This is a genomic window from Streptomyces sp. NPDC059917 (genome assembly GCF_042730635.1).
Classification (GTDB): domain Bacteria; phylum Actinomycetota; class Actinomycetes; order Streptomycetales; family Streptomycetaceae; genus Streptomyces.
Genome location: NZ_JBHWLC010000062.1, coordinates 1 through 50,701 on the forward strand (window position 1 = coordinate 1; position 50,701 = coordinate 50,701).

Sequence of the window (50,701 nt, forward strand, 5' to 3'; positions counted from 1 at the left end):
GAGACAGGCACCGGGGCGGGCGGCTCCTTCGTACGGCGGACCGGTCAGCGTTCCAGGAACGCGAACAGCTTCTCCCACCGGTCGGTGATCTCGGCGCTGGAGTAGCGGCGCACGCTCCGGAAGGCGGCGTCGCCCATCCGGTCGCGCAGCTCCTTGTCCGCCATCAACAGCCGCAGGTGGCCGGCCAGTTCCATGGTGTTGCCGAGCCGCGCGAGCAGCCCGTCCTCCCCGTGGGTGACGATGGCCCGCACGCCCGGCGCGCAGTCGAAGGCCGCGCAGGGCACGCCCGCCGCCATCGCCTCCAGCAGGGTGATCGGGAAGCCCTCGGCCCGGGAGGCCTGGGCGAACACCGAAGCCCCGCGCAGGGCGCCCAGCACGTCGTTCGTGCTGCCCATCCACTCGACCGAATCGTCCAGGCCGAGCGAGGTGCAGCGCTCGCGCAGCATGTCCGCGTCGACGCCCGCGCCGTAGATCCGAAGGGTCCAGTCGGGATGCTGCGGGACGGCGTCGGCCCAGGCGTCGAGGAGCAGGTCGACGCCCTTCTCGTCGGCGAGGCGACCCACGCAGGCGACGACCTTCGCGGTGCGCGGGGCGGGGGAGTCCGGCATGAAGGGCAGCGGGTTCGGCATGCTGGAGACGTTCTGCATGCCGGAGCGGATCCAGAGGTCCGCGTCCTCGGGGGTCAGCACCAGCAGGCGGTCCACGTCCCGGTAGTGGCGCCGGACCCGGGCCGCGCGGGTGGACTTGTGGCTGGCCTCGTAGGACTCGTGGCTCATCCCGATGAGGCTGAGCCCCTTGGTGTCGCTGAGGCCCACCCACTCCATCGCCCAGACCTGGGTGACGATCACGACCGCGCCGGGGCGGGCCGCCCGGAACAGCCCGCTCAGCTGCTCGGCCTTGGCCCGCATCCCGGCCCGGCGGACCGCCTGGCGGCGCCGCTCGGGGGCGTTGAGGCGCCCCTTGATGCCGTGCAGCCGACGGGCCGCGGGCGGGTGGGCGTCGTACAGGGTGGTCGTGGCGTACGGCAGGTCCGCCGGGAACTCCTGGCGGATCTCCTCGGCCACGGGGGCGATGCCGATGACGTGCACCCGGTGGCCGCGGTCGGTCAGGAGCCGGGCCATCTGGTGCGACCAGGTGGTCACCCCGCCCAGCTCGTCCACGCTGTTGGAGACGATGAAGACGTCCCGTCCGTCGGTCGGCGGTGACTCGACGCTCTGCTCGCTCACTTGCCACCCCTGGTGAAGAACTTCTCGACGATCTGACGGGCCGCGTCCCCGCGGTCGTACTCGCCGAACTCGGCGAGGAAACGGGCGCGGGACTCGGCGTACTTGGCGTCCGCCTCCTCGAAGGCGCCCAGCGCCTGCAGGAGTTCGTCCGCCGTGGCCACGACCGGGCCCGGGGCCTTCTCCTTGAGGTCGAAGTACGTGCCGCGGATGTCCGTCGTGTACTTCTCGTAGTCGTAGGCGAAGAACACCATCGGCCGGTCGAGGACGGCGTAGTCGAACATCACGGACGAGTAGTCCGTGATCAGCCCGTCGGCGAGCTCCAGCAGCGGGGTGATGTCGTGCCTGCGGGACACGTCGATCACCCGGCCCGCCACCGACGGCGGCAGGGAGACGCTGTTGAGGTAGTGCGTGCGCACCAGCAGCGTGAAGCGGTCGCCGAGCCGCTCCGCGAACTCCTCGACGTCGAAGGGGAAGGCGAAGCCCTCCACCGCGCCGTCCGCGTTCGCCCGGAAGGTCGGCGCGTACAGCAGCACCTTCGTGCCCGGGGCGATGCCCAGTTCCGCGGCGAGCGGACCGCGCACCCGCTCTCCGCTGTCCGCCTCGGCGCGGTGCGCCGCGACCAGGGCGTCGTTGCGGGGGTAGCCGGTGCGCAGCAGGACCTCGTCGCGCAGCCGGAAGCCCTTGGCGAGGGTGCGGGCGTCGTGCTCGGAGCGGATCAGGAAGTGGTCGAAGCGGTCCACGGCCTTCTGGAACTTGGCCTGCCCCGCGCGTCCCTGCGCCTTGGTGCGCGGCTCGTGGAAGCCCATGCGCTTGAGGGCGGAGCCGTGCCAGGTCTGGATGTAGGTCGTCCCGGGGCGCTTGGCGAGCGCGAGCGGGAAGCCCTGGTTGTCGATCCAGTACTCGGCCTGGGCCAGGGCCCGCAGGTAGGGCCAGCTCCAGCGCTTGACCAGGGTGGCCTCCTTGGGGAAGCCGGTGGGGCGGGCGCCCGCGTAGGACCACACCGCGTCGAAGGCGACGCCCTGGCGGACCATCTCCTCGTAGATCGCCTTGGGGCTGTCGCTGTACTGCTTGCCCATGTGGCTCTCGAAGACGACCGTGCCCTTCTTGATCGGCAGCTTCGAGAAGACCTCGTGGTAGAGCTTCACCTTCTGCTCGCCGGAACCGATGTTCCGGCGGGCCCGCAGGGCCTTGCGCAGGCCGCGCTTGACCACTCCGGCCGCCTTGCCGTGCATGGCGTTGTTGATCAGGTTCTGGGTGCGGACGGCGGCGGCGCCCTCCGCGGTCAGGACGTAGGAGAGGTTGCCCTTCTTGGTGATCTCCGGCTCGAAGCGGTCGGAGACCAGCCGGGTCAGCCGGGGGCGCACGCGCAGCTTGGTCGCCGATTCCAGGTCGACGTCGCCGACCGAGACCCGGGTGGAGAGGCGGTCGCCGCCTGCCTTCAACTTGAGCCGGACGTCCCAGACGGCGTCGATGATGCCGAGCGGGCGCACGGTCGAGCCGATGTCGGCCGTCGCGGTCCACTCGATCGTGTCACCGGCGTGGCGCACGGTTGCCACCGGGAAGCGGAAGGAACGCACCCCGATCTGCCGCCGGGCGCGGAACTCCAGCTCGGCGCTCAGCTCCGCGTCGGGCCGGATCCGGCCGAGCGGGTTCACGACGGCGCCCGACACGGTGACCGTGCCGCGGCCGTCGTCCTCGTAGGAGGTGAGCCGGTTGCCCAGGGCCAGCGAGGTCAGCGCGGTGGTGTGGAAGCCCTGGTCGGTGACGTCCAGTATCCGGCGGGCCTCGGCGTCGTCGAGGTGCTCGGCGCACCAGTAGACGCGCCCGTCGCGCTCCGCCAGCGGGGAGGACAGGCGCCCCTTGTTGGTCATGGAGTCGGCGGCCGAGAGCAGGTTGTCCCAGTCCTCCTGGCCGAGCAGGTACGCGCAGATCGCCTGGAGCGCGGTGACGTGCTCGTAGGCGGCCGGGTCGATGCCCGCCAGGTAGCCGTTGGCCAGGCGGGCGAACTCCTGGCGGTAGTCGTCGTCCAGCAGCCGCAGGTCGCGCAGGTGCAGCACGAGGTCGTGCTTGAGGAACTTGGCGTCCTTGGCGGACTTGATCTGGTCGTGGCCCTTGCCGGCGAGCAGCTCGTCGACCCGGCGGTGGATCTCCATCCGGTGGACGAAGTTCGCGATCTCGTGGCGCCGGTTGCTGATCGACTTGTCGGTGGCCTTCTCGACCACGTTCCAGAAGTAGACCTGGTTGGGGATCAGCGTGATCCGGCTGGCCGCGACGTAGGCCTGGGCCGAGAAGAGCAGGTCCTCGTAGTGGATCCCGACCGGGAACTCCAGCCCCTGCTCCAGCAGGAACGCGCGGCGGTAGCACTTGTTCGTCGAGAGGGTGTCGTAGACCAGCAGGTCCGGGTACTCGGTGATCGACTCCAGCGTCCGCGTGCGGGAGTAGATCCAGGGGTACCACTCGGTCGTCTTGCCGAACCGGTTGTCCAGGTGGACCCGGACGCACATGCCGGCGACCAGGTCGGAACCGGTCCGCTCGGCGGCGTCGAGCATGTTGCGGCAGGCGTTGCGCTCCAGGACGTCGTCGCTGTCCAGGAACATGACGTAGGTGCCGGTCGCCTGCTGGATGCCGTGGTTGCGCGGTGCGCCGCAGCCGCCGCTGTTCTCGGGCAGCCGGAAGGCGCGGACCCGGCCCGGATGGGCCGCTTCCAGCTCCTGGGCGATCGCGTAGGACCGGTCCTTGCTGCAGTCGTCGACGATCACGACTTCGACTCCGGCCAGAGTCTGGTCCAGAACCGACCGCACCGCTGTCGGCAGACGCTCTGCGTCGTTGTAGACGATGACGACCACGGAGACGTCAGGCACGTGCACCTCGATCTTGTTGTTCCTTCCGCCCCCGGACTCCGTCCGGAGGGACCCCCACCAGTTCAAAGCTACCGTGTACCGCACTCACCTCAGGCAGGCCGCCCGGCGGCGTGCATACTTCTAAGGAAGAGGTGAGCGTCGGGTCGGGCCGCCGACAATCACCCGTTCGGACCCAGCAGGAAGTGTTCATGACGAAGCTGTCCGTAGTAGTCCCCTGCTACAACGAAGAAGCGGTCATCGACAGCTTCGACACCGAGATCCGCAGGGTCCTCGACGCCCTCCCCGTCGACTACGAGGTCTGCTACGTCGACGACGGCAGCCGCGACGGCACGCTGGAAAAGCTCCGCAAGATCGCCGCCGAGTACGGCGACCAGACCCGGTACGTCTCCTTCAGCCGCAACTTCGGCAAGGAGGCCGGCATGCTCGCCGGCCTGCGCGAGACCACCGGCGACGCCGTCGTGATCATGGACGCGGACCTCCAGCACCCGCCGGACCTGATCGCGACCATGCTCGACTACTACCGGCAGGGCCACGACCAGATCATCGCCCGGCGCACCCGCGAGGGCGACAAGAAGCTGCGCAGCGCCCTGAGCCGGCTCTACTACCGCGGGATCAACCGCTGGGTGGACGTGGAGCTGGCCGACGGGGTGGGCGACTTCCGGCTGCTGTCCCGCCCGGCCGTGGACGCGCTGCTCTCGCTGCCCGAGTACAACCGCTTCTCCAAGGGCCTCTTCTCCTGGATCGGCTTCGACACCGTCCACTTCGACTACCGCAACGCGCAGCGCGAGGCGGGGGAGACGAAGTGGAAGCTCGGGTCCCTGCTGAACTACGGCATGGACGGCCTGATCTCCTTCAACAACCGGCCGCTGCGGATCGGCATCTGGGCCGGCGTGTCCCTGGTCGCGCTCACCGTCGTGTACGCCCTGTGGATCATCGCCATGGCGTTGACGGACGGTATCGATTCGCCCGGTTACGTCACGATCGTCGCCCTCATCGTCGGCATCGGCGGCGTCCAGATGATCATGCTGGGCCTGATCGGCGAGTACATCGGGCGCATCTACTACGAGACCAAGCGCCGCCCGCACTTCCTGGTCAAGGAATCGCACGGCGTCACCGTCGAGCCGCCCCGCTCGTCCCTCACGCCCACGCCCATGCCCACGCCGCAGACGGCGGGCACCACCGCTACGGCCACCGCTGCCGCGACCCCGGCCGCGACCGCCACGGAGCAGGACACCCGATGAAGAGCCAGCTCGGCCAGATACTCCGCTTCGGCCTCGTCGGCGGGGTGAACACCGGCACCTTCTTCGTGCTGTACCTGCTGCTGCACCCGCACATGCCGTACTTCGCCGCCTACACGCTGGCCTTCGTGCTGGCGATGGTCGGCTCGTTCTTCATGAACACCTACTTCACCTACCGGACCAGGCCCACCTGGAAGAAGTTCCTGCTCTTCCCCCTGACGAACATCACCAACTACGTGATCCAGTCGGTCGGCCTGCTCCTCCTGGTGGACTGGGCGGGCATGAACGAGAAGATCGCGCCGCTGGTCGCCGCCGTCATCGCGATCCCCTTCACCTACGTGATCTCCAAGCGCATCCTGATCCCCGGAACGGACGAGGCCCGGGCCGCCGACCCCGCCGGGTCCGAGCCGCAGCGCTCCTCGACCTCCTCCGCGTCCACGGTCTGAAACCCGCGGGCACGGCCGGGAGGCCACCCCGTAGATTGAGGCGCGCACATCGGGCGAGGGGCAAGGGGACAAGCGTGTCAGCGGCAAGGCAGGGCGTGGCCGACGCCCGCAGGATCGTCGTCAAGGTCGGCTCCTCCTCGCTCACCACCGCGGCGGGCGGACTGGACGCCGACCGGGTCGACGCCCTGGTCGACGTACTGGCCAAGGCCCGCAGCGGCGGCGAGAAGGAGATCGTGCTGGTCTCCAGCGGCGCCATCGCCGCCGGCCTCTCCCCGCTCGGCCTGCGCCGCCGCCCCAAGGACCTGGCCCGCCAGCAGGCCGCCGCCAGCGTCGGCCAGGGCCTGCTCGTCGCCCGCTACACCGCCTCCTTCGCGCGCTACGGCGTGCGCGTCGGCCAGGTGCTGCTGACCACCGACGACACCAGCCGCCGCGCGCACTACCGCAACGCCTACCGCACCCTGGACCAGCTGCTCGCGATGGGCGCCCTGCCCGTCGTCAACGAGAACGACACCGTCGCCACCGACGAGATCCGCTTCGGCGACAACGACCGGCTGGCCGCCCTCGTCGCGCACCTGGTCCGCGCCGACCTCCTGATCCTCCTCTCCGACGTCGACGGGCTCTACGACGGCGACCCCGCCCTCCCCGGCACCACCCGCATCGACCAGGTGCGCGGCCCCGAGGACATCGCCCACGTCACCATCGGCAGCGCGGGCAAGGCGGGCGTGGGCACGGGCGGCATGGTCACCAAGGTCGAGGCCGCCCGGATCGCCGCCGCCGCCGGCATCCCGGTGGTCCTGACCTCCGCCAGCCAGGCCGCCGACGCCCTCGCGGGCGGCGCGACCGGCACCCACTTCCACGCCACGGGCCGCCGCTCCACCGACCGGCTCCTGTGGCTCCAGCACGCCTCCGCCCCCCAGGGCCACCTGATCCTGGACGACGGAGCGGTCCGCGCGGTGACCGAACGCGGCAGCTCGCTGCTGCCCGCGGGCATCGCGTCGGTCGGCGGCGACTTCATCGCGGGGGACCCCGTCGAGCTGCGGGACGCGCGGGGGCGCGCCTTCGCCCGCGGGCTGGTGAACTTCGACGCGAAGGAGCTGCCGCTGCTGCTGGGCCGCTCCACGAAGGAACTGGCGCGCGAGCTGGGACCGGAGTACGAGCGCGAGGTCGTACACAGGGACGACCTGGTACTGCTCCAGGACTGAGCCCGCAGGGCCGATGTTGGGCAAAACCGCCGCGCGGTCGGTCGGGGACTGGTCAACTGTGAGGGGCGGACACGAGGAGCGCGCAGACAGGAGGCGGCTGGTGAGACGAGCGCTGACCAGCGTCGGCTCGGGAGACTGCGACGGAGCGGGTTCCGGTCGCGGTGACGAGCGGGACGACTCCCGGCTGTGGCACATCACCCTGAGCGTCTCCGGCAAACCGGTCCCGCTGTCCGAGGTCCGGCGCGGGCTGGAACAGCTGGCCCACGACCACCCCTTCCTGCTGACCAGCCGGTACGCCGACGACCACGCGGAGATCCGGTACTGGGAAGAGGCCCGCGACCTGCACGACGCGGCCGCCGTCGCCCTCCGGCTGTGGGGCGAACACCGCTCCTCCGCGAGGCTCCCGGCCTGGGAGATCGTCGGCCTGGAGGTCATCGACCGCGCGACCTACCACCAACGCGTGGCCGAAGGCTACGGCCCCCCACCGGCCCACCCGGTCGGCGTCCACCCGTACTGACCCCGGACCACAACCAGCCCCGCCGGCGTTTGAGGCGCGGCTCGTGGGGCCTCCGGCGGGCCCTCAAGCGCCGGGCCAGAACCAGCCCCGCCGGCGTTTGAGGCGCGGGTCCGGGCGGAGCCCGGTTTCGGGAAGGGGCGGGTAGGGGAGCGGCCCCGCGCAGCGGCCCGGCGGCCCCCACCGGCACCCCCGCGGAGCGACCGTCTCGCGGGGTGGAACCCCGGCAACCCCCCACCCCCGGGGTACTACCCTGCACGCATGACCTCGCAGAACGACGCAGCCGAATCCGTCACCGCCACCGCCACCCGCGCGAAGACGGCCGCCGCCACCCTCGCCCCCCTCCCGCGGTCCGCCAAGGACACCGCGCTGCTGGCGATCGCGGACGCGCTGGAGGCCCGTACGGCCGAGATCATCGAGGCCAACGCCGTGGACACCGCCAAGGCCGCCGCCACCGGCACCAGCGAGACCGTCATCGACCGCCTCACCCTCACGGCGGAGCGGATCCACGCCATCGCCGCCGACGTCCGGGACGTCGCGGCACTGCCCGACCCGGTCGGCGAGGTCGTCCGCGGCTCGACCCTCCCCAACGGCATCGACCTGCGCCAGGTCCGCGTCCCGCTCGGCGTCGTCGGCATCATCTACGAGGCCCGCCCCAACGTCACCGTCGACGCCGCCGCCCTCTGCCTGAAGTCCGGCAACGCGGTGCTCCTGCGCGGCAGCTCCTCCGCCTACGCCTCCAACACCGCCCTCGTCGCCATCCTCCGGGACGCGGTCGAGAGCGCGGGGCTGCCCGCCGACGCGGTCCAGCTGGTGCCCGGCGAGAGCCGCGACTCCGTCCGCGAGCTGATGCGCGCCCGCGGCCTCGTCGACGTCCTCATCCCGCGCGGCGGTGCCTCCCTCATCAAGACGGTCGTCGAGGAGTCCATCGTTCCCGTCATCGAGACCGGCACCGGCAACTGCCACGTCTACGTCGACGCGCAGGCCGACCTGGCCATGGCGGTGAACATCCTCGTCAACTCCAAGGCGCAGCGGCCCTCCGTCTGCAACTCCGCCGAGACCCTGCTGGTCCACCGCGACATCGCCCACGCCTTCCTCCCGCTGGCGCTGGACGCCCTCGCGGACGCCGGGGTGACCGTGCACGGCGACGCCGAGGTGCTCTCGTACGCCGAGGAGTCCAAGGTGACCGCGCTGGCCGCCACCGACGAGGACTGGGCCGCCGAGTACCTGTCCTACGACATCGCCGCCGGGGTGGTGGACTCCCTGGACGACGCCGTCGCCCACATCCGGCGCTGGACCTCCGGTCACACCGAGGCCATCGTCACCACCTCGCAGGCCGCCGCACGCCGTTTCACCCAGCTGGTCGACTCGACCACGGTCGCCGTGAACGCCTCCACCAGGTTCACGGACGGTGGTCAGTTCGGCTTCGGCGCGGAGATCGGGATCTCCACCCAGAAGCTCCACGCCCGGGGCCCGATGGGGCTCCCGGAGCTGACGTCGACCAAGTACATCGTCACCGGCGACGGTCACGTTCGGTAGTCGACCGCCGTACCCCGCGTGGCCGGAATTCGGCAGATGCCCTGCCCAAAGCCGCCCCCCAGGTCTAGGCTGGCGATGTGCCGGACGACGTGGGGGGCAAACCGTTCCCGGACGACGGGGAGCCCGACGACGACCGCGGAGGCGCGGAGTACGACTTCGCCTCCGTGGTGTTCGACGAGGACTTCGTCCGGAACGCCGAGATCCATGAACCGAGCGCCCTGGAGCGCCAGCGGGCGGCCGACCGCGCCCGCGCCGACGCGGAGGCCCGCGCCGCCGCCGTCGCGGGCGGCTGGGCCACCGACGACGACTCCTTCGAGGGCCACGAGGGCCATCCGTACGGCTACGGACCCGACGGCTACGGCCTCGACGCGTCCGGGCGCGACTACGGCTACGGGTACGGCTACGGCCCGTACGGAGCCTACGGAGGCTCCCTGCGCCCCTACCGCGGCCGCTCCCGGTGGCTGCGGCCCGTCGCCTGGGTGCTCGCCGTCGTGATGGGCGTCGGCATGGTCACGCTCGCCTTCAGCGCCGTCTACCGCGGCGCCGCGGGCGACCCCGACCCGGCCCCGCGCCCCGCTCCGGCACCCGCCAGCACCCCATTGGCGGAAGTCACGGGGTCCGGCGAGTTTACGCGCCCCGTCGTTCGCCAACCCTGAAAGTACGACCCCTCTCACGCGCGTGCCGGAATCCGGCGCGCTTGCGGGTAGGGGGCTTCTCTGAAGCGGGGACAGCGGGGAGAAGCAATGGCCGTGCCAGGAGATCCACCCGACGGCACCCCCGAGGGCATCGGCGGGGGCGAGGACGAATTCCGGCCGGACGAGTACCGGGCGGTGGTGTTCGACGAGGACTTCGTCCGGGCTGCCCGGCTCCAGGAGTTCTCCGCGGAAGAGCGCATGGGCGAGCACGCCAGGGCCGTGCGCAGCCGCTCCATGTGGTCCTCCGGTGCGCCCCGGCCGGTCAACGGCGCACCGGGCCGGGCCGCCCGCCAGGGGCTGCTGCTCGTGCTGCTGATCGCCATGGCCTTCGGGGTCGCCGTCTACCTGGGCCTGAGCAATCCCTACGTGCCCCCGCCCCCGGGACGCGCGCAGCCGCTCACCGCCACGGTCGTCCCGCTGGCCCCCACCACCACCGTGCCCGGCGGCAAGCCGGCCGACCTGTACGCGAAGAGCCCGGCCGCCGAGTACCGGGTGGGAGCGGCCGGCATCACCCTGCCCGCGGTGCGCCGCACCCAGCACTTCAGCGAGGCCCAGGTGCTGACCGCGGTGGCCACCGCCAAGGACTACCTCGTCCAGTCCTCGCTCGACCCGGACGTGCTCGGCGGCACCGCCTCCCGGCCGGTGCGGGTGCTGCTGGACCCGGACCTGTTGGCCCAGTTCGACCGCAGCATGACCAATCCCACCGGGGACGGGCAGCACGCGGCCACCGGCTGGCTCGTCCGCTTCGACGCGGGCACCGCCGTACTGGCCGACTCCCGCGTGCGCGTGAGCGGCACGCTGGGCTTCGAGGAGGTCGCTCCTGACGTCCTGGAGGTGACCTCCGACCACACCTTCGTCTACACCGTCCGCGGGGCCGTCGCCGGACCCGGGCTCGACAACGCCTCGCTCTTCACCGTCCGCCGCGAGCTGCGCATGCGCTTCGACCGCGAGGACCTGGTGGCCCACCGGGTGGAGCTGCTGTCGGCCTACGTGAGCGCCGGGCCGCAGGACTGCGCGGTCGACCCGGCCACGGGCTTCCGGCCGCTGCTCGCCGGGGCGGCCGCGACCACGGTGGGCCCGGCCGCGACCGACCCCTATGCCAGTGGCCGCCCGCGCCGGACCTCCGGCCTGTGCGGGGTGCTGGCCCCGCCGCCGACGGACGCCCCCGCGCCGGCCCCGGCCGACCCGGGACCCGCGCCGGAGCCCGCCACGGTCGATCCGGTGGCTCCGGTCAGCCCGCTTCCGTAGCGCCGCCCTTGCCGTCGGCGGTCGGTTCGTCGGAGGAGCCCGGGGCGCCCGAAGAGCCCGGGGCGCTCGGGGCCGCGCCGCCGGTGAACTTGTCGCGCAGCTTGCCGCCGAGGTCGCCCGCGCCGCCCGCGATGTCGCCGACGAGCTTCATCAGCGGGTCCTTGCTGGTGCGCACCGCATCGGCGTAGTGCGCGGCGGACTGGCGGAAGGAGTCGGTCACCGAGGTGTCCTGGTCCTCCTCGCGGCGCGGGTAGTGACCGGCCATGATCCGCTGGAAGTCGCGGCTCTCGGCCCACTTCTTCAGCTCCGCGGCCCGCACGGTGGTGAAGGGGTGCGTCCGCGGCAGCACGTTGAGGATCTTCAGGACCGAGTCGCGCAGGTCGCCGCTGGCGTCGTACTCCTCGGCCTGGGCGAGGAAGGCGTCCACGTTCATCTCGTGCAGGTGGTTGCCACCCGCGATCTTCATGAGACCGCGCATCGAGGCCTGGACGTCCTGTCCGACCAGCAGGCCGGCCCGGTCCGCCGACAGCTCGGACTTGCGGAACCACTCCCGCAGCGCCGTGACGATCGCCATGATCGCGACATTGCCCAGCGGGATCCACGCCACCTTCAGCGCCAGGTTCGTCAGGAACAGCAGGATCGTGCGGTACACGGAGTGCCCCGACAGCGCGTGGCCCACCTCGTGGCCGACGACCGCCCGCATCTCCTCCTCGTCCAGCAGCTCCACCAGGGCCGTGGTGACCACGATGATCGGCTCGTCCAGCCCGATGCACATGGCATTGGGCTTCGGGTCCTGCTGGACGTACATCTGCGGGACCTTCTCCAGGTCCAGGATGTAACAGGCGTCCAGCAACATCGCGTGCAGGTGCGGGAACTGGGTCTCGCCCACCCGCACCGAGTCGGACAGGAACAGCAGCCGCAGGCTCCGCTCCGGAAGCAGCCCGCTGAGGGCCTTGAAGACGGTGTCGAAGCCGCTCAGCTTGCGCAGGGCCACGAGGGCCGAACGGTCCGCCGGGTGCTCGTACGTCCGTGACGAGATGCCGGGGAACCTCCTGCGGTCCCGGGCCGGTGCCTTCTCGAATGCCGTGCCGTCCGTCATCGCGCTCCCCCTCGATCCACCTGCCGCACCGTGCGTCCATCCTCTCCAACGCCTGAGTCGGCGTGAGCGTGCCCCGGGCCCCCGCATACGATGTGAGGGAAGTCTCCGCCCGCTCCCCGACTCGATAGGTAACCAGCCTGATGAGCCTCCAGTCCACCGCCCACGACCTGGTCCTCCTCGCCTCCGAGGGCGCCGGTGAGCACGCGGGCAACCACGAAAGCCTCAACCCCTACCTGACCGGTGGCGGCGCCTTCGTCCTGCTGCTGCTCATGCTCTGGGTGACCACCCGCCTGAACCGCGACCGCTAGTCCGCGCACGGCCCCCGCGGGCCCGTCGCTCACGTGCTCGAACCCGGGTCATGGTCGCGGCACCGGGCCAGTAGGCTCTGCGCTCATGGGAGAGCAGGAAATGCCTACCGGCCCGGTCAAGCGCCGGCTCGGCGTGATGGGCGGGACATTCGACCCGATCCACCACGGACACCTGGTGGCCGCCAGCGAAGTGGCCGCCCTTTTCCACCTCGACGAGGTGATCTTCGTACCGACGGGTGAACCGTGGCAGAAGTCGCACGGGGCGGTCTCGGCGGCCGAGGACCGGTATCTGATGACGGTCATCGCCACGGCGTCGAACCCGCAGTTCTCGGTGAGCCGCATCGACATCGACCGCGGCGGCCCGACCTACACCATCGACACCCTGCGGGACCTGCGCTCGCGCAATGACGACGCGGACCTGTTCTTCATCACGGGCGCCGACGCCCTGGCGCAGATCCTCACCTGGCGCGATGCCGAGGAGCTGTTCGCCCTCGCCCACTTCATCGGCGTGACCCGTCCGGGGCACGTGCTCACCGACGACGGCCTGCCCAAGGGCGGGGTGTCGCTGGTCGAGGTCCCCGCGCTGGCCATCTCGTCCACGGACTGCCGTGCGAGGGTGGTCCAGGGCGATCCTGTCTGGTACTTGGTGCCGGACGGTGTCGTGCGCTATATCGACAAGCGTGAGCTGTACCGGGGAGCCTGAGCTTCCGCTTCCGCAGAGAGGGGCCCCGCGGTGAACGACCGACAGGAGCCGTACGACCGGGCCGATCCTTACGCAGCCCAGGAGCAACAGCTCCTCGGCTACGACGCGTACGGGCAGCCGGTGTACGGCCCGGTGCCCGCTCAGCAGCCCGCGTACGACCAGCAGCAGTACCAGCAGCCGGTCCAGCAGTACGACTACCAGGGCTACGACCAGCAACAGCAACAGCAGCAGTACTACTACCCGCAGCAACAGCAGCAACAACAGCAGCAAGCGCAGCAACAACAGCAGCCCCAGGCGCAGCAGACCCAGCAGTGGATCCCGCAGCAGGGCTCCCCGGAGCAGCCGCCGGCCCCCGAGCCGGCGGCCGCGCCGGTGTCCGCGCAGGTGCCCGAGCCGCGGCGGGCCGAGGTCGACGCCGACGGCTACCACACGGCGCAGTTCGCCTTCATCGACCAGCCGGACGAGGAGTCCGAGGACGTCATCGACTGGCTCAAGTTCACCGAGAGCCGGACCGAGCGCCGCGAGGAGGCCCGCCGCCGGGGCAAGAACCGGGTGGTCGCGCTGATCGTCGTACTCGCCCTGTTCGTCGTCGGCGGCCTCGGCTACCTCTGGTACGCGGACAAGCTGCCCTTCCTCGACGGGCCGCGGAAGGCGAAGGGCGCTTCCGCCGACGCCACCGGGCCGCAGAAGCGCGACATGATCGTCGTCCACCTGCACAACACCAAGCGGGGCGGCACCTCCACGGCCCTGCTCGTCGACAACGTCACCACCAAACAGGGCGCCACCGTCCTGCTCCCCAACACCCTCACCGTGCCCAAGGAGGACGGCACCTCCACGGCCCTGTCCAAGTCCGTGGAGGAGGACGGTCTCGGCGGCACCCGCGAGGCCCTCGACACCATGCTCGGCACTCGCATCGGCGGCACCTGGCGCCTCGACACCCCGTTCCTGGAACGGCTCGTCGAGCTGGTCAGCGGCATCGAGGTGGACACCGACGTGGCCGTCCCCGCCGACGACAAGGCCAAGACCCCCGCCGTCGCCCAGGGCCAGAAGCAGAGCCTGAGCGGCCCCATGGCCGTCGCCTACGCCACCTACCAGGCCCAGGGCGAACCGGAGGCCAAGCAGCTGGAGCGCTTCGGCAAGGTCCTCTACGGCGTGCTGCGCAAGATGCCCAGTGACCCCGCGGCGGCCACCGTCACGGTCGAGACGCTCGCCCAGATCCTGGACCCCTCGCTGAACGAGAAGGCGCTCGGCAGCTCGCTGTCCAAGCTCGCCGAGCACGCCAAGATCGGCGCCTACCGCACCGACGTGCTCCCGGTGAAGGCCGACGGGGCCCTGACCGAGGAAGCCAACAAGAAGGTCATCAAGGAGGTACTCGGCGGCACCCTGACGGCCCCGAAGCCCGGCGCGGCCCTGCGGGTGGGCCTGCGGGACGCCACCGGCACCGAGAAGACCCAGCTCGCGGCCAAGGCCGCGCTGCTCAACGGCGGCTACGGCTTCGTGGACGGCGGGAAGGCCGCGGCGACCCAGAGCACCTCGCAGATCACCTACCAGGACGACGCCCAGCGGGCGAAGGCGATCGACGTGGCCAAGACGCTGGGACTGCCGGAAACGGTGGTCAAGAAGGGCGAGAACGCGGTGAACGCGGACGTCGTCGTCACCCTGGGCAAGGACTACAAGGCGCCCTGAGCGTCCTTGATCACCACGGGGGCACCCCCTGTGACCAGCATTTCCGCCCGCGCCACGGCTTTGGCGCGGGCGGTGTCGGCGGTACATGAGACCCTTGTAAGGATCTGCCCGCCGACCCGAAAGCATGGCCAGTGACCGCCACGGACCGCTCCATCGAGCTCATCACCGCCGCCGCCCAGGCCGCGGCCGACCGGCTCGCGCACGACATCATCGCGTACGACGTCAGCGATGTGCTGTCGATCACCGACGCCTTCCTCCTCGCTTCGGCGCCCAACGACCGCCAGGTCAAGTCGATCGTCGACGAGATCGAGGAGAAGCTCCAGAAGGAGCTGGGCGCCAAGCCGGTGCGCCGCGAGGGCGACCGCGACGCCCGCTGGATCCTGCTCGACTACATCGACATCGTCGTCCACGTCCAGCACAGCGAGGAGCGCGTCTTCTACGCGCTGGAGCGCCTGTGGAAGGACTGCCCCGAGATCGACCTGCCCGAGGACGCCAAGCTCACCAAGGGCAAGGCCGAGGAGCACGCCGCGCTCCGTGCCGAGCAGGGCGACGACGAACTGGACGGTGATCTGTTCTGAGCACGATCGACACTGGCGCGGGCGCCAGCACCGGCAGTGGCAGTGGCAGCGGCGGCAGCGAGAAGAGCGCGGGCCGCAAGATCGTCCTGTGGCGTCACGGCCAGACCGCCTGGAACCTGGAGCGCCGCTTCCAGGGCTCCACGGACATCGAGCTGACCGAGGCGGGGGTGGCGCAGGCGCGCCGCGCCGCCCGGCTGCTCGCCTCGCTGAAGCCGGAGGCCATCGTCGCCTCCGACCTCAAGCGGGCCGCCGCGACCGCCGCCGAGCTGGCCGCGGTCACGGGCCTGTCCGTCGAGCACGACGAAGCGCTGCGCGAGACGTACGCGGGCGAATGGCAGGGCCTGACCCACGAGGAGATCCTCGGGAAGTACGGCGAGCAGTACGCGGCGTGGAAGCGCGGCGAGCCCGTCCGACGGGGCGGTGGCGAGCTGGAGACCGAGGTCGCCGACCGTTCGGCTCCGGTGGTCCTGCGGCACGTGGACCGGCTCTCCGAGGGCGGCACGCTGGTCGTGGTCAGCCACGGCGGAACCATCCGCACCACCATCGGCCGACTGCTCGGCCTGGAGTCGCACTACTGGGAGGGCCTCGGCGGGCTCTCCAACTGCTGCTGGTCCGTGCTCGGTGAGGGCGCGCGGGGCTGGCGGCTGCTGGAGCACAACGCCGGCACGCTGCCGGAACCGGTGCTCGGCGACGACGTCTGAGGGTGTCCCGACGACCCTCCGGCCCGGATTTCACTTTCCGGCGGGTCGCAGGCTAGAGTTCTTCTTGTTCGCAGCGCAGAACACCGGAGACGGGGGGAGCGCCGCGGAGAGCGGGGCTATAGCTCAGTTGGTAGAGCGCCTGCATGGCATGCAGGAGGTCTGGAGTTCAATTCTCCATAGCTCCACAATCAGGATCCCGTCCCCAACAGGGGGCGGGATCCTTGCTTTTGTCCAGGCTGCCCCGCCCGTCACCGGCATGACAGAATCGGACGGCCGGAGGGGAGATGGCGGCCCCTGGCGGGAGGGAGTCGCTGACGGATGGGTGCACACCGGCGCCGGTGCGACTGGTGCAACAACGGCACGCCGATCGTGCGGGACATGGACCCGGTCAATCCCGACTACCAGTACTGGTGCGAGGAATGCGCGCGGGCGCTGATCATAAAGGGCGACCCGATCGAGACGTACCGGGAACTCGAGGGGGAGCCGATCTACGGCCGACTGCTCGACGAGCACTGCACGCTCAAGCGGTTCTACCAGTTCGCCAGGGCGTGACCCGGGGCCCCGATCGCGGTCCCCGGAACACGGTCCCCGAAGACGCCCCGGACCCGGCCGCGGCCGGGCGGACCGGGCGGCTCCGAGACCTGGTGGAAACCGATTTTTGGACCAGGGCCAACACCGTGTAATGTTTGGGACGTCGCCAAGGGAAACCGCGAGGAACACCGAGGCGGCGGGCAGTACGCAAGGGGCTATAGCTCAGTTGGTAGAGCGCCTGCATGGCATGCAGGAGGTCTGGAGTTCAATTCTCCATAGCTCCACAGTGAAGAAGAGCGGGCCACCCGGATCGGGTGGCCCGCTCTTCGTTGTGTCCGCGCCCCGGGACGGCCGAGCGGGCGTCGGGGCCCCTGCGGTACCCTGGCGCCATGCGTGCCGTACGCCTCCTGCTTACCGAGCCGCGCTGAACAGTGCCGACCGCGAGACGGTCGGCATCGGCGCGGCGCCCCCTCCTGTGCGAGGGGTTTTTTCGTTTGGTCAGGCAGAGACGGCAGAGACGATCGATGGAGCTTCAGGAATCATGAGCGAGACGAACACCACGGCCCCCGAGGCGGTCGAGACGCACCGCTACACGGCTGCCATGGCCGCCGACATCGAGGCACGCTGGCAGGACGTATGGGACGCGGAGGGGACCTACGAGGCCCCCAACCCGACGGGTGACCTGGCCGGCGACCCGGCCGTGGTCGCACGCCCCAAGAAGTTCATCATGGACATGTTCCCGTACCCCTCCGGCGCGGGCCTGCACGTCGGCCACCCGCTGGGGTACATCGCGACCGACGTCTTCGCCCGCCACCAGCGGATGACCGGCCACAACGTCCTGCACACCCTCGGCTTCGACGCCTTCGGCCTGCCGGCCGAGCAGTACGCCGTGCAGACCGGCACGCACCCGCGCGTGTCCACCGAGGCGAACATCGAGAACATGAAGGTCCAGCTGCGCCGCCTGGGCCTGGGCCACGACAAGCGCCGGTCCTTCGCGACGATCGACCCGGACTACTACAAGTGGACCCAGTGGATCTTCCTGCAGATCTACAACTCCTGGTACGACACCGAGGCGAACAAGGCCCGCCCGGTCGCCGAGCTGATCGCCGCCTTCGAGGACGGCTCCCGCGAGGTCCCGGGAGGCCGCCCCTGGGCCGCGCTGACCGCCGGCGAGCGCGCCGACGTGCTGAACGAGTACCGGCTGGCGTACGCCTCGGACGCGCCCGTGAACTGGTGCCCGGGCCTGGGCACCGTGCTGGCCAACGAGGAGGTCACCGCCGACGGCCGCTCCGAGCGCGGCAACTTCCCCGTCTTCAAGGCCCGGCTGAGCCAGTGGAACATGCGGATCACCGCCTACGCGGACCGCCTGCTGGACGACCTGGACGCGCTGGACTGGCCCGAGGCCATCAAGCTGCAGCAGCGCAACTGGATCGGGCGCAGCGAAGGCGCGCGGGTCGACTTCGCCGTCGGCGACGACGCGATCACCGTCTTCACCACCCGCCCCGACACCCTGTTCGGCGCCACCTACATGGTGCTGGCGCCCGAGCACGAGCTGGTCGAGAAGATCACCCCGGCCGCCTGGCCCGAGGGCACGCACGACGTCTGGACCGGCGGGCACGCCACTCCGGCCGACGCCGTCGCCGCCTACCGCAAGCAGGCCGCCTCCAAGTCCGACGTCGAGCGCCAGGCCGACGCCAAGGTGAAGACCGGCGTCTTCACCGGTGCGTACGCGGTCAACCCGGTCAGCGGCGAGCAGGTCCCCGTCTTCATCGCCGACTACGTCCTGATGGGCTACGGCACCGGCGCGATCATGGCCGTCCCGGCGCACGACACCCGTGACTTCGCCTTCGCGCGCGCCTTCGAGCTGCCGATGCGCTGCGTGGTGCAGCCCTCCGACGGCCGCGGCACCGACCCGGCGGAGTGGGACGACGCGTTCGCCTCCTACGACGCCGCCCTGGTGAACTCGGCGGGCGAGGGCCTGTCCCTGGACGGCCTGGGCGTCGTCGACGCCAAGGCGAAGATCACCGAATGGCTGACCGAGCGCGGCATCGGCGAGGGCACGATCAACTTCCGGCTGCGCGACTGGCTGTTCAGCCGCCAGCGCTACTGGGGCGAGCCCTTCCCGATCGTCTACGACGAGGACGGCGTCGCGCACTCGCTGCCCGAGTCGATGCTGCCGCTGGAACTGCCCGAGGTCGAGGACTACTCCCCGCGCACCTTCGAGGCGGACGACGCCACCAGCAAGCCGGAGACCCCGCTGTCGCGCAAGGCGGACTGGGTCAACGTCGAGCTGGACCTGGGTCGGGGCGAGGGCGTCCGGCGCTACCGCCGCGAGACCAACACCATGCCGAACTGGGCCGGTTCCTGCTGGTACGAGCTGCGCTACCTGGACCCGAACAACTCCGAGGCGCTGGTCGACCCGACCGTCGAGCAGTACTGGATGGGTCCGCGCGAGGGTCAGCCGCACGGCGGCGTCGACCTGTACGTGGGCGGCGCCGAGCACGCGGTGCTGCACCTGCTGTACGCGCGCTTCTGGTCGAAGGTGCTGTTCGACCTGGGCCACGTGTCCTCGGTCGAGCCGTTCCACAAGCTGTACAACCAGGGCATGATCCAGGCGTACGTCTACCGCGACGCACGCGGCTTCCCGGTCTCCGCCACGGAGGTCGAGGAGCGCGACGGCAAGTTCTTCTTCGAGGGCGAGCCGGTCAAGCGCGAGCTGGGCAAGATGGGCAAGTCCCTGAAGAACGCCGTCACCCCGGACGAGATCTGCGAGGAGTACGGCGCGGACACGCTGCGCCTGTACGAGATGGCGATGGGCCCGCTGGACGTCTCGCGGCCGTGGGACACGCGCGCCGTCGTCGGCCAGTACCGGCTGCTGCAGCGCCTGTGGCGCAACATCGTGGACGAGGACTCGGGCGCGGTGACCGTGGTCGACGCCGAGCCGGCCGAGGACACGCTGCGCGTGCTGCACAAGGCCATCGACGGCGCGGGCGCGGACCTGGCCGGGCTGCGGTTCAACACGGCGATCGCGAAGATCACCGAGCTGAACAACGCCCTGACCAAGGCCGGCCGGCCGCTGGAGCGCTCGGTGGCCGAGCGGCTGGTGCTGCTGGTCGCGCCGCTGGCCCCGCACATCGCGGAGGAGCTGTGGCACCGGCTGGGCCACGCCGACTCGGTGGTCCACCAGGACTTCCCCGTCGCGGACCCGGCGTACGTCGTCGACGAGAGCGTGACCTGCGTGGTGCAGGTCAAGGGCAAGGTCAAGGCCCGCCTGGAGGTGCCGCCGACGATCTCGGACGCGGACCTGGAGCAGCTGGCGGTGACCGACCCGGGCGTGGTCGAGGCGCTGGGCGGGGCCGAGATCCGCAAGGTCATCGTGCGCGCGCCGAAGCTGGTGAACATCGTCATCTGACCGGTGCTCCGGTCGGTGGTCTAAGGGTCATCCCGTACGGGCAGGTTGGGGGTTCGATTGGAACCCCTGGCCTGCCCGCGGCGTTTACGGTGGGAGGGCGAGGAAAGCCGTTCGTTCCAAGGAAAGGGAACCTCATGGAGGCCGCGTTGATCATCATGGCCCTGATGGTGCTGTTCACCTTCTTGGGACTGGGTGTGTGGGTCACCGTGAAGGTCGTCGGGGCGGCCAAGCGCGGCGTCGACCGGACGATCACGCAGGCGCGCCGGACCGTCGAGGACACCAGCTTGAAGGCCCGGAGCTTCGGACAGGTCGGCGTGGTCGGGGCCCTCGCCCAGATGAGGCTGGACCTGCGGATGTCGATGAGGTCCACGCAGCAGGCGCTCTACCAGGGCGTCCAGACGGACGCCTCGCTGCGGGAATCGATCGGCCTCTTCGAGCGGCTGAGCGCCCACGGGCACGAGCTGGACGACGAGCTGAAGCGGCTGGAGCAGGAGCCGGACAAGAAGCGGATCGCCGACCGCCTGCCGGAGCTGCGGGAGCGCGCCGAGCGCGTCGTCCAGGCCTCGGACTCGCTGCGCTGGGCCGCGCGCGACCGGGCCCGCAAGTTCGCCGAGGACGACCTGAGCGTGCTGTCGGCGCAGATCGAGGTCGAGTCGGGGGCGCTGCGGGACTGGTCCCGCGAGTCGGTGGACGACCTGGCGGGATGGCCGGCCGAACCGACCGCGCCGGAGGCGGGGCAAGCCCCACCGGCAGCCCTGCCGAAGCCCCCGGGGCGGACCGCCTACCCCTGGGAGAAGACCGCCCGCCCCGTCCGCCCCGAAACGACCACCTGAGCACGCGCCAGCCACCGCGCGACCGCCCCGCCGCACGCCTCCGACGGCGCCTCAAACGCCGGCGGGGCTGAACTCCCCCCACCGGCCGCGCGAGCCCCCAGGGAGGCCGGCACAACGCCGGACACAGCCCCGCGCGCGGCCCGCTCGCACCACGGCCCCGGCAAGCCGCCCCGATCGTTGCCCGAGGCGGGCTGGGCCACCCTGGCCGAAGCCAGCCCGCCCGGCGTTCGAGGGCCCGCCGGAGGCGCTCGTGCGACGGTGGGTGGTACGCGCCCGGGCCCGGCCGCGGCCGGTGTTTCGGTGCGGCGCGGGGCGGGCAGGCCCCGCTGGACGCCCGCCGAACCGCCCCCGTGCTCCCGACCGGCCAGGTCACCCGCCGGACCGGGCTGCCGGACTCCGCCCGCTGCCGGTACCCTCCGGCTCATGTCCCGCCATGTCGCGATCATCACCGATTCCACGGCCTACCTGCCCCAACAGGCGATGGCGCGGCACGGAATCACCGCCGTGCCACTGACCGTGGTCCTCGGTGACGAGGCCCTCGAAGAGGGCACGGAGATCTCCGCCCGCAGCCTCGCCACGGCCCTCCAGAAGCGCCGCCCGGTCACCACCTCCCGGCCCAGCCCGGAGGAGTTCGTCAGGGCGTACCGGGCGGCGGCCGACGCCGGGGCGAGCGGCATCGTCAGCCTGCACCTGTCCGCCGAGTTCTCCGGAACCTACGACGCCGCCGTGGTGGCGGCGCGGACCGCCCCCGTACCCGTCCGCGTGGTCGACACCGGCATGGTCGCCATGGCCCTCGGCTTCTGCGCCCTCGCCGCCGCCGAGGTCGCCGACGCCTCCGGCTCCCTCGACGAGATGGTGGCCGCGGCCGAGAAGCGGGCGGCGGGCATGTCCGCGTACTTCTACGTCGACACCCTCGACTACCTGCGCCGCGGCGGCCGCATCGGCGCGGCCCAGGCCCTGCTGGGCTCGGCGCTCGCCGTCAAACCGCTGCTCACGCTGGAGGGCGGCCGCATCGAGATGCTGGAGAAGGTGCGTACGGCGTCCAAGGCGATCGCCCGCCTGGAAGAACTGGCGGTGGAACGCGCCGGATCGGGTGCCGTGGACGTGGCCGTGCACCATCTTGCGGCCCCGGAACGCGCCCAGAAACTGGCGGAACGTCTCCGCGAGCGCATTCCGGGCCTGGTGGAACTGCACGTCAGCGAGGTCGGCGCGGTGATCGGGGCGCACACCGGGCCGGGGCTGCTGGCGGCGGTCGTCTCGCCGCGCTGACGTCCCCCGCAGGGGTGGTGGAGTTATCCACAACGGAGGCCCTGTCCACCGGAATTGGGGCCTCCGAACGGGATGCCGGATTCGTCCCTACCGTCGTCGGCATGACTCTTCGCACGCGTACGTCACCGTCCTCCGGAGCCACCAGTGGCCCGGGCCGCTCCTACGCCTCCGACGGCCGCTCCCGCGGCCGTGTCGGTCGCCGCGCACCCGTCCCGCCGTCGCCCGCCCTGCGGCGCCGTGCGGAGGCCCTGCTGGACGTCGGCGCGGCCCGCGAGGCCCCGCCGGACGTCCCGCCGGGTGTCCCGAGGGACGGCCCGCCGGACGCGTCGGCCCTGTCCGGGGAGGTTCCCGCCCCCGTCGCAGGCGGGTGGGCGCTCGCGGTGCGCGAGCGGTTGCCGGTGTGGGTGCAGACGCGCTGCGGGTGGGAACCGAAGACGCTGGGCGCCGTCGCGGTGGTGCTGGTCGTCGCGGTGGGGTTCGCCGGGCAGCAGTACTGGTCGGCGCGGCCGCAGCCGGTGACCGCGCCCGCCGTGTCGGCTCCGCAGACGGCCCCGGCCGGGGCCGCCTCCGTCCCCTTCGCCGCCTCCACCGGCCCGGCCCGGGCTCCGGCGGTCCCGTTCGCGGTGGCGCCGTCCACGTCCGCGGCGGCGCCCTCCGCCGGTGCCCGGATCGTCGTCGACGTCAGCGGCAAGGTCAGGGAGCCGGGGATCCGGCGGCTGCCCGCCGGGTCGCGGGTCGAGGACGCGCTGGCCGCCGCCGGGGGCGTGCAGCCGGGCACGGACACCTCCGGATTGAACCGGGCCCGGATCCTGGTGGACGGCGAGCAGGTGCTCGTCGGCGTCGCGGCGCAGCCCGGTCCGGGCGGGCCCGGTCCGGGTCCCGGCCCGGTGAGCCTCGCCACCGCCACGGTCGAGCAGCTGGACGGACTGCCCGGCGTCGGTCCCGTGCTGGCCCGGCACATCGTCGACTACCGCACCGCGCGCGGCGGCTTCCGCTCCGTGGAGGAACTGCGCCAGGTCAACGGCATCGGCGATCGGCGCTTCGCCGACCTGCGCGTCCTGGTCCGGCCGTGAACCGGCCGACCGGCCCCCCGGCCCCGGTGGACCTCAGGCTCGCGGTGCCCGCCCTCGCCGCCTGGGCGGCGGCCGCGCTCGCCCTCGACGCGTCGCCCGCGCGGACGGCCGTCGGAGCGGGGCTCGCGGTGGTGGGCGCGGGCGTGCTCGTGCGGCTGGCGCGCCGCGGAGGCGGGCGCCGGTGGGCGCTCGGGACCACGGTGGCGGCCGTCCTGCTCTGCGCCGCGGCCGGAGCCGCGGTGGCCGCTCTGGAGCGGGCCGGGGCCCGCTCCGGCCCGGTGGCCGGGCTCGCCCGGCAGCGGGCCGTGGTCACCGCGGAGCTGACGATCGGATCGGACCCGCGGCGGGCCGGGAGCGGCGCCGGGCCGCCGGTGCTGCTCATGGACGCCGACGTGACCCGGGTGACGGGACCGGACGGGAGGCGGGCGCGGGTGAGCACACCCGTGCTGGTGATGGCGGCGCACCCCGAGTGGGCCCGGCTGCTGCCCTCGACCCGGGTGCGGACCACGGCCCGGTTGGCTCCGGCCCGGGTCGGGGAGCGGGCGGTGGCCCTGCTGCGGCCGGTGGGGAACGCCCCGCCCGCGGTCACCGCCGGGCCGGACCTCGCACAGCGCGTCGCGGGGCGGCTGCGGGCGGGGCTGCGCACGGCCACCGACGGCCTCGCGCCCGACGCCCGGGCCCTGCTGCCGGGGCTGGTGGTCGGGGACACCGCCCGGGTGCCGGCCGATCTGCACGACGCCTTCCGCGCCACCGACCTGCTGCACCTGCTCGCGGTGTCCGGGTCCAACCTCACCGTGGTCCTGTTCCTGCTGATCGGCCCGGTGGGCAGCGCGCAGTCCGCCGAGCGGCGCGGTCTGGCGCCCCGGCTCGGGCTCTCGCTGCGGGGGGCGGCCCTCGGCGGGGCGGCCCTGACCCTGGCCTTCGTGGTGGTCTGCCGGCCGGAGCCGAGCGTGTTGCGGGCCGCGGCCTGCGGGTCGGTCACCCTGCTGGCCCTCGCCACCGGGCGGCGCCGGTCCCTGATCCCCGCCCTGGCCGCGGCCGTCGTGCTGCTCGTGCTCCACGACCCGTGGCTCGCGCGGAGCTACGGCTTCCTGCTCTCGGTCCTGGCCACCGGGGCCCTGCTGACCTTGGCTCCCCGTTGGAGCGAGGCCCTGCGGCGCCGGGGGGTGCCGTTCCGGCTGGCCGAGGCGCTGGGCGCCGCCGCGGCCGCGCAGGCGGTGTGCTCGCCGGTGGTGGCGGTGCTCGCGGCCCGGGTGAGCCTGGTGGCGGTGCCGTGCAACCTGCTCGCCGAGCTCGCGGCCGGGCCCGCCACGGTGCTGGGCTTCGCCGCGCTCGCCGCCGCGCCGGTGTGGCTCGACGGCGCGCGGGTGATCGCCTGGTGCGCCGGGGTGCCCGCCGGGTGGATCGCCGCCGTGGCCAGGACGGGTGCGGGGCTGCCGGGGGCGGAGTTGTCCTGGCCCGGCGGGATCGGTGGGGGCGTGCTGCTGGCGGTGCTCACCCTGGGCGTCGTGGGGCTGGCGGCGCGGCTGGGCCGCCACCGCTGGGCCTGTGCGGCGACGGCCCTGCTCCTGCTCCTCGCCCTGCTGAGGCCCCCGCAGCTGACCCGGACCCTGACCGGCTGGCCCCCGCCCGGGTGGCGCTACGTGCAGTGCGCGGTGGGCCAGGGGGACGCGGGCGTGCTGTCCGCCGGACCCGGGACGGCCGTGGTCGTGGACACCGGCCCGGAGCCCGGCCCGGTGGACGCGTGCCTGCGGGCCCTGGGGGTGCGGCGCGTGCCGCTGTTGCTCCTGACGCACTTCCACGCGGACCACGTGGGCGGGCTGGCCGGAGTGCTGCGCGGGCGGACGGTCGGAGTGATCCAGACCACCACGCTGGCCGAACCGCCGGGCCAGGCCGCGTTCGTCCGGCGGACCGCGGCCGCCGCGGGCATCGCGGTGGAGGCGGCCCGGGCGGGGGAGCGGCGCCGGATCGGTCCCTTGTCCTGGGATGTGCTCTGGCCGCCGCCCGCCGTGCCGGGGGCGGGGCCGCCGCCCGACGGCCCCAACGACGCCAGCGTGACCCTCCTGGTCGACAGCGCCGGGCTGCGGCTGCTCCTGCTCGGAGACCTCGAACCGGCCGCCCAGCGGCAACTGGGGAGGGAGCGTCCGCTGCTGGGGCCCGTGGACGTGCTCAAGGTCGCCCACCACGGCTCCGCGCACCAGGACCCCGGGCTACAGGCGAGGATCGGCGCGCGCATCGCGATCGTTCCGGTCGGGGCCCGGAACCGCTACGGTCACCCCGCGGCGGAGACGCTCGCGCGCCTGCGGGCGGCGGGGGCGGTCGTACTGCGCACCGATACCGACGGTTCGGTGGCGATCGCCGGTGCGGGTCCGGGGCTACGGGCATTTCCAGCCGGTCGACGGCGCGGGCGGCGCGGGCATACCGGGTGTGACCGTTCTGTTTGCCCCCAACCCAGCAGCATGATCGAATGCGTTTTCGCCAGAACGATTCAAGACCACTCAAGTCCACACAGCGCACGGGGGTGCATCGACCATGTTCAGTCGCCGACGGGGTATGGAGACGGGCGCGGGTTCCGGCCCACCCGGATCCGCGACGCTGACGCTGCCGCCGATGGCGGGTCTGCTCAGCTGCCGGGTCCTCGACACCGTTCACCAGCCGGTCCGTCAGGCCCGGTTCGAGGTCACCGATCCGATCGGCCGACGGATCGTCAGCGGGGAGACCGACCCCTACGGCGGGTTCATCGCGGCGGTCCCGGAGGGGGAGTACCGGCTGGCCGTCACGGCCGAGGGGTACGCGCCGTACCACGGGGCGACCATCGTCGAGGAGGGCGCTCCGCAGCAGGGCCCGGGGGAGATCGTGCTCGACTCCGTCGAGCCGCCGTTGCTGCCGCGGCCCGGGCACTGGGAGTTGGACCCCGCGCACTCCTCCATCGGCTTCACGGCCCGCCACATCGGCCTGGCCCGCATCCACGGCCGGTTCAACACCTTCGCCGGTGCGGTGCGGATAGCCGACCGCATGGAGGACTCCTCCATGCACGTGATCATGGACACGGCGAGCATCGACACCGGGGTCCGGCTGCGCGACGACCACCTGCGCTCGGCGGACTTCCTGGACGCGCAGCGCCATCCGACGGTGGAGTTCTACAGCGAGCGCTTCATCCACCGCAGCGGCACCCGCTGGGCCGTGGCCGGAGCCCTCACCCTGCACGGCGTCAGCCGCTCCGTCACCCTGGACGCCCAGTACCTGGGCGTGGGCACCGGCCTGGAGGGGGAGACCCGGGCCGCCTGTCGGGCCACGGTCGAGCTGCACCGCGAGGACTTCACCCTGAACTGGCAGTCGATGCTGGCGCACGGCATCGCGGCGATCGGCATGAGCGTCGAGGTCAAGCTCGACGTCCAGATCGTCCACAAGGCCTAGGCCCGGGCCTGGGCCTGGTCACGGCACCGGCGACGCGTCCGGACGGTCGCCAAGCCGCGGGCCGGGGGGCGCGCGGCGCGGGGTTACGGGGCTTCGAGCCAGCCGTCGTGGTCGGCGGCCAGGTCGTCCAGGGCCGTGGTGTCGAGGAGTTCCTTGGGGTCCTCGACGACCACCAGCCACTGGGCGTCCTCGGCGTCGTCCTCGCCGGCCAGTGCCTCACGGACGAGCTGTGGTTCCTCGGGCAGGCCGAAGCGGTCGACCAGCTCCCGGGCCACCTCGTCGGCGGCGTCGCGGTCGGGCAGGACCAGTACATGTCGCAGGTTCACCGGAACATTCTCCGGCATGCGGGGCGGGGCGCTGTCAGTGCGGCGTGGGATGCTGGAGGCGATGGCCACCAGGAAGAACTCAACCGACGATCCGCTCGCCCCGCTCACCCTCGCGGTGGGCCAGGAGGACCTGCTCCTCGACCGCGTGGTGCGGGAGGTGGTGGCGGCCGCCCGGGCCGCCGACGCCGACACCGACGTGCGCGACCTCGCGTCCGAGCAGCTCCAGCCCGGCACGCTGGCCGAGCTGACGAGCCCTTCGCTCTTCTCCGAGCGCAAGGTCCTGATCGTGCGCAATGCGCAGGACCTGTCCGCGGACACGGTCAAGGAAGTCAAGGCGTACCTCGGCGCGCCCTACGAGGAGATCGTCCTCGTCCTCCTCCACGCGGGAGGCGTCAAGGGCAAGGGCCTGTTGGACGCGGCCCGCAAGGCGGGTGCCCGGGAGGTCGCCTGCCCGAAGATGACGAAGGCGGCGGACCGGCTCTCGTTCGTACGGGGGGAGTTCCGGACCCTGGGCCGGTCGGCGACCCCGGAGGCGTGCCAGACCCTGGTCGACGCCATCGGCAGCGATCTGCGGGAGCTGGCGAGCGCTGCGGCCCAGCTGTGCGCGGACGTCGACGGAGTCATCGACGAGGCCGTGGTCGGCCGCTACTACACGGGCCGGGCGGAAGCCTCCAGCTTCACCGTCGCGGACCGCGCGGTCGAGGGCCGCGCGGCCGAGGCCCTGGAGGCCCTGCGCTGGTCCCTGTCCACCGGGGTGGCGCCGGTCCTGATCACCAGCGCACTGGCCCAGGCGGTCCGGGCGATCGGCAAGCTGGCCTCGGCCCCGCGCGGGGCCCGCCCCGGTGACCTCGCGCGCGACCTCGGCATGCCGCCCTGGAAGATCGACCGGGTCCGGCAGCAGATGCGCGGCTGGTCGGCGGACGGCGTCTCGGAGGCCCTGCGGGCCGTCGCGCACGCCGACGCGGGCGTCAAGGGCGGCGGTGACGACGCGGCGTACGCGCTGGAGAAGGCGGTCGTCGCGGTGGCCCGCGCCGCTCGCCCCCGCCAGCCCAACCACTGACCCCGGCACCCAGCGCCCACCGCCCCCAGCCGTTCCAGCCCGTCCCACCCGGCACACCGCCCACCGCGAGCCCACCCTCGCCGTGGAGCGGCCCGTCGGGACGCCCCGGACCCGCGGCGCAGGCGCGTGCCCCCGCCGCCGTCCGCCCCCGCCGTCCGCCCGCCCCCGTCCGCCCCGGGACGCGCGAAGGCCCCGGTGGCTCCCCTGGGGAAGGGGGGCCGCCGGGGCCTTCGGTTGGTGCTTTTGTGCGCCGCACCCGCGTGGCGAACGCAGGCCGTGTGCGGCGCGGGGTGCCGGTCAGGAGCGGGAGAGAGGGCCCGCTGGATCCTTTCCGGCGTTCACATCAGAAAGCTCAGCCCTGCAGGGCGGCAACCTTGGTGGCCAGCGCCGACTTCTTGTTGGCGGCGGCGTTCTTGTGGATGACGCCCTTCGAGACAGCCTTGTCGAGCGCACGCGAAGCGGCGCGAGAAGCCACGGTGGCCTTCTCGACGTCACCGGCGGCGACGGCCTCGCGGGCCTTGCGGATCGCGGTCTTGAGCGACGACTTGACGGCCTTGTTGCGCAGGCGCGCCTTCTCGTTGGTCTTGTTCCGCTTGATCTGGGACTTGATGTTCGCCACGAAAGAGCCTTTTCAGGTTCAGAGTTTGATCTTCGGATTGTGTGCCGTCTGCTGAGAGGGCATGCGACACACAGCTGCCCAGGCTACCAGCCGTGCTCCGACCGGCCCAAACCGGCCGCACTGCGTCGGCCATGGGACCATGGGAGTCTGCGTATAGATCCGACATCGCGCCGATGAGGGCGACGAGATCAGACTTCCGCGCTGACAACGCTTCCGACTGCGACCCGAGAATCAGGACACTGCGTGCCCGCGATCCCTAGCCACGTGCCCGAGCCGAGCCGTACCGACCCGGCGCTGATCCGCAACTTCTGCATCATCGCGCACATCGACCATGGCAAGTCGACCCTCGCCGACCGGATGCTCCAGCTCACCGGCGTCGTCGACTCTCGGCAGATGCGCGCCCAGTACCTCGACCGCATGGACATCGAGCGTGAGCGCGGCATCACGATCAAGTCGCAGGCGGTCCGTCTGCCCTGGGCCCCCACCGAGGGTCCCGACCAGGGCAGCACGCACGTGCTGAACATGATCGACACCCCCGGTCACGTCGACTTCACCTACGAGGTCTCCCGCTCCCTCGCCGCGTGCGAGGGCACGGTCCTCCTCGTGGACGCCGCCCAGGGCATCGAGGCGCAGACCCTCGCCAACCTGTACCTGGCGATGGAGAAGGACCTCGCGATCGTCCCGGTGCTGAACAAGATCGACCTGCCGGCCGCCCAGCCGGAGAAGTTCGCCGAGGAGCTCGCGAACCTGGTCGGCTGCCAGCCCGAGGACGTGCTGCGCGTCTCCGCGAAGACCGGTGTCGGCGTGGACGCCCTGCTCGACAAGATCGTCGCGACCGTTCCGGCGCCGGTGGGCGTCAAGGAAGCCCCCGCCCGCGCGATGATCTTCGACTCGGTCTACGACTCGTACCGCGGTGTCGTGACGTACGTCCGTGTGGTCGACGGCCAGCTCAACAAGCGCGAGCGCATCCGGATGATGTCCACGGGCGCCACGCACGAGCTGCTGGAGATCGGCGTCTCGTCCCCGGAGATGACCCCGTCCGACGGCATCGGCGTCGGCGAGGTGGGCTACATCATCACCGGCGTGAAGGACGTCCGTCAGTCCAAGGTCGGTGACACCATCACCAGCCTGCACAACGGCGCGACCGAGCCCCTCGGCGGCTACAAGGACCCGAAGCCGATGGTCTTCTCGGGCCTGTACCCGCTCGACGGTTCGGAGTACCCGGACCTGCGCGAGGCCCTGGACAAGCTCCAGCTCAACGACGCCGCGCTCGTCTACGAGCCGGAGACCTCGGCCGCGCTGGGCTTCGGCTTCCGCGTCGGCTTCCTCGGCCTGCTGCACCTGGACGTGGTCCGCGAGCGCCTGGAGCGCGAGTTCGGCCTCGACCTGATCGCCACCGCGCCGAACGTGGTCTACCGCGTCGTCATGGAGGACGGCAAGGAAGTCACGGTCACCAACCCGAGCGAGTTCCCCGAGGGCAAGATCTCGGACGTGTTCGAGCCGGTCGTGCGGGCCACCCTGCTCGCGCCCTCCGAGTTCATCGGCGCGATCATGGAGCTCTGCCAGCAGCGCCGCGGCACCCTCCTCGGGATGGACTACCTCTCCGAGGACCGCGTCGAGATCCGCTACACGCTCCCCCTCGCCGAGATCGTCTTCGACTTCTTCGACCAGCTGAAGTCCAAGACGCGCGGCTACGCCTCCCTCGACTACGAGCCCACCGGCGAGCAGGCCTCCGGCCTGGTCAAGGTCGACATCCTGCTGCACGGCGACAAGGTCGACGCCTTCTCCGCCGTCACGCACAAGGACGCGGCCTACGCCTACGGCGTGCGCCTGGTCGCCAAGCTGCGCGAGCTCATCCCGCGGCAGGCCTTCGAGATCCCGATCCAGGCCGCCATCGGCTCCCGGGTCATCGCCCGCGAGACCATCCGCGCCATCCGCAAGGACGTCCTCGCCAAGTGCTACGGCGGTGACATCTCCCGTAAGCGGAAGCTGCTGGAGAAGCAGAAGGAAGGCAAGAAGCGGATGAAGATGGTCGGCTCCGTGGAGGTCCCCCAGGAGGCCTTCATCGCGGTGCTGTCCAGCGACGACTCCGGCGGCAAGAAGAAGTAGTGGAGAAGTAGTACGGAGCGGCGGGGCGAGGAGCGGGAGCGGCCTCGCCCACGTCGACGGAAGGGGCCCCCGCGCACACGCGCGGGGGCCCTTTCGTTATGAACCGGCCGCACGTCGGCCCTTACGCACCGGTGGGGCGGCCCTCTACTCTGATCACTGCTCGTTGGTTACTCGCCAGTCACAAGAAACCCGCCAGTCCCCACGTCTTCACGCCCTGCCGCGTGGACCGGTACGGAGGATGTCGTGAGCGACACACAGACCATGATCGAGAACCGCCCGCCCACCGTGGCGGCCCTCTTCCTTGAGCGCGTCGCCGCGACTCCGAACGGCGAGGCCTACCGCTATCCGGTCATCGCCGCTCCGGGCCAGGGGCCGGACGAGTGGAAGTCGCTCAGCTGGGGGCAGGCGGCCGAACGGGTCTTCGCCATCGCCGCCGGCCTGGTCACCCTCGGCGTGCGGTCCGAGGAGCGCGTAGCCCTCGCCTCCAGCACCCGCGTCGAGTGGATCCTCGCCGACCTCGGCGTGATGTGCGCGGGAGCCGCGACCACCACCATCTACCCGAGCACCAACGGCGAGGAGTCGGCGTTCATCCTCGCCGACTCCGACAGCCGGGTGCTGATCGCCGAGGACGCCGCCCAGCTCGCGAAGGCCCGCGCGCACCGCGCCGACCTGCCCGCGCTGGCCCACGTCATCGTGCTGGAGGCGGCCGACGCGGTCGCGGCCGACGGGGACCCGGAGGGCTGGGTGCTCTCCCTCGCCGACCTCGAAGCGCGCGGCGCCGAGCACCTCGCCAAGCACCCCGAGGCCGTGCGCGAGCGGATCGCGGCGATCACCGCCGACCAGCTCGCCACCCTCATCTACACCTCGGGCACCACGGGCCGCCCCAAGGGCGTGCGGCTGCCGCACGACAACTGGTCGTACATGGCCAAGGCCACCGTGGCCACCGGCATGATCTCCGCGGACGACGTCCAGTACCTCTGGCTGCCGCTGGCGCACGTCTTCGGCAAGGTGCTCACCTCCGGCCAGATCGAAGTCGGGCACGTCACGGCCGTCGACGGCCGGATCGACAAGATCATCGAGAACCTGCCGATCGTCCAGCCGACCTACATGGCGGCCGTCCCGCGCATCTTCGAGAAGGTCTACAACGGGGTCGCGGCCAAGGCCCGGGCCGCCGGCGGCGCCAAGTACAAGATCTTCAAGTGGTCGGCCGGCGTCGCCCGCGAGTACGCCAAGGTCACCCAGGACAACTTCCGCCGCACCGGTCAGGCCAAGGCCCCCCTCGCCCTCACCGCCAAGCACCGCGTGGCGGACGCGCTCGTCTACTCCAAGCTCCGTGACGCCTTCGGCGGCCACCTGCGCGCCGCCGTCTCCGGCTCCGCCGCCCTCGCCCCCGAGATCGCCTACTTCTTCTCCGGCGCCGGCATCAACATCCTGGAGGGCTACGGCCTGACGGAGTCCAGCGCGGCCAGCTTCGTCAACCCCGGCGAGGCCTACCGCACCGGCACCGTCGGCAAGCCGCTCCCCGGCACCGAGGTCCGCATCGCCGACGACGGCGAGATCCTGCTCCGCGGCCCCGGGATCATGGAGGGCTACCACAACCAGCCCGACAAGACCGCCGAGGTGCTCGAAGCGGACGGCTGGCTGCACACCGGCGACATCGGCGAGCTGTCCCCCGACGGCTACCTGCGCATCACCGACCGCAAGAAGGACCTGATCAAGACCTCGGGCGGGAAGTACGTCGCCCCCGCCGAGGTCGAGGGCCGCTTCAAGGCGATCTGCCCCTACGTCTCCAACATCGTCGTCCACGGCGCCGACCGGAACTTCTGCTCCGCGCTCATCGCCCTCGACGGCCCCGCCATCCTCGGCTGGGCCGCCGAGAACGGGCTGGAGGGCAAGACGTACGGCGAGGTCGTGGCCGCGGCCGAGACCAAGCGCCTGGTCGAGACGTACGTACAGACCCTGAACGAGGGCCTCCAGCGCTGGCAGACGGTCAAGACCTTCCGGCTGCTCCCGCGCGACCTCGACGTCGAGCACGGCGACCTCACGCCCAGCCTCAAGCTGAAGCGGCCGGTCGTCGAGCGCGAGTTCAAGGCGCTCATCGACGAGATGTACGCGGGCTCGAACGAGGCCTGACACCGGCCGGAACCCGCCGCCGCCGGCCCCCGGGACGGGGCGCCCGCACGCCGCGCCCGTCAGGGGTCGGCGTGCGGGACAATGGGGGCATGCCTTCCGCCCTCCCCGACGGGGAACCCATGCCCGAAGACGGCTCGCTGCCGTCGCACGCCCTGGCGGGTGCGGCGGACCGGCCGCTCGGGTTCTACCTGCACGTCCCGTACTGCGCCACGCGCTGCGGCTACTGCGACTTCAACACCTACACCGCCACCGAGCTGCGCGGCACCGGCGGCGTCCTGGCCTCCCGCGAGAACTACGCCGACACCCTCGTCGACGAGGTCCGCCTCGCCCGCAAGGTGCTCGGCGACGACCCGCGGTCCGTCCGCACGGTCTTCGTCGGCGGCGGTACGCCCACGCTCCTGCCCGCCGCGGACCTGGTCCGGATGCTCGCGGCCATCCGGGACGAGTTCGGCCTGGCCGAGGACGCCGAGATCACCACCGAGGCGAACCCGGAATCGGTCGACCCGGCGTACCTCGCCGAGCTGCGGGCCGGCGGCTTCAACCGCGTCTCCTTCGGCATGCAGAGCGCCAAGCAGCACGTCCTGAAGGTCCTGGACCGCACCCACACCCCCGGCCGCCCCGAGGCGTGCGTCGCGGAGGCCCGGGCGGCGGGCTTCGAGCACGTCAACCTCGACCTGATCTACGGCACCCCGGGGGAGTCGGACGACGACTGGCGGGCCACGCTGGACGCCGCGCTGGGCGCCGGGCCGGACCACATCAGCGCCTACGCGCTGATCGTCGAGGAGGGCACGCAACTGGCGCGGCGGATCCGCCGGGGCGAGGTCCCGATGACCGACGACGACGTGCACGCCGACCGCTACCTGATCGCGGACTCCGTCATGGCGGAGGCCGGCTACCACTGGTACGAGGTCTCCAACTGGGCCACGACCGAGGCCGGGCGCTGCCTGCACAACGAGCTGTACTGGCGCGGGGCGGACTGGTGGGGCGCGGGGCCGGGTGCGCACTCGCACGTCGGCGGGGTGCGGTGGTGGAACGTGAAGCACCCCGGTGCCTATGCGGGGGCGCTGGCCGCGGGGCGGTCGCCCGGGGCCGGGCGCGAGCTGCTGTCCGCGGAGGACCGGCGGGTCGAGCGGATCCTGCTGGAGCTGCGGCTGCGGGAGGGGTGCCCGTTGTCCCTGCTGGCTCCGGCCGGGCTGGCGGCGGCCGGGCGGGCGCTGTCCGACGGGCTGTTGGAGGCCGGGCCCTACGGGGTCGGGCGGGCCGTGCTGACCCTGCGGGGGCGGTTGCTGGCCGACGCGGTGGTCCGCGACCTGGTCGACTGACCCCGGCCCCGGGGCTCCCGCCAGGACCCTCCGGGGGCGCCTCAAACGCCGGCGGGGCCGGGGTGGGCGCGGCCCGGGCCCGGGTGTCGTGTGCGGCTCGGTCGGCCCTCCGGGGGCGCCTCAAACGCCGGCGGGGCTGGATTGGTACGGCTCGGGGCTGATTCAGCCCGCCCGGCGTTCGAGGGCCCGGTGGGGAGGGGTCAGGGGGCCGTGACGAAGTCGATCAGTTCTTCTACGCGGCCCAGGAGTTCCGGCTCCAGGTCCTGGTAGGAGCGGACGCGGGACAGGATGTGCTGCCAGGCGGCGCCCGTGTTCTCCGGCCAGCCCAGCGCGCGGCAGACGCCCGTCTTCCAGTCCTGGCCCCGGGGGACCACCGGCCAGGCCGGGATGCCGAGGGCGGACGGCTTCACCGCCTGCCAGACGTCGATGTACGGGTGCCCGGCGACCAGGACGTCCGGCGAGGTCACCGCGGCGGCGATGCGGGACTCCTTCGAGCCGGCGACCAGGTGGTCGACCAGCACGCCCAGGCGCGCGTCCGGCCCCGGGGCGAAGTCCGCCACGATCGCCGCGAGGTCGTCGATGCCCTCCAGGTACTCCACCACCACGCCCTCGATGCGCAGGTCGTCGCCCCAGACCCGCTCGACCAGTTCGGCGTCGTGGCGGCCCTCCACGTAGATCCGGCCCGCCCGCGCCACCCGCGCCCGTGCGCCCGGGACGGCGATCGAGCCGGATGCCGTGCGCGCGGGGGCCGCCGGGGCCCTGGAGGGGCGCACGAGGGTCACCACGGCCCCGTCCAGCAGGAAGCCGCGCGGCTCCATCGGGAAGACCCGCCGCTTGCCGAAGCGGTCCTCCAGGGTCACCGTGCCCGCCTCGCAGCCGACGACGGCCCCGCAGAAGCCCGTACCGGCCTCCTCGACCACCACGTCGAGGTCCGCGGGGACCTCGGGGACGGGGCGGGGGCGCTTCCACGCGGGGGTCAGGTCGGGCGAGTACTCACGCATCCGGCCGACGCTAGGAGGCCCCACGGCCTCACGCACGCGACACGCCGTACCGCAGGGCCAGTGTGTCGCGTTGCGCACGCACGAAGGCCGCGTCGACCACCGCTCCGTGACCGGGCACGTACAGCGCGTCGTCGCCGCCCAGCGACAGCAGCCGGTCCACGGCGGCGGGCCACCGCGCGGGCACCGCGTCCGGGCCCGCCTGCGGCTCCCCGGACTCCTCGACCAGGTCCCCGCAGAAGACCACCTCCCGGTCGCCCGGCACGAACACCGCGAGGTCGTGCCCGGTGTGCCCGGGCCCCACGTTGGCCAGCAGCACCTGCACCCCGCCCAGCTCCAGGGTCCACTCGCCCGACACCAGGTGCCCCGGGACGACCGGCGACTCGGTCGCCCGGACCGCCTCCGCCCGCGCCAGCCCGTGCCGCACGGCGTCCTCGCGCAGCCCCTCGCGCCCGGTGGTCAGCAGCGCGTCGAGGCCCACCGCGCCGTACACCTCGGCCTCCGGGAAGGCCGCCGCGCCCAGAACGTGATCGAAATGGCCGTGCGTGAATGCGATATGCGTCACCCGGCGGCCCGTCATCCGCTCCGCCGCCGCCCGCAGCCCCGCCCCCTCCGGAAGGGAGGATCCGGGGTCGATCAGCAGGACCGCTTCGTCGCCCACCACCAGCCCCGCGGTGCAGTCCCACACCGGCAGCCGCAGTCGGCCGGACCGCCCGGTCAGCCGTTCCCAACCCGCGTCTTCCCAACTCACGTCCATGCGGCGACGCTAGTCGAGCGGTCGCTCCCCGCGCGGTACCTTGACGGGCCGCCCTTGCTAACGCCGTACGTACCCGCCGTACACTGACCGGGGGATCTCTGGCACTCACCGACCGCGAGTGCCAGCGGCACCCGCCATGACGGCCGGTGGACAGGCTCCACACGAAAAGGCATCACAGACGGAGGTGTGCGCGATGCTCAGCGAACGCAGACTCGAAGTGCTCCGCGCCATCGTCCAGGACTACGTCGGGACGGAGGAGCCGGTCGGCTCCAAGGCGCTCACCGAGCGGCACCGGCTCGGCGTCTCGCCCGCCACCGTGCGCAACGACATGGCCGTGCTGGAGGAAGAGGGCTACATCGCCCAACCCCACACCAGCGCGGGGCGCATCCCCACGGACAAGGGCTACCGCCTCTTCGTCGACCGGCTGGCGGGCGTCAAACCGCTGTCGACGCCCGAGCGCAGGGCCATCCAGAACTTCCTCGACGGAGCCGTGGACCTCGACGACGTCGTCGGCCGCACGGTGCGGCTGCTCGCGCAGCTCACCCGGCAGGTCGCCGTCGTCCAGTACCCGAGCCTGACCCGCTCCACCGTCCGCCACGTCGAGCTGCTCCTCCTGGCCCCGGCCCGGCTGATGCTCGTACTGATCACGGACACGGGCCGGGTCGAACAGCGGCTCATCGACTGCCAGACGCCCTTCGGGGAGGCCTCCCTGGCCGATCTGCGGGCGCGGCTCAACAGCCGGGTCGTCGGCCGCCGGTTCACCGACGTGCCGCCGCTGGTGCAGGACCTCCCCGAGTCCTTCGAGGCCGAGGACCGGGCGACGGTCTCCACCGTCCTCGCCACCCTCCTCGAAACCCTCGTGGAGGAAGCCGAAGAACGGCTGATGATCGGCGGCACCGCCAATCTCACCCGCTTCGGACACGATTTTCCCCTGACGATCAGGCCGGTGCTCGAAGCGCTGGAGGAGCAGGTCGTGCTCCTCAAGCTGCTGGGCGAGGCGAGTGAGTCGGGAATGGCCGTACGGATCGGGCACGAGAACGCCTACGAGGGACTGAACTCCACGTCGGTCGTCTCGGTCGGTTACGGTTCGGGCGGCGAAGCAGTCGCCAAACTCGGCGTGGTCGGACCGACCCGCATGGACTACCCCGGAACGATGGGAGCGGTACGCGCAGTGGCACGTTACGTCGGACAGATCCTGGCGGAGTCGTAAGTGGCCACGGACTACTACGCCGTACTCGGCGTGCGCCGCGACGCTTCCCAGGACGAGATCAAGAAGGCCTTCCGGCGCCTCGCGCGTGAACTCCACCCGGATGTGAATCCGGACCCGAAGACGCAGGAGCGCTTCAAGGAGATCAACGCGGCTTACGAGGTGCTCTCGGACCCGCAGAAGAAGCAGGTCTACGACCTCGGCGGCGACCCGCTGTCCTCCTCGGGCGGCGGCGGAGCGGGCGGGTTCGGAGCCGGCGGCTTCGGCAACTTCTCGGACATCATGGACGCCTTCTTCGGGCAGGCCTCGCAGCGCGGACCGCGCTCGCGGACCCGCCGGGGCCAGGACGCCATGATCCGCCTCGACCTGGAACTCGACGAGGCGGCCTTCGGGACGACCAAGGACATCCAGGTCGACACGGCCGTCGTCTGCACCACCTGCTCCGGTGAGGGCGCCGCACCCGGCACCTCGGCGCAGACGTGTGACATGTGCCGTGGCCGCGGCGAGGTCTCGCAGGTCACCCGGTCCTTCCTGGGCCAGGTCATGACCTCGCGGCCCTGCCCGCAGTGCCAGGGCTTCGGCACCGTGGTCCCGACCCCGTGCCCCGAGTGCGCGGGCGACGGCCGGGTCCGCTCCCGCCGCACCCTGACGGTGAAGATCCCGGCCGGTGTCGAGAACGGCACCCGCATCCAGCTCGCGGGCGAGGGCGAGGTCGGCCCCGGCGGCGGCCCCGCCGGTGACCTCTACGTCGAGATCCACGAGCTGCCGCACTCGACCTTCCAGCGCCGCGGGGACGACCTGCACTGCACGGTCACGATCCCGATGACGGCGGCCTCCCTCGGCACGAAGTGCCCGCTGGAGACCCTGGACGGCCTGGAAGAGGTGGACATCCGCCCCGGCACCCAGTCGGGCCAGTCCATCCCGCTGCACGGCCGCGGCGTCACGCACCTGCGCGGCGGCGGCCGGGGCGACCTGATCGTCCACGTCGAGGTCATCACCCCGAACAAGCTGGACGCGCAGCAGGAGGAGTTGCTGCGCCAGCTGGCGAAGCTGCGCGGCGAGGAGCGGCCCACCGGGCAGTTCCAGCCCGGTCAGCAGGGCCTCTTCAGCCGGCTCAAGGACGCCTTCAACGGGCGTTGACCGCTGCGCCGCCGGACGCCCCTGACGGGCGTCCGGCGCACCGGGGAACCGGACTATGCCAGGCGAATCGCGCGATTCGGTCTGGTGCGGGGGACGTGGCACGATGCTCGGCATGTCCTCCGCACCGAACGGTCTTCACCAGTACCCGATCGTGCAGGCCCCGATGGCGGGCGGCGGTTCCTGCCCGCCGCTGGCCGCCGCCGTGTGCGAGGCGGGCGGGCTGGGCTACCTGGCCGGCGGCTACAAGACCGCCGACGGCATGTACCAGGAGATCAAGCGGCTGCGCGGGCTGACCCGCCGCCCCTTCGGCGTCAACCTCTTCGTCCCGCAGGCCACTTCGGTCGATCCCGCCGCCGTCGAGGCCTACCGCGGGCAGCTCGCCGGTGAGGCCAGTTGGTACGAGGTCTCGCTCGCGCCCGAGGACACGATCGGCAGCTGCGACGACGGCTACGACGCCAAACTCGCCATCCTCCTCGAAGACCCCGTTCCGGTGGTCTCCTTCACCTTCGGCTGCCCCCCGGCGGAGGTGCTCTCGGCGCTGCGCCAGGCCGGGACCCGCACCGTGGTCACCGTGACCTCCGTCGAGGAGGCCAAGGCCGCGCAGGACGCGGGCGCCGACTGCGTCTGCGTCCAGGGCATCGAGGCGGGCGGCCACCAGGGCACCCACCGCGACGACCCGCACCTCGACGGGACGGCGGGCGTCGGCCTGCTGGCGCTGGTCGGGCAGGTGCGGGAGGCCGTCGCGCTCCCGATCGTCGCCGCGGGCGGCATCATGCGGGGCTCGCAGATCGCCGCCGTGCTGGCCGCGGGCGCGGAGGCCGCGCAGCTCGGCACCGCCTTCCTGGCCTGTCCCGAGTCGGGTGCCGACCCGGCCCACAAGAAGGCCCTGACCGACCCGCTGTTCACGCACACGGAACTCACCCGGGCCTTCTCGGGGCGTCCGGCGCGCGGGCTGGTCAACCGGTTCATGCGGGAGCACGGGCCGTACGCGCCGGCCGCCTACCCCCAGGTCCACCACATCACCTCCGGCCTGCGCAAGGCCGCGGCGGCGGCCGGGGACCCGCAGGGCATGGCGCTGTGGGCGGGGCAGGGGCACCGGTTGGCCAGGCCGTTGGCCGCCGGGCAGCTGGTGGAGGTACTGGCGGCCGAACTGGCCGAAGCGCAGAGGGTGTTGCAGATGTTGAAGCTGAGGAGTGTGTCATGACCGCCCCCGTGTTCGTGGTCGAAGAGGTCCCCGCGGGGCCGGAGTTCGTCCTGGACGGTCCCGAAGGCCGCCACGCGGTGTCCGTGAAGCGGCTGAACCCCGGCGAGGCGGTGGTCCTCGCGGACGGCCGCGGGCGGTGGGCCGAAGCCGTGGTCAAGGCGGCGGAGGGCAAGGACCGGCTGGTGGTGGCGGTCGACTCGGTCCACGAGGAGCTGGAGCCGGCGGTACGGATCACCGTGGTCCAGGCGCTGCCGAAGGGGGACCGGGGCGAGCTGGCCGTCGAGACGATGACCGAGACCGGGGTCGACGCGGTGGTGCCGTGGCAGGCCTCGCGGTGCATCACGCAGTGGCGCGGGGAGCGGGGGGCGAAGGCGCTGGGCAAGTGGCGGGCGACCGCGCGGGAGGCCGGCAAGCAGTCCCGCCGGGTCCGGTTCCCGGAGGTCGCCGAGGCGATGTCCACGAAGCAGGTCGCCGCGCTGCTGGCGGGGGCGGACCTGGCGGTGGTCCTGCACGAGGACCGGGACGCGGCGTCGCTGGCGCTGGCCACGGCGGAGCTTCCGGTGGCGGGGGCGGTCGTGGTCGTCGTCGGGCCCGAGGGCGGGGTCTCGCCGGAGGAGTTGGCCGTCTTCCAGGAGGCGGGGGCGAAGCCGTACCGGCTGGGGCGGTCCGTCCTGCGGACCTCCACCGCCGGTACCGCCGCCGTGGCCGTCCTCCTGGCCCGCACGGGCCGCTGGTCGTAGCCGTCCGTCGCTGTCGCGCGAGTCCGGGGTGCGGTCCGCCGTGGCGCGCGTGCCTCCGGCGGGCCCTCAAGTGCCGGGCGGGCTGGTTTGGGCTGGTGCCGCCGGGCAGCTCCAGCCCCGCCGGCGTTTGCGGCGCTGCCCGAGGCGGGCGGGGTGCTGGTCGCCGTGGCGTGCGTGCCTCTGGCGGCGCCGCAAGCGCCGGGCGGGCTGGATTTGGCTCGGGCCGCCGGGCGGCTACGGGTGTTGGGCGTTCTTGAGGCGGGCGGTCTGGCGCTCGATGAGGTCGGGCGGGAAGGTGGCGCTGCGGTCCACGTCCATGGTGGTGAAGGTGGCGATCGTGTTGCCGGCCCGCACGACGGTGATCTGCGTGCTGACGTCACTGCCCGCGAGCGGCGTCGAGTGCTCCCGCAGGGTCACCGCCTCGTCCCCGAACCGGGGATCCGGCTCCGGCGCGAGCGACACCGTGATCTTGCCCGTCCAGGTCTCCGCCTCGAAGGACCGGCAGCCGGCCAGGGCCTTCTTCAGGTCCGCGAACGTCCGCTCCGCCGCTCCGGCCTCGTACGACGCGAGCACGGCGCCGCCGGGGTAGAGGGCGTCCTTCCAGTCGTAGACCTGACGGACCCGCGCGAAGGACTTCTCGCCGTTGCGGGCGTCGACGTAGGTCCGGCAGACCGGATCCGCCACGGGCGGGAACTTGCCGGGCTCCCGCTTCGCTTCCTCCGCCCGCACGGGGGTCTTCACCTGCGGGACGTCGGCGTCCACGAGCGCCGCGTCCAGGAGCCGGTCCGCGGTCAGCGGCGCCGCCGGTGACGCCGCCGCCGACGGGGCCGCGGACGGCGACGCGGTCGTCGGAGGCGCCTGCGCCGTCGGCGCGGCGCAGCCCGACGCGCCGAGCAGGGCGACGGCGGCGGCCCCCGCGGCGGCGGAAAGTCTCGGTGAGCGGGCAGGTCGGACGAGCACGGTTCCCCCGGATGTGTGTGGACGGCAGGCCGACGCTAGCGGCCCCGGCCCCGCCGGGCCAGCGTTTTGGATCACGCACCGGACTCCGGCGGTCGGCGTCGGGCCGGGGCGGGGTTCGTTACGATGCGCGGGAGTCGATCACTGCTACGGAGGCGCCGCACATGGCCGGGGAACCTCAGGCTGACTGCCTGTTCTGCAAGATCGTCAAGGGGGAGATCCCCTCGACCGTGGTCCACGAGACCGACACGACCCTCGCCTTCCGGGACATAAGCCCCAAGGCGCCGACGCACGTCCTCGTCATCCCCAAGGTCCACTACCCGGACGCCGCCTCCCTCGCCGCCGCCGAACCCGCCGTCGCGGGCGACGTGCTGCGCGCCGCAGGAGAGGTCGCGGCGCAGGAGGGCGTCGTCGGCTCCGGCTACCGGCTCGTCTTCAACACCGGCGCGGGCGCCGGCCAGACCGTCTTCCACGCGCATGCCCACGTGCTCGGCGGTCGCGGTCTCGAATGGCCTCCGGGATAAGTCGTGTCCGTACGGGAGTTCGTGGTGCTGGGCACCGCCAGCCAGGTGCCCACCCGCCACCGCAATCACAACGGCTACCTCCTGCGCTGGGACGGCGAGGGCATCCTCTTCGACCCGGGCGAGGGCACGCAGCGCCAGATGCTGCGGGCCGGAGTCGCCGCGCACGACATCAACCGGATCTGCGTCACCCACTTCCACGGTGACCACAGCCTCGGCCTCGCCGGGGTGATCCAGCGGATCAACCTCGACCAGGTCCCGCACCCCGTCACCGCGCACTACCCCGCCTCCGGCCAGAAGTTCTTCGACCGGCTGCGCTACGCCACCGCCTACCGGGAGACGGTCGCGCTCACCGAAGCCCCCGTCGCCGCCGACGGGGTACTGGCGAGCGGGGCGACGTACACGCTGGAGGCCCGGCTGCTCTCGCACCCCGTGGAGTCCTTCGGGTACCGGATCACCGAGCCCGACGGGCGCCGCATGGTGCCCGAACTCCTCGCCCGGCACGGCATCAAGGGCCCGGACGTCGGTCGGCTGCGGCGCGACGGCGAGCTGAACGGCGTCACCCTCGACGACGTCAGCGAGCACAAGCCGGGCCAGCGCTTCGCGTTCGTCATGGACACCCGGCTCTGCCCCGGCGTCGACGCCCTCGCCGAGGGCTGCGACATGCTGGTCATCGAGTCCACGTTCCTCGACGCGGACGAGCGCCTCGCCACCGACCACGGACACCTGACGGCCGCCCAGGCCGCCCGGGTCGCCCGCGCGGCCGGGGTGCGCCACCTCGTGCTGACCCACTTCTCGCAGCGCTACACGGACCCGGCCGACTTCGAACGCGAGGCCCGCGCCGCCGGGTTCGAGGGCGAGCTGACCATCGCGGCCGACCTCGCCCGGGTCCCGCTGCCCAAGCGCGGGTAGCGGGCCGCCGGGGACCGCAGCAGCACCCGCAGCGGCGTGCGCCCCGGCAGCGGCCGCACGGTCACGTCGACGACCGTCAACTCCGCCGCGCCCACCCGCGGCAGCCGCCCGGACAGCGCCGCGCCCGCCCCCGCCGCCAGGACCGCGGCCGGGGCCCCGCCCCGGCGCCGTACCGAACCCGGCACCAGCGGGCGGCCCCCCGCGTGCAGCGCGACGGCGGTCAGCGGCACGGCCACCGCCAGCAGCAGTCCGCCCAGCACCAGGCCCATCGCCGGGAAGCCCGCCCGCTCGGCCAGCAGACTGCCCGTGACCGGGCCGCACGCCACCCCGAGGGAGGACGCGGAGCCCGCCAGCACCGCCCAGCGGCCGCGCGGATCCAGCGCCGCGGCGAGACCGATGGCGTACGAGAGGACCACCGGGTAGAGCGCGTTCCACAGGATCTCGCCCGCGGCGAAGGAGCCCAGCCCCCGCGCGGCGGAGGACGCGGCCACGCAGAGCGCGATCAGCGCCGTGCCCGCCCCGATCGGCACCGCCCGGCCGAGCCGCGCGCCCAGCGCGGAGGCGGCGGTGACCCCGAGCAGCCCGGCGCCGAGCGCGGCCGCGAAGACCATGCCCAGCGTCACCTCGGACAGGCCCGCCTGCTGGGACCCGATCCGACCGCTGACCCCCCACAGCGCGTTCTGCGCCAGCGACCACAGCATCAGGGCCCCGGCCAGCACCGCCCCGGCCCGCGGGTACGGCAGCCGCGAGGCGGAGCCCCGGGCGAGGTCCCGCCCGGCCGGGGACGACGCCCCGGACGGCCGCCCGGCGAGGCGCCCGGTGGCGGGCCAGGCCAGCGCCGCGACCAGCGCGATCGCGGCGAAGGGCAGCCCGTGGCCGCCGCCGAGCCGGGGCAGGGTCAGGTACAGCGCCCCCGCGGTCGCCGACACCGACAGCAGCCCCAGGGCCGACGTGCGGTGCGGATCCCGCTGGGCGGCGATCCCGGAGGCGGCGACGGCGGTGGCCGTACCGGAACCGAAGCCGCCGACCACCGCCCCCACCACGACCAGCGGCAGCAGGGAGGTCGCGGCGGCCGCGGCGTAGCCCGCGACGGCGAGCAGCAGCCCCAACCGGGCGAGCGGGCGCGGCCCGTGGCGCGGGATGCGCGAGGCGAGGGCGAAGCCGGCGGCGGCGGAACCGAGCAGCAGCACCGACCCGACGAGCCCGGCCTGGGCCGAGCTGAGCGGGAGGTGCGCGTCGAGCCGTCCGACCACCGTGGGCAGCAGGTACGGGGCGACGTAGCCGGCGGTGAAGAGGGCGACGAGGGGCCAGGAGGCGGGGTGCTCCGGGGCGTGGTCGGACACGGTGGATCCAGGTGGTGCGGGGGTGGTTCGAGGCACCGCGTGAGAAGCGGGGGCCAATATCTATCAAGCGACCGGAGTTGAGGAGAAGGGCGCTCCGGTGGTGATCTGGGACACACTGGGGTTTGCGCCGGTCCGGGCAGGGCAGGGCTGGCAGCTTTCCGGACCCTCCACGCCGCGTACGAAACGGGGAACACGCCGTGACCAGTCGCAACAGCCGCCAGAACGGGAACAGAGCCGCCGGCGAGCAGGTGGACCCGCTCGGTCCGATCCGCTCGCCCCGCGATCCGGACTGCGACGTCTTCCTGACCGGCACGGTCTTCCTCGACATCATCTTCACCGGCCTCGACTCGGCCCCGGTGCGCGGCACCGAGTCCTGGGCCCGCGGCATGGGTTCCAGCCCCGGCGGGGTCGCCAACATGGCGACCGCGCTGGCCCGGCTCGGGCTGCACACCTCGCTCGCCGCGGCCTTCGGCGACGACCACTACGGCGAGTACTGCTGGGACGCGCTGGAGCAGGGCGAGGGCATCGACTTGGCGATGTCGCGCCGGATTCCCGGCTGGCATTCGCCCGTCACCGTCTCGATGGCCTACGAGGGCGAGCGCACGATGGTCTCCCACGGCCACGAGGCGCCCCCCGGAGCCGCTTCCGACCCCATCCCGGACTGTCCGCCCCGGGCCAGGGCCGCGATCGCCTCACTGGCCCCCGGGCGCCGCGAGGAGTGGGTCGCCGCGGCCGCGCGCCGCGGGGCCCGGGTCTTCGCGGACGTCGGCTGGGACGAGAGCGGGCGCTGGGACCTGGCCGCGCTGGACCTGGACCACTGCGAGGCCTTCCTGCCGAACGCCGCGGAGGCGGTGCGGTACACGGGCGCGGACTGCCCGCGCGCGGCGGCCCGGGCCCTGGCCGAGCGGGTGCCGATCGCGGTGGTCACGATGGGCGCGCAGGGCTCGTACGCGGTGGACGGCCGGACCGGGGAGAGCGCCGAGGTCCCGGCGATCGAGGTGGAGGCCCTGGACCCCACGGGCGCGGGCGACGTCTACGTGGCGGGCTTCGTCACCGGCACCCTCGCGGGCTGGCCGCTCGCGGACCGGCTCGCCTTCGCCGGACTGACGGCGGCCCTGTCGGTGCAGGAGTTCGGCGGCTCGCTGTCCGCCCCCGGCTGGCCGGAGGTTGCCCACTGGTGGCACGCCCTGCGGGCCCGGCCCGGCGGGGTCCCCGAGGAGCTGCGGCACTACGGGTTCCTGGAGGACCTCGTGCCCGGGGACGCCGCCGCGGCCGCGGAGGAGGCGCGCCGGGCCGTGCGGCGCCGCGCCGTGCCCACGATCGGCTTCCGCCACTCCGCGTAGCGGGGCGGCTCGTGACCTGCCGCGGGAGCTCGGGAAATCCCTTCGGGCATCGGGGTGCGGAGTCGTACGCTTGGTAATCCAGAGGGTCGTCGATCGGCGAGACCCCTCGACGGGAGGTATGTGCAGGCCTCAGAGCCGGCCCATGACTCAGACACCGACAGCCCGCACCCCCGCAGTGCCGGGGCAGGCACGAGCCCACTTCACCGTCCCGGCCAAGCACCCGATGGTGACGGTGCTCGGATCGGGAGACGCCCTCTTGCGCGTGATCGAGCGGGCGTTCCCCGCCACCGACATCCACGTGCGGGGCAACCAGGTAAGCGCGGTCGGGGAAGCGGCGGAAGTCGCCCTCGTCCAGCGCCTCTTCGACGAGATGATGCTGGTGCTCCGCACCGGACAGCCGATGACGGAGGACGCAGTGGAACGGTCGATCGCGATGCTCCGCGCCAATGGCGCGGGCGACGGGAGCCGGGGCGGTGAGGAGACCCCGGCCGAGGTGCTCACCCAGAACATCCTCTCCAGCCGCGGCCGCACCATCCGGCCCAAGACCCTCAACCAGAAGCGGTACGTCGACGCGATCGACAAGAACACGATCGTCTTCGGCATCGGCCCCGCCGGTACCGGCAAGACCTACCTGGCGATGGCCAAGGCGGTCCAGGCCCTGCAGTCCAAGCAGGTCAGCCGGATCATCCTGACCCGCCCCGCGGTCGAGGCGGGCGAGCGCCTCGGCTTCCTGCCCGGCAGCCTCTTCGACAAGATCGACCCGTACCTGCGCCCGCTCTACGACGCGCTGCACGACATGATCGACCCCGACTCGATCCCGCGCCTGATGGCGGCGGGCACGATCGAGGTCGCACCGCTGGCCTACATGAGGGGTCGTGCCCAGCCTCGTTTCACGAAGGTGCTGACGCCGGACGGCTGGCGCCCCATCGGAGACCTCCAGGTGGGCGACCTCGTCGTCGGGTCGAACGGCGAGCCGACCCCGGTCCTCGGGGTCTATCCGCAGGGCGAGAAGGACATCTACCGCGTCACCGCCCAGGACGGCTCCTGGACGCTGTGCTGCGGCGAGCACCTCTGGACGGTCCGCACGGCCTCGGACAAGCGGCGTGACAAGCCGTGGCGGGTCCTGGAGACCAAGGAGATGATCGGCAACCTCCGCGCGGCACACGCCCGCCGCTACGAACTGCCGATGCTGACCGCACCCGTCGCCTACCCCGAACGTGCGGTTCCGATGGACCCGTACGCCCTCGGGCTCCTGCTCGGCGACGGCTGCGTCACGGGCTCCACCACTCCGTCGTTCTCCACGGAGGACGAAGAGCTCGTCCACGCGCTGGAAGCCGCCCTCCCCGGAGTCACGGCACGGCACAAGAGCGGGCCGGACTACGTCTTGAACCGGGTGAAGTCGCCCGGCGACGCCGTCACTCTGGCGAACCCCGTCACCCGCGCGATGCGCGAACTGGACCTGCTGGGAAGCCGTTCGCACTCCAAGTTCGTGCCGGACGACTACCTGTTCAACACCGCGGAGGTCCGCCTCGCGGTGCTCCAGGGGTTGCTCGACTCCGACGGCGGACCGGTCACCCAGCGCGACCGTACGTCTCGGATCCAGTACTCCACGGCGTCGATCGTGCTGCGCGACGACGTGGTCGCCCTCGTCCAGTCCCTCGGGGGCGTCGCCTACACCCGCCGCCGCGCGGCGGCGGGGCGCGCGCGGGGCACCGCCCTGGCCGCCCACCGTTTCGACTCCCACGTCGTCGACATCCGGCTGCCCGAGGACATCGAACCCTTCCGCCTGACCCGCAAGCTGGACGCGTACCACGCGGCCGGCGGCGGAGGGCGCCCGATGCGCTTCATCGACTCCATCGAGCCCGCGGGCCGCGAGGAGGCGGTGTGCATCCAGGTCGCCGCCGAGGACTCGCTGTACGTCACGCAGGACTACCTGCTGACGCACAACACCCTCAACGAGGCCTTCGTCGTGCTCGACGAGGCGCAGAACACCACGCCCGAGCAGATGAAGATGTTCCTCACCCGACTCGGTTTCGACTCGAAGATCGTCGTCACCGGCGACGTGACCCAGGTCGACCTCCCGGGCGGTACCAAGAGCGGTCTGCGCCAGGTCCAGGAGATCCTCGAAGGGGTCCCGGACATCCACTTCTCGCGGCTCACCTCCGAGGATGTCGTCCGGCACAAGCTCGTCGGCCGTATCGTCGACGCGTACGAGCAGTACGACAGCCACAACGGGAAGTAGTCCAGAAGCACCATGTCGATCGACGTCAACAACGAGTCCGGAACCGATGTCGACGAGCAGGCGATCCTCGACATCGCCCGCTACGCGCTCACCCGGATGAGGATCCACCCGCTGTCCGAGCTGTCCGTCATCGTGGTCGACGAGGCCGCGATGGAGCAGCTGCACATCCAGTGGATGGACCTGCCCGGACCCACCGACGTCATGTCCTTCCCGATGGACGAACTGCGTCCGCCGTCGAAGGACGACGAGGAGCCCCCGCAGGGGCTCCTCGGTGACATCGTGCTCTGCCCCGAGGTCGCCAAGAAGCAGGGCGAGGACGCGCCGACGCAGCACTCCATGGACGAGGAGCTCCAGCTCCTCACCGTCCACGGGGTGCTGCACCTGCTCGGCTACGACCACGAGGAGCCCGACGAGAAGGTCGAGATGTTCGGCCTGCAGGCGGCCATCGTGGACGGCTGGCGCGGCGAGCGCGGGATGACCGGGGCCTCTCCCGCCCCCACCGTCTCGTGACCGCCCCCCAGCTGATCACCGGGGCGGTCCTGCTGGTCGTGGTGGCCTGGTTCGCGGCCTGCGCCGAGTCCGGGATCGCCCGCATGTCCAGCTTCCGCGCCGAGCAGGCCGTGCGCGAGGGGCGGCGCGGCAGCGCCAAGCTCGCCCAGGTCGCCGCCGACCCGACCCGCTACCTCAACGTGGCCCTGCTGGTGCGGGTGACCTGCGAGATGGCGGCGGGCGTCCTCGTCACCTACGTGTGCCTCGACGCCCTCGGCGACAACTGGCGGGCGCTGCTCACGGCCATCGCCGTGATGGTGCTGGTCTCCTTCGTCGCGGTGGGCGTCTCCCCCCGTACGATCGGCCGCCAGCACCCGCTGAACACCGCGACCGCGGCGGCGTACGTCCTGGTCCCGCTGGCCCGGGTGATGGGCCCGATCCCGCAGCTGCTGATCCTCATCGGCAACGCGCTGACCCCCGGGAAGGGCTTCCGCAAGGGGCCGTTCGCCTCCGAGGCCGAGCTGCGCGCGATGGTCGACCTGGCGGAGAAGGAATCGCTGATCGAGGACGACGAGCGCCGCATGGTGCACCAGGTCTTCGAACTCGGCGACACGCTGGTGCGCGAGGTGATGGTGCCGCGCACCGACCTGATCTGCATCGAGCGGTACAAGACGATCCGTCAGGCGACCACGCTCGCGCTGCGGTCGGGCTTCTCGCGCATCCCGGTCACCGGGGAGAACGAGGACGACATCGTCGGGATCGTCTACCTCAAGGACCTGGTCCGCAAGACGCACGTCAACCGCGAGGCGGAGTCCGAACTCGTCACCACCGCCATACGCCCGGCGGTCTTCGTGCCCGACACGAAGAACGCGGGCGACCTGCTGCGCGAGATGCAGCAGGTCCGCAACCACGTCGCCGTCGTCATCGACGAGTACGGCGGCACGGCCGGGATCGTCACCATCGAGGACATCCTGGAGGAGATCGTCGGCGAGATCACCGACGAGTACGACCGCGAACTGCCGCCCGTCGAGGAGCTCGGGGGCGACCGCTACCGGGTGACGGCCCGTCTCGACATCACCGACCTCGGCGAGCTGTTCGGGGTGGAGGACTTCGACGACGAGGACGTGGAGACGGTCGGCGGACTGCTCGCCAAGGCGCTCGGCCGGGTGCCGATCGCGGGGGCGTCCGCGCTCCAGCAGCTGCCCGACGGCCGTTCGTTGCAGCTGACCGCCGAATCGCCGGCGGGCCGCCGGAACAAGATCGTCACCGTGCTGGTCGAGCCGGTCGAACCGGCGCCGGCCGTCGAGGGGGAGAGCGCATGACACCCGCCGAGCTGCGCGCCTTCTGCCTCGGATTCAACGCCGTGGTCGAGGAGTTCCCGTTCAATCCGGAGACCTCGGTCTTCAAGGTGCTGGGGAAGATGTTCGCGCTCTCGGCGCTCGACGGCACCCCGCTCACGGTCAATCTCAAGTGCGAACCGGAAGCCGCGGTGCGGTTGCGCGCCGAGCACGGGGCGATCGCTCCGGGCTGGCACATGAACAAGCGGCACTGGAACACGGTGACCGTGGGCGGGCTCCCGGACGCGATGGTCAAGGAGCTGGTCGAGGACTCGTACGACCTGGTGGTGGCGGGGCTGCCACGGGCGGAGCGGCTGCGGCTCGACCGGCCCTGAGGCGGCCGCGGGGGACGGGTGCGGACCGCTGGGCGGAACGGGCTGGGAGCAAGGTCACAATTTTGCATGACCTTCGGATCATCGGGATTGCTTACTTTACGCTTAGGTTTGCTTCCGCCAAGCAAGATCCGTTCCTGGAGTCCCCGTGCAGCGCCGTACCCGTTTCGCCGCGACCGCCCTCGCGGCCGCCTCCCTGCTCTTCGTCGCCGCGTGCCAGGGCGGCGAGAAGGCCGGTGGGAAGGCCGCCGACAAGGCCGGCTCGGCCGCGTCCGCCAAGGGGTCCGGAGCGCTGACGGTCGACCAGGCCCAGAGCGTGCTGCTGACGGTGGCGGACCTCTCCAGCGGGTGGAAGCTCGACGAGAACACCGTCATCGACAACGGCGACGCCAAGAGCCGCGAGTTCGGCGCGGCCAAGCCGGAGGGCTGCAAGTCCGTCGTCGACCTGGTCAACACCGGCCGGTTGCTGACCGACTACAAGATGAGCCGCCAGGTCGTCTTCAGCGACGCCTCCGGCAGCAGCCTGATGCTCCAGGACGTCAGCGGCTACGAGAACGCGGCCGACGCCGAGCGCGCCGTGAGCGCACTGGCCGCGACCGTCAAGGCCTGCGGATCCTTCGAGGCCACCTACGAGGGCAAGCCCGCCCTCGCCAAGGCCGAGGTCTTCGACATCCCGGCCCTCGGCGAGCAGTCCACCGGCCTGCGCGTGCAGTTCAAGAACGAGGAGCACGTCGTGGACCAGGACATCGCGGTGATCCGGGTCGGAGCGGTGATCAGCACCGTCCACAACAACTGGGGCGAGGGGCAGCGCGGGGAGAAGGACTTCGACCGCGCCATCCACAAGGTGGAGACCTCGCTGATAGCGACCAAGCCGACCGCCTAGTCGCAACCCTGAGCCGGGGGGCCAGGGGGGGTATGGAGGGGAGAGCGCCTCGGCGGGGCCGTTGCACGGCCGCGCCGCGGGGCGCCCATTGTTTACGGCCTGGCGGGCAGCGATCACGACAACCGCGGGGCCGGGGGCCGCCCCCCGG

43 protein-coding genes, 2 tRNA genes and 1 pseudogene are annotated in these 50,701 nt (G+C 72.3%); 37 read left to right on the forward strand and 9 right to left on the reverse strand.

The genetic code is table 11. The annotated features are described in order from the left end of the window. Window positions 1-44 precede the first annotated feature (44 nt). Together ACFWAR_RS29225 and ACFWAR_RS29230 are read right to left on the reverse strand one after the other, a co-directional pair. A complete protein-coding gene (locus ACFWAR_RS29225) occupies window positions 45-1,226 on the reverse strand; it encodes a glycosyltransferase (protein WP_385783340.1) in 1,182 nt (393 codons plus the stop codon). After that, window positions 1,223-4,093 (reverse strand): CDP-glycerol glycerophosphotransferase family protein, encoded by a 2,871-nt coding sequence (locus tag ACFWAR_RS29230; RefSeq protein ID WP_385783343.1) that lies wholly within the window; start codon window positions 4,091-4,093, stop codon window positions 1,223-1,225. The genes ACFWAR_RS29225 and ACFWAR_RS29230 overlap by 4 nt, the downstream gene beginning before the upstream one ends. Before the next feature lie 182 nt (window positions 4,094-4,275). Between ACFWAR_RS29230 and ACFWAR_RS29235 the strand changes: the two genes are divergently transcribed. The 7 genes from ACFWAR_RS29235 to ACFWAR_RS29265 all read left to right on the forward strand — a co-directional run bounded on the left by ACFWAR_RS29235 (window position 4,276) and on the right by ACFWAR_RS29265 (window position 10,969). After that, window positions 4,276-5,328 carry a glycosyltransferase family 2 protein gene (locus ACFWAR_RS29235; protein WP_385783346.1) on the forward strand — a complete coding sequence of 351 codons (1,053 nt, stop codon included), beginning with the start codon at window positions 4,276-4,278 and terminating at the stop codon, window positions 5,326-5,328. Next, a complete protein-coding gene (locus ACFWAR_RS29240; protein ID WP_385783349.1) occupies window positions 5,325-5,771 on the forward strand; it encodes a GtrA family protein in 447 nt (148 codons plus the stop codon). Before ACFWAR_RS29235 ends, ACFWAR_RS29240 begins: the two co-directional genes overlap by 4 nt. Before the next feature lie 74 nt (window positions 5,772-5,845). Then, entirely contained in the window at window positions 5,846-6,973 is a 1,128-nt protein-coding gene (gene proB / locus ACFWAR_RS29245) for a glutamate 5-kinase (RefSeq protein WP_385783352.1), read from the forward strand. Between the two features lie 100 nt (window positions 6,974-7,073). Next, window positions 7,074-7,490, forward strand: coding sequence for a hypothetical protein (locus ACFWAR_RS29250; RefSeq protein WP_385783355.1), 417 nt, complete (start codon window positions 7,074-7,076; stop codon window positions 7,488-7,490). A 258-nt stretch (window positions 7,491-7,748) separates the two neighbouring features. Then, complete coding sequence (locus tag ACFWAR_RS29255) at window positions 7,749-9,026, forward strand: glutamate-5-semialdehyde dehydrogenase (protein ID WP_385783358.1); 1,278 nt, start codon at window positions 7,749-7,751, stop codon at window positions 9,024-9,026. Between the two features lie 77 nt (window positions 9,027-9,103). Beyond that, entirely contained in the window at window positions 9,104-9,682 is a 579-nt protein-coding gene (locus tag ACFWAR_RS29260; RefSeq protein WP_385783360.1) for a hypothetical protein, read from the forward strand. A gap of 87 nt (window positions 9,683-9,769) precedes the next feature. Continuing rightward, window positions 9,770-10,969, forward strand: coding sequence for a hypothetical protein (locus ACFWAR_RS29265; protein ID WP_385783363.1), 1,200 nt, complete (start codon window positions 9,770-9,772; stop codon window positions 10,967-10,969). Here ACFWAR_RS29265 and ACFWAR_RS29270 read toward each other — a convergent pair. Continuing rightward, window positions 10,953-12,068, reverse strand: coding sequence for a M48 family metallopeptidase (locus ACFWAR_RS29270; protein ID WP_385783365.1), 1,116 nt, complete (start codon window positions 12,066-12,068; stop codon window positions 10,953-10,955). The genes ACFWAR_RS29265 and ACFWAR_RS29270 overlap by 17 nt on opposite strands. Window positions 12,069-12,208: 140 nt before the next feature. On the opposite strand from ACFWAR_RS29270, the gene ACFWAR_RS29275 reads away from it, so the two are divergent. The 14 genes and pseudogenes from ACFWAR_RS29275 (at window position 12,209) to ACFWAR_RS29340 (ending at window position 26,579) form a co-directional block, all read left to right on the forward strand. Beyond that, on the forward strand, window positions 12,209-12,376 hold the full coding sequence (locus tag ACFWAR_RS29275; protein WP_354380222.1) for a hypothetical protein: 168 nt from the start codon (window positions 12,209-12,211) through the stop codon (window positions 12,374-12,376). Between the two features lie 85 nt (window positions 12,377-12,461). After that, entirely contained in the window at window positions 12,462-13,079 is a 618-nt protein-coding gene (nadD, locus tag ACFWAR_RS29280) for a nicotinate-nucleotide adenylyltransferase (RefSeq protein ID WP_330330354.1), read from the forward strand. A gap of 30 nt (window positions 13,080-13,109) precedes the next feature. Continuing rightward, window positions 13,110-14,765: an LCP family protein gene (locus ACFWAR_RS29285; protein ID WP_385783369.1), complete on the forward strand. Its 1,656-nt coding sequence runs from the start codon at window positions 13,110-13,112 to the stop codon at window positions 14,763-14,765. Window positions 14,766-14,896: 131 nt separating this feature from the next. Continuing rightward, window positions 14,897-15,343, forward strand: a complete 447-nt coding sequence (gene rsfS, locus ACFWAR_RS29290; protein WP_354380219.1) for a ribosome silencing factor — start codon at window positions 14,897-14,899, stop codon at window positions 15,341-15,343. 80 nt (window positions 15,344-15,423) lie between these two features. Beyond that, window positions 15,424-16,044 (forward strand): histidine phosphatase family protein, encoded by a 621-nt coding sequence (locus tag ACFWAR_RS29295; protein ID WP_354380337.1) that lies wholly within the window; start codon window positions 15,424-15,426, stop codon window positions 16,042-16,044. A gap of 112 nt (window positions 16,045-16,156) precedes the next feature. Beyond that, a tRNA-Ala gene (locus tag ACFWAR_RS29300) sits at window positions 16,157-16,229 on the forward strand. A 133-nt stretch (window positions 16,230-16,362) separates the two neighbouring features. After that, window positions 16,363-16,596 carry a hypothetical protein gene (locus tag ACFWAR_RS29305; RefSeq protein WP_008738908.1) on the forward strand — a complete coding sequence of 78 codons (234 nt, stop codon included), beginning with the start codon at window positions 16,363-16,365 and terminating at the stop codon, window positions 16,594-16,596. Between the two features lie 190 nt (window positions 16,597-16,786). Beyond that, window positions 16,787-16,859 (forward strand) — tRNA-Ala (locus ACFWAR_RS29310). Window positions 16,860-17,116: 257 nt separating this feature from the next. Then, the gene (gene leuS / locus ACFWAR_RS29315) at window positions 17,117-19,987 is read left to right on the forward strand and encodes a leucine--tRNA ligase (RefSeq protein WP_385783372.1); all 2,871 of its coding nucleotides are present in this window, start codon (window positions 17,117-17,119) and stop codon (window positions 19,985-19,987) included. A 134-nt stretch (window positions 19,988-20,121) separates the two neighbouring features. After that, the gene (locus ACFWAR_RS29320) at window positions 20,122-20,820 is read left to right on the forward strand and encodes a hypothetical protein (protein WP_385783375.1); all 699 of its coding nucleotides are present in this window, start codon (window positions 20,122-20,124) and stop codon (window positions 20,818-20,820) included. Between the two features lie 423 nt (window positions 20,821-21,243). After that, on the forward strand, window positions 21,244-22,089 hold the full coding sequence (locus ACFWAR_RS29325; RefSeq protein ID WP_385783378.1) for a DegV family protein: 846 nt from the start codon (window positions 21,244-21,246) through the stop codon (window positions 22,087-22,089). Window positions 22,090-22,190: 101 nt separating this feature from the next. After that, window positions 22,191-23,162 (forward strand): helix-hairpin-helix domain-containing protein, encoded by a 972-nt coding sequence (locus tag ACFWAR_RS29330; protein ID WP_385783380.1) that lies wholly within the window; start codon window positions 22,191-22,193, stop codon window positions 23,160-23,162. Continuing rightward, window positions 23,159-25,546 (forward strand): annotated as a pseudogene (locus ACFWAR_RS29335) (ComEC/Rec2 family competence protein); the annotation flags it as partial. The gene ACFWAR_RS29330 and the pseudogene ACFWAR_RS29335, both read left to right, overlap by 4 nt. Window positions 25,547-25,694: 148 nt before the next feature. Beyond that, entirely contained in the window at window positions 25,695-26,579 is an 885-nt protein-coding gene (locus tag ACFWAR_RS29340) for a YceI family protein (protein WP_385783383.1), read from the forward strand. Window positions 26,580-26,662: 83 nt separating this feature from the next. Here ACFWAR_RS29340 and ACFWAR_RS29345 read toward each other — a convergent pair whose 3' ends face one another. Then, entirely contained in the window at window positions 26,663-26,923 is a 261-nt protein-coding gene (locus ACFWAR_RS29345; protein ID WP_354380212.1) for a hypothetical protein, read from the reverse strand. A 43-nt stretch (window positions 26,924-26,966) separates the two neighbouring features. Here ACFWAR_RS29345 and holA point away from each other — a divergent pair, with 43 nt between their 5' ends. After that, the gene (gene holA, locus ACFWAR_RS29350; protein ID WP_385783386.1) at window positions 26,967-27,965 is read left to right on the forward strand and encodes a DNA polymerase III subunit delta; all 999 of its coding nucleotides are present in this window, start codon (window positions 26,967-26,969) and stop codon (window positions 27,963-27,965) included. Window positions 27,966-28,317: 352 nt separating this feature from the next. On the opposite strand, the gene rpsT is transcribed toward holA, so the two are convergent. Continuing rightward, window positions 28,318-28,584 (reverse strand): 30S ribosomal protein S20, encoded by a 267-nt coding sequence (gene rpsT / locus ACFWAR_RS29355; RefSeq protein ID WP_030317512.1) that lies wholly within the window; start codon window positions 28,582-28,584, stop codon window positions 28,318-28,320. Between the two features lie 243 nt (window positions 28,585-28,827). Between rpsT and lepA the strand changes: the two genes are divergently transcribed. The 3 genes from lepA to hemW all read left to right on the forward strand — a co-directional run bounded on the left by lepA (window position 28,828) and on the right by hemW (window position 34,148). Then, window positions 28,828-30,693 carry a translation elongation factor 4 gene (gene lepA / locus ACFWAR_RS29360; protein ID WP_385783389.1) on the forward strand — a complete coding sequence of 622 codons (1,866 nt, stop codon included), beginning with the start codon at window positions 28,828-28,830 and terminating at the stop codon, window positions 30,691-30,693. 243 nt (window positions 30,694-30,936) lie between these two features. Then, a complete protein-coding gene (locus tag ACFWAR_RS29365) occupies window positions 30,937-32,826 on the forward strand; it encodes an AMP-dependent synthetase/ligase (RefSeq protein ID WP_385783392.1) in 1,890 nt (629 codons plus the stop codon). Window positions 32,827-32,915: 89 nt separating this feature from the next. Further along, complete coding sequence (gene hemW, locus ACFWAR_RS29370; protein ID WP_385783395.1) at window positions 32,916-34,148, forward strand: radical SAM family heme chaperone HemW; 1,233 nt, start codon at window positions 32,916-32,918, stop codon at window positions 34,146-34,148. 200 nt (window positions 34,149-34,348) lie between these two features. Here hemW and ACFWAR_RS29375 read toward each other — a convergent pair whose 3' ends face one another. Next, entirely contained in the window at window positions 34,349-35,149 is an 801-nt protein-coding gene (locus tag ACFWAR_RS29375; RefSeq protein ID WP_385783398.1) for a DUF3097 domain-containing protein, read from the reverse strand. A 28-nt stretch (window positions 35,150-35,177) separates the two neighbouring features. Then, complete coding sequence (locus tag ACFWAR_RS29380) at window positions 35,178-35,903, reverse strand: MBL fold metallo-hydrolase (protein WP_385783400.1); 726 nt, start codon at window positions 35,901-35,903, stop codon at window positions 35,178-35,180. A 193-nt stretch (window positions 35,904-36,096) separates the two neighbouring features. Between ACFWAR_RS29380 and hrcA the strand changes: the two genes are divergently transcribed. From hrcA to ACFWAR_RS29400, 4 genes are all read left to right on the forward strand, one after another. Further along, entirely contained in the window at window positions 36,097-37,113 is a 1,017-nt protein-coding gene (hrcA, locus tag ACFWAR_RS29385) for a heat-inducible transcriptional repressor HrcA (RefSeq protein ID WP_385783403.1), read from the forward strand. Beyond that, a complete protein-coding gene (gene dnaJ, locus ACFWAR_RS29390; protein ID WP_385783406.1) occupies window positions 37,114-38,250 on the forward strand; it encodes a molecular chaperone DnaJ in 1,137 nt (378 codons plus the stop codon). It abuts the gene before it with no gap. Window positions 38,251-38,362: 112 nt separating this feature from the next. Further along, the gene (locus ACFWAR_RS29395) at window positions 38,363-39,454 is read left to right on the forward strand and encodes a nitronate monooxygenase (RefSeq protein WP_385783409.1); all 1,092 of its coding nucleotides are present in this window, start codon (window positions 38,363-38,365) and stop codon (window positions 39,452-39,454) included. Continuing rightward, window positions 39,451-40,194 (forward strand): 16S rRNA (uracil(1498)-N(3))-methyltransferase, encoded by a 744-nt coding sequence (locus tag ACFWAR_RS29400; RefSeq protein ID WP_385783412.1) that lies wholly within the window; start codon window positions 39,451-39,453, stop codon window positions 40,192-40,194. Before ACFWAR_RS29395 ends, ACFWAR_RS29400 begins: the two co-directional genes overlap by 4 nt. Window positions 40,195-40,428: 234 nt before the next feature. On the opposite strand, the gene ACFWAR_RS29405 is transcribed toward ACFWAR_RS29400, so the two are convergent. Beyond that, the gene (locus ACFWAR_RS29405) at window positions 40,429-41,154 is read right to left on the reverse strand and encodes a hypothetical protein (protein ID WP_385783415.1); all 726 of its coding nucleotides are present in this window, start codon (window positions 41,152-41,154) and stop codon (window positions 40,429-40,431) included. A gap of 161 nt (window positions 41,155-41,315) precedes the next feature. Here ACFWAR_RS29405 and ACFWAR_RS29410 point away from each other — a divergent pair, with 161 nt between their 5' ends. Then, window positions 41,316-41,675 (forward strand): histidine triad nucleotide-binding protein, encoded by a 360-nt coding sequence (locus ACFWAR_RS29410; protein WP_385783418.1) that lies wholly within the window; start codon window positions 41,316-41,318, stop codon window positions 41,673-41,675. A 3-nt stretch (window positions 41,676-41,678) separates the two neighbouring features. Then, on the forward strand, window positions 41,679-42,584 hold the full coding sequence (locus tag ACFWAR_RS29415) for a ribonuclease Z (protein WP_385783420.1): 906 nt from the start codon (window positions 41,679-41,681) through the stop codon (window positions 42,582-42,584). Here ACFWAR_RS29415 and ACFWAR_RS29420 read toward each other — a convergent pair. Continuing rightward, complete coding sequence (locus ACFWAR_RS29420; protein ID WP_385783423.1) at window positions 42,476-43,927, reverse strand: MFS transporter; 1,452 nt, start codon at window positions 43,925-43,927, stop codon at window positions 42,476-42,478. The genes ACFWAR_RS29415 and ACFWAR_RS29420 overlap by 109 nt on opposite strands. Window positions 43,928-44,124: 197 nt before the next feature. Here ACFWAR_RS29420 and ACFWAR_RS29425 point away from each other — a divergent pair, with 197 nt between their 5' ends. The 6 genes from ACFWAR_RS29425 to ACFWAR_RS29450 all read left to right on the forward strand — a co-directional run bounded on the left by ACFWAR_RS29425 (window position 44,125) and on the right by ACFWAR_RS29450 (window position 50,553). Then, on the forward strand, window positions 44,125-45,270 hold the full coding sequence (locus ACFWAR_RS29425; protein WP_385783425.1) for a PfkB family carbohydrate kinase: 1,146 nt from the start codon (window positions 44,125-44,127) through the stop codon (window positions 45,268-45,270). Window positions 45,271-45,412: 142 nt separating this feature from the next. Further along, complete coding sequence (locus ACFWAR_RS29430; RefSeq protein WP_385783428.1) at window positions 45,413-47,512, forward strand: PhoH family protein; 2,100 nt, start codon at window positions 45,413-45,415, stop codon at window positions 47,510-47,512. Window positions 47,513-47,524: 12 nt separating this feature from the next. Further along, complete coding sequence (gene ybeY, locus ACFWAR_RS29435; protein WP_354380195.1) at window positions 47,525-48,022, forward strand: rRNA maturation RNase YbeY; 498 nt, start codon at window positions 47,525-47,527, stop codon at window positions 48,020-48,022. Continuing rightward, window positions 48,019-49,323 carry a hemolysin family protein gene (locus ACFWAR_RS29440; protein ID WP_385783431.1) on the forward strand — a complete coding sequence of 435 codons (1,305 nt, stop codon included), beginning with the start codon at window positions 48,019-48,021 and terminating at the stop codon, window positions 49,321-49,323. The genes ybeY and ACFWAR_RS29440 overlap by 4 nt, the downstream gene beginning before the upstream one ends. Further along, window positions 49,320-49,673: an MmcQ/YjbR family DNA-binding protein gene (locus ACFWAR_RS29445; RefSeq protein WP_385783434.1), complete on the forward strand. Its 354-nt coding sequence runs from the start codon at window positions 49,320-49,322 to the stop codon at window positions 49,671-49,673. Before ACFWAR_RS29440 ends, ACFWAR_RS29445 begins: the two co-directional genes overlap by 4 nt. Before the next feature lie 145 nt (window positions 49,674-49,818). After that, window positions 49,819-50,553, forward strand: a complete 735-nt coding sequence (locus ACFWAR_RS29450) for a hypothetical protein (RefSeq protein WP_385783437.1) — start codon at window positions 49,819-49,821, stop codon at window positions 50,551-50,553. Window positions 50,554-50,701 lie beyond the last annotated feature (148 nt).

Bases quoted from the DNA above. Each gene is read 5' to 3' on its own strand.
- ACFWAR_RS29235 (WP_385783346.1), top strand. From the start codon at position 4,276: ATGACGAAGCTGTCCGTAGTAGTCCCCTGCTACAACGAAGAAGCGGTC.
- ACFWAR_RS29240 (WP_385783349.1), top strand. From the start codon at position 5,325: ATGAAGAGCCAGCTCGGCCAGATACTCCGCTTCGGCCTCGTCGGCGGG.
- ACFWAR_RS29255 (WP_385783358.1), top strand. From the start codon at position 7,749: ATGACCTCGCAGAACGACGCAGCCGAATCCGTCACCGCCACCGCCACC.
- ACFWAR_RS29265 (WP_385783363.1), top strand. From the start codon at position 9,770: ATGGCCGTGCCAGGAGATCCACCCGACGGCACCCCCGAGGGCATCGGC.
- ACFWAR_RS29270 (WP_385783365.1), bottom strand. From the start codon at position 12,068: ATGACGGACGGCACGGCATTCGAGAAGGCACCGGCCCGGGACCGCAGG.
- ACFWAR_RS29275 (WP_354380222.1), top strand. From the start codon at position 12,209: ATGAGCCTCCAGTCCACCGCCCACGACCTGGTCCTCCTCGCCTCCGAG.
- nadD (WP_330330354.1), top strand. From the start codon at position 12,462: ATGGGAGAGCAGGAAATGCCTACCGGCCCGGTCAAGCGCCGGCTCGGC.
- ACFWAR_RS29305 (WP_008738908.1), top strand. From the start codon at position 16,363: ATGGGTGCACACCGGCGCCGGTGCGACTGGTGCAACAACGGCACGCCG.
- leuS (WP_385783372.1), top strand. From the start codon at position 17,117: ATGAGCGAGACGAACACCACGGCCCCCGAGGCGGTCGAGACGCACCGC.
- ACFWAR_RS29320 (WP_385783375.1), top strand. From the start codon at position 20,122: ATGGAGGCCGCGTTGATCATCATGGCCCTGATGGTGCTGTTCACCTTC.
- ACFWAR_RS29325 (WP_385783378.1), top strand. From the start codon at position 21,244: ATGTCCCGCCATGTCGCGATCATCACCGATTCCACGGCCTACCTGCCC.
- ACFWAR_RS29330 (WP_385783380.1), top strand. From the start codon at position 22,191: ATGACTCTTCGCACGCGTACGTCACCGTCCTCCGGAGCCACCAGTGGC.
- ACFWAR_RS29340 (WP_385783383.1), top strand. From the start codon at position 25,695: ATGTTCAGTCGCCGACGGGGTATGGAGACGGGCGCGGGTTCCGGCCCA.
- ACFWAR_RS29345 (WP_354380212.1), bottom strand. From the start codon at position 26,923: ATGCCGGAGAATGTTCCGGTGAACCTGCGACATGTACTGGTCCTGCCC.
- holA (WP_385783386.1), top strand. From the start codon at position 26,967: ATGGCCACCAGGAAGAACTCAACCGACGATCCGCTCGCCCCGCTCACC.
- hemW (WP_385783395.1), top strand. From the start codon at position 32,916: ATGCCTTCCGCCCTCCCCGACGGGGAACCCATGCCCGAAGACGGCTCG.
- ACFWAR_RS29375 (WP_385783398.1), bottom strand. From the start codon at position 35,149: ATGCGTGAGTACTCGCCCGACCTGACCCCCGCGTGGAAGCGCCCCCGC.
- ACFWAR_RS29380 (WP_385783400.1), bottom strand. From the start codon at position 35,903: ATGGACGTGAGTTGGGAAGACGCGGGTTGGGAACGGCTGACCGGGCGG.
- hrcA (WP_385783403.1), top strand. From the start codon at position 36,097: ATGCTCAGCGAACGCAGACTCGAAGTGCTCCGCGCCATCGTCCAGGAC.
- ACFWAR_RS29395 (WP_385783409.1), top strand. From the start codon at position 38,363: ATGTCCTCCGCACCGAACGGTCTTCACCAGTACCCGATCGTGCAGGCC.
- ACFWAR_RS29400 (WP_385783412.1), top strand. From the start codon at position 39,451: ATGACCGCCCCCGTGTTCGTGGTCGAAGAGGTCCCCGCGGGGCCGGAG.
- ACFWAR_RS29410 (WP_385783418.1), top strand. From the start codon at position 41,316: ATGGCCGGGGAACCTCAGGCTGACTGCCTGTTCTGCAAGATCGTCAAG.
- ACFWAR_RS29430 (WP_385783428.1), top strand. From the start codon at position 45,413: ATGACTCAGACACCGACAGCCCGCACCCCCGCAGTGCCGGGGCAGGCA.
- ybeY (WP_354380195.1), top strand. From the start codon at position 47,525: ATGTCGATCGACGTCAACAACGAGTCCGGAACCGATGTCGACGAGCAG.
- ACFWAR_RS29445 (WP_385783434.1), top strand. From the start codon at position 49,320: ATGACACCCGCCGAGCTGCGCGCCTTCTGCCTCGGATTCAACGCCGTG.